This is a genomic window from Janthinobacterium sp. NKUCC08_JDC, assembly GCF_019345575.1.
GTDB lineage: Bacteria > Pseudomonadota > Gammaproteobacteria > Burkholderiales > Burkholderiaceae_D > Janthinobacterium > Janthinobacterium aestuarii.
The window spans coordinates 57,672-115,342 of sequence record NZ_JAHKQW010000014.1; the positions used below are offsets into that span (position 1 = coordinate 57,672).

47 protein-coding genes (2 of these 47 cut by a window edge) are annotated in these 57,671 nt (G+C 64.4%); 21 read left to right on the top strand and 26 right to left on the bottom strand.

What is annotated here, in order from left to right; translation table 11 throughout:
• Positions 1-1,251, bottom strand: the 5' portion of a protein-coding gene (locus tag KO538_RS24355) for a bifunctional 2',3'-cyclic-nucleotide 2'-phosphodiesterase/3'-nucleotidase (RefSeq protein ID WP_219329912.1). 780 nt of this gene lie to the left of the window's left edge; the window shows 1,251 of its 2,031 coding nt (coding positions 1-1,251); its start codon is at positions 1,249-1,251; its stop codon lies off the left edge, out of view.
• Between the two features lie 91 nt (positions 1,252-1,342).
• Here KO538_RS24355 and KO538_RS24360 point away from each other — a divergent pair, with 91 nt between their 5' ends.
• The 4 genes from KO538_RS24360 to lysS all read left to right on the top strand — a co-directional run bounded on the left by KO538_RS24360 (position 1,343) and on the right by lysS (position 4,804).
• Complete coding sequence (locus KO538_RS24360) at positions 1,343-1,537, top strand: hypothetical protein (protein WP_070304980.1); 195 nt, start codon at positions 1,343-1,345, stop codon at positions 1,535-1,537.
• A protein-coding gene (gene prfB, locus KO538_RS24365) for a peptide chain release factor 2 (RefSeq protein WP_115057524.1) occupies positions 1,454-2,558 on the top strand; the annotation gives its coding sequence in 2 pieces (ribosomal slippage) (positions 1,454-1,534 and positions 1,536-2,558; 1,104 coding nt in all). The genes KO538_RS24360 and prfB overlap by 84 nt, the downstream gene beginning before the upstream one ends.
• Before the next feature lie 2 nt (positions 2,559-2,560).
• Positions 2,561-3,256, top strand: coding sequence for an HAD family phosphatase (locus tag KO538_RS24370; RefSeq protein ID WP_219329913.1), 696 nt, complete (start codon positions 2,561-2,563; stop codon positions 3,254-3,256).
• An 18-nt stretch (positions 3,257-3,274) separates the two neighbouring features.
• Positions 3,275-4,804, top strand: a complete 1,530-nt coding sequence (gene lysS, locus KO538_RS24375) for a lysine--tRNA ligase (RefSeq protein ID WP_219329914.1) — start codon at positions 3,275-3,277, stop codon at positions 4,802-4,804.
• 70 nt (positions 4,805-4,874) lie between these two features.
• On the opposite strand, the gene KO538_RS24380 is transcribed toward lysS, so the two are convergent.
• The 11 genes from KO538_RS24380 to ppnN all read right to left on the bottom strand — a co-directional run bounded on the left by KO538_RS24380 (position 4,875) and on the right by ppnN (position 15,416).
• Complete coding sequence (locus KO538_RS24380) at positions 4,875-5,876, bottom strand: Gfo/Idh/MocA family protein (protein ID WP_219329915.1); 1,002 nt, start codon at positions 5,874-5,876, stop codon at positions 4,875-4,877.
• Between the two features lie 12 nt (positions 5,877-5,888).
• Positions 5,889-6,887 carry a porin gene (locus KO538_RS24385; RefSeq protein ID WP_257620554.1) on the bottom strand — a complete coding sequence of 333 codons (999 nt, stop codon included), beginning with the start codon at positions 6,885-6,887 and terminating at the stop codon, positions 5,889-5,891.
• Positions 6,888-6,945: 58 nt separating this feature from the next.
• The gene (locus tag KO538_RS24390) at positions 6,946-7,905 is read right to left on the bottom strand and encodes a D-glycerate dehydrogenase (protein ID WP_219329917.1); all 960 of its coding nucleotides are present in this window, start codon (positions 7,903-7,905) and stop codon (positions 6,946-6,948) included.
• 20 nt (positions 7,906-7,925) lie between these two features.
• On the bottom strand, positions 7,926-8,873 hold the full coding sequence (locus tag KO538_RS24395; RefSeq protein WP_307788926.1) for a sugar kinase: 948 nt from the start codon (positions 8,871-8,873) through the stop codon (positions 7,926-7,928).
• A complete protein-coding gene (locus KO538_RS24400; RefSeq protein WP_219329918.1) occupies positions 8,870-9,616 on the bottom strand; it encodes a sugar phosphate isomerase/epimerase in 747 nt (248 codons plus the stop codon). Before KO538_RS24400 ends, KO538_RS24395 begins: the two co-directional genes overlap by 4 nt.
• Positions 9,613-10,347 carry an amino acid ABC transporter ATP-binding protein gene (locus tag KO538_RS24405; RefSeq protein WP_034755389.1) on the bottom strand — a complete coding sequence of 245 codons (735 nt, stop codon included), beginning with the start codon at positions 10,345-10,347 and terminating at the stop codon, positions 9,613-9,615. Before KO538_RS24405 ends, KO538_RS24400 begins: the two co-directional genes overlap by 4 nt.
• Complete coding sequence (locus tag KO538_RS24410) at positions 10,334-10,984, bottom strand: amino acid ABC transporter permease (RefSeq protein ID WP_034755387.1); 651 nt, start codon at positions 10,982-10,984, stop codon at positions 10,334-10,336. The genes KO538_RS24405 and KO538_RS24410 overlap by 14 nt, the downstream gene beginning before the upstream one ends.
• Position 10,985: 1 nt before the next feature.
• Entirely contained in the window at positions 10,986-11,678 is a 693-nt protein-coding gene (locus KO538_RS24415) for an amino acid ABC transporter permease (protein WP_070304996.1), read from the bottom strand.
• A 90-nt stretch (positions 11,679-11,768) separates the two neighbouring features.
• Positions 11,769-12,566: a transporter substrate-binding domain-containing protein gene (locus KO538_RS24420; protein ID WP_374106883.1), complete on the bottom strand. Its 798-nt coding sequence runs from the start codon at positions 12,564-12,566 to the stop codon at positions 11,769-11,771.
• A 232-nt stretch (positions 12,567-12,798) separates the two neighbouring features.
• On the bottom strand, positions 12,799-13,848 hold the full coding sequence (locus KO538_RS24425) for a LacI family DNA-binding transcriptional regulator (protein WP_219329920.1): 1,050 nt from the start codon (positions 13,846-13,848) through the stop codon (positions 12,799-12,801).
• A gap of 197 nt (positions 13,849-14,045) precedes the next feature.
• Complete coding sequence (ppnN, locus tag KO538_RS24430) at positions 14,046-15,416, bottom strand: nucleotide 5'-monophosphate nucleosidase PpnN (RefSeq protein ID WP_046683005.1); 1,371 nt, start codon at positions 15,414-15,416, stop codon at positions 14,046-14,048.
• Positions 15,417-15,727: 311 nt separating this feature from the next.
• Here ppnN and KO538_RS24435 point away from each other — a divergent pair, with 311 nt between their 5' ends.
• The 3 genes from KO538_RS24435 (at position 15,728) to KO538_RS24445 (ending at position 19,754) form a co-directional block, all read left to right on the top strand.
• Entirely contained in the window at positions 15,728-17,233 is a 1,506-nt protein-coding gene (locus tag KO538_RS24435) for a peptide MFS transporter (RefSeq protein ID WP_034755379.1), read from the top strand.
• A 130-nt stretch (positions 17,234-17,363) separates the two neighbouring features.
• Positions 17,364-18,041: a UPF0149 family protein gene (locus tag KO538_RS24440; RefSeq protein ID WP_219329921.1), complete on the top strand. Its 678-nt coding sequence runs from the start codon at positions 17,364-17,366 to the stop codon at positions 18,039-18,041.
• Between the two features lie 12 nt (positions 18,042-18,053).
• A complete protein-coding gene (locus tag KO538_RS24445) occupies positions 18,054-19,754 on the top strand; it encodes a hypothetical protein (RefSeq protein WP_219329922.1) in 1,701 nt (566 codons plus the stop codon).
• A gap of 23 nt (positions 19,755-19,777) precedes the next feature.
• On the opposite strand, the gene KO538_RS24450 is transcribed toward KO538_RS24445, so the two are convergent.
• Positions 19,778-20,005: a hypothetical protein gene (locus KO538_RS24450; RefSeq protein ID WP_219329923.1), complete on the bottom strand. Its 228-nt coding sequence runs from the start codon at positions 20,003-20,005 to the stop codon at positions 19,778-19,780.
• A gap of 146 nt (positions 20,006-20,151) precedes the next feature.
• Here KO538_RS24450 and KO538_RS24455 point away from each other — a divergent pair, with 146 nt between their 5' ends.
• Both KO538_RS24455 and KO538_RS24460 read left to right on the top strand, forming a co-directional pair.
• Positions 20,152-21,333, top strand: a complete 1,182-nt coding sequence (locus KO538_RS24455; RefSeq protein ID WP_219329924.1) for a prenyltransferase/squalene oxidase repeat-containing protein — start codon at positions 20,152-20,154, stop codon at positions 21,331-21,333.
• Positions 21,326-22,252 carry an AAC(3) family N-acetyltransferase gene (locus tag KO538_RS24460; RefSeq protein ID WP_219329925.1) on the top strand — a complete coding sequence of 309 codons (927 nt, stop codon included), beginning with the start codon at positions 21,326-21,328 and terminating at the stop codon, positions 22,250-22,252. The genes KO538_RS24455 and KO538_RS24460 overlap by 8 nt, the downstream gene beginning before the upstream one ends.
• A gap of 11 nt (positions 22,253-22,263) precedes the next feature.
• Here the strand turns inward: KO538_RS24460 and hepB are convergent, their stop codons facing one another.
• Together hepB and KO538_RS24470 are read right to left on the bottom strand one after the other, a co-directional pair.
• Positions 22,264-25,077, bottom strand: a complete 2,814-nt coding sequence (gene hepB / locus KO538_RS24465; protein WP_219329926.1) for a heparin/heparin-sulfate lyase HepB — start codon at positions 25,075-25,077, stop codon at positions 22,264-22,266.
• A gap of 168 nt (positions 25,078-25,245) precedes the next feature.
• A complete protein-coding gene (locus KO538_RS24470) occupies positions 25,246-27,513 on the bottom strand; it encodes an OPT family oligopeptide transporter (protein ID WP_257620555.1) in 2,268 nt (755 codons plus the stop codon).
• A 247-nt stretch (positions 27,514-27,760) separates the two neighbouring features.
• On the opposite strand from KO538_RS24470, the gene KO538_RS24475 reads away from it, so the two are divergent.
• Positions 27,761-30,040 carry a penicillin-binding protein 1A gene (locus KO538_RS24475; RefSeq protein ID WP_219329927.1) on the top strand — a complete coding sequence of 760 codons (2,280 nt, stop codon included), beginning with the start codon at positions 27,761-27,763 and terminating at the stop codon, positions 30,038-30,040.
• A gap of 58 nt (positions 30,041-30,098) precedes the next feature.
• On the opposite strand, the gene KO538_RS24480 is transcribed toward KO538_RS24475, so the two are convergent.
• Positions 30,099-30,755 (bottom strand): TetR/AcrR family transcriptional regulator, encoded by a 657-nt coding sequence (locus tag KO538_RS24480; RefSeq protein WP_034756249.1) that lies wholly within the window; start codon positions 30,753-30,755, stop codon positions 30,099-30,101.
• A gap of 361 nt (positions 30,756-31,116) precedes the next feature.
• Between KO538_RS24480 and KO538_RS24485 the strand changes: the two genes are divergently transcribed.
• Both KO538_RS24485 and KO538_RS24490 read left to right on the top strand, forming a co-directional pair.
• On the top strand, positions 31,117-32,031 hold the full coding sequence (locus KO538_RS24485) for a triacylglycerol lipase (protein WP_070305010.1): 915 nt from the start codon (positions 31,117-31,119) through the stop codon (positions 32,029-32,031).
• Positions 32,032-32,041: 10 nt separating this feature from the next.
• A complete protein-coding gene (locus KO538_RS24490; RefSeq protein WP_219329928.1) occupies positions 32,042-32,962 on the top strand; it encodes a lipase secretion chaperone in 921 nt (306 codons plus the stop codon).
• Between the two features lie 3 nt (positions 32,963-32,965).
• Here the strand turns inward: KO538_RS24490 and KO538_RS24495 are convergent, their stop codons facing one another.
• The 4 genes from KO538_RS24495 to KO538_RS24510 all read right to left on the bottom strand — a co-directional run bounded on the left by KO538_RS24495 (position 32,966) and on the right by KO538_RS24510 (position 40,436).
• Complete coding sequence (locus KO538_RS24495) at positions 32,966-35,752, bottom strand: winged helix-turn-helix domain-containing protein (RefSeq protein WP_219329929.1); 2,787 nt, start codon at positions 35,750-35,752, stop codon at positions 32,966-32,968.
• 51 nt (positions 35,753-35,803) lie between these two features.
• Positions 35,804-36,703 carry an EAL domain-containing protein gene (locus KO538_RS24500; RefSeq protein ID WP_219329930.1) on the bottom strand — a complete coding sequence of 300 codons (900 nt, stop codon included), beginning with the start codon at positions 36,701-36,703 and terminating at the stop codon, positions 35,804-35,806.
• A complete protein-coding gene (locus tag KO538_RS29675) occupies positions 36,703-38,298 on the bottom strand; it encodes a methyl-accepting chemotaxis protein (protein WP_307788927.1) in 1,596 nt (531 codons plus the stop codon). The genes KO538_RS24500 and KO538_RS29675 overlap by 1 nt, the downstream gene beginning before the upstream one ends.
• Positions 38,299-38,654: 356 nt before the next feature.
• Entirely contained in the window at positions 38,655-40,436 is a 1,782-nt protein-coding gene (locus KO538_RS24510) for a methyl-accepting chemotaxis protein (RefSeq protein ID WP_219329933.1), read from the bottom strand.
• 340 nt (positions 40,437-40,776) lie between these two features.
• On the opposite strand from KO538_RS24510, the gene KO538_RS24515 reads away from it, so the two are divergent.
• The 7 genes from KO538_RS24515 to KO538_RS24545 all read left to right on the top strand — a co-directional run bounded on the left by KO538_RS24515 (position 40,777) and on the right by KO538_RS24545 (position 49,125).
• Positions 40,777-41,709 (top strand): 5'-nucleotidase, encoded by a 933-nt coding sequence (locus KO538_RS24515; protein WP_219329934.1) that lies wholly within the window; start codon positions 40,777-40,779, stop codon positions 41,707-41,709.
• A gap of 221 nt (positions 41,710-41,930) precedes the next feature.
• Complete coding sequence (gene mfd / locus KO538_RS24520) at positions 41,931-45,374, top strand: transcription-repair coupling factor (RefSeq protein ID WP_219329935.1); 3,444 nt, start codon at positions 41,931-41,933, stop codon at positions 45,372-45,374.
• Positions 45,375-45,429: 55 nt separating this feature from the next.
• Entirely contained in the window at positions 45,430-46,272 is an 843-nt protein-coding gene (gene serB / locus KO538_RS24525; RefSeq protein ID WP_072454104.1) for a phosphoserine phosphatase SerB, read from the top strand.
• 109 nt (positions 46,273-46,381) lie between these two features.
• Positions 46,382-47,110: a nucleotidyltransferase domain-containing protein gene (locus KO538_RS24530; RefSeq protein ID WP_219329936.1), complete on the top strand. Its 729-nt coding sequence runs from the start codon at positions 46,382-46,384 to the stop codon at positions 47,108-47,110.
• Complete coding sequence (locus KO538_RS24535; RefSeq protein ID WP_219329937.1) at positions 47,107-48,027, top strand: TIGR04222 domain-containing membrane protein; 921 nt, start codon at positions 47,107-47,109, stop codon at positions 48,025-48,027. Before KO538_RS24530 ends, KO538_RS24535 begins: the two co-directional genes overlap by 4 nt.
• A complete protein-coding gene (locus KO538_RS24540; protein WP_219329938.1) occupies positions 48,017-48,871 on the top strand; it encodes a DUF692 family multinuclear iron-containing protein in 855 nt (284 codons plus the stop codon). Before KO538_RS24535 ends, KO538_RS24540 begins: the two co-directional genes overlap by 11 nt.
• Positions 48,868-49,125 carry a hypothetical protein gene (locus KO538_RS24545; protein ID WP_152546516.1) on the top strand — a complete coding sequence of 86 codons (258 nt, stop codon included), beginning with the start codon at positions 48,868-48,870 and terminating at the stop codon, positions 49,123-49,125. The genes KO538_RS24540 and KO538_RS24545 overlap by 4 nt, the downstream gene beginning before the upstream one ends.
• Positions 49,126-49,132: 7 nt before the next feature.
• On the opposite strand, the gene KO538_RS24550 is transcribed toward KO538_RS24545, so the two are convergent.
• Positions 49,133-51,013, bottom strand: a complete 1,881-nt coding sequence (locus tag KO538_RS24550) for a serine hydrolase (RefSeq protein WP_219329939.1) — start codon at positions 51,011-51,013, stop codon at positions 49,133-49,135.
• An 86-nt stretch (positions 51,014-51,099) separates the two neighbouring features.
• On the opposite strand from KO538_RS24550, the gene KO538_RS24555 reads away from it, so the two are divergent.
• A complete protein-coding gene (locus KO538_RS24555) occupies positions 51,100-51,462 on the top strand; it encodes a membrane protein (RefSeq protein WP_034755352.1) in 363 nt (120 codons plus the stop codon).
• A gap of 36 nt (positions 51,463-51,498) precedes the next feature.
• Here the strand turns inward: KO538_RS24555 and KO538_RS24560 are convergent, their stop codons facing one another.
• The 4 genes from KO538_RS24560 to phaC form a co-directional block, all read right to left on the bottom strand.
• Positions 51,499-52,665: a cystathionine beta-lyase gene (locus KO538_RS24560; protein WP_219329940.1), complete on the bottom strand. Its 1,167-nt coding sequence runs from the start codon at positions 52,663-52,665 to the stop codon at positions 51,499-51,501.
• A 96-nt stretch (positions 52,666-52,761) separates the two neighbouring features.
• On the bottom strand, positions 52,762-54,117 hold the full coding sequence (gene rimO / locus KO538_RS24565; RefSeq protein WP_128143344.1) for a 30S ribosomal protein S12 methylthiotransferase RimO: 1,356 nt from the start codon (positions 54,115-54,117) through the stop codon (positions 52,762-52,764).
• A gap of 194 nt (positions 54,118-54,311) precedes the next feature.
• A complete protein-coding gene (gene phaR, locus KO538_RS24570; protein ID WP_010399000.1) occupies positions 54,312-54,875 on the bottom strand; it encodes a polyhydroxyalkanoate synthesis repressor PhaR in 564 nt (187 codons plus the stop codon).
• Positions 54,876-55,099: 224 nt separating this feature from the next.
• Entirely contained in the window at positions 55,100-56,815 is a 1,716-nt protein-coding gene (gene phaC, locus KO538_RS24575; RefSeq protein ID WP_081368118.1) for a class I poly(R)-hydroxyalkanoic acid synthase, read from the bottom strand.
• Between the two features lie 105 nt (positions 56,816-56,920).
• Between phaC and KO538_RS24580 the strand changes: the two genes are divergently transcribed.
• Positions 56,921-57,154, top strand: a complete 234-nt coding sequence (locus tag KO538_RS24580; protein ID WP_235194296.1) for a hypothetical protein — start codon at positions 56,921-56,923, stop codon at positions 57,152-57,154.
• 16 nt (positions 57,155-57,170) lie between these two features.
• On the opposite strand, the gene pgeF is transcribed toward KO538_RS24580, so the two are convergent.
• Positions 57,171-57,671, bottom strand: the 3' portion of a protein-coding gene (pgeF, locus tag KO538_RS24585; protein WP_219329941.1) for a peptidoglycan editing factor PgeF. Its footprint extends 285 nt past the window's final position; 501 of the gene's 786 nt are visible here — the last part of the coding sequence; its start codon lies beyond the right edge, outside the window — the gene reads right to left on this strand; it ends in the stop codon at positions 57,171-57,173.

The window sequence follows — 57,671 nt, forward strand, 5'->3', positions numbered from 1 at the left end:
GGCGCTCACGTCGCCCACGTCGGCAAAATACGTCGACATGCGGAAGTCCGTGGCGCCCACGGGCGTCTGCACGTAGGCAATCGTCGCCGCGTGTTCCTCGGCCACCAGCTTGGCGATGGCCGCATCGGGCTGGACGTAACTCTTGTCCGCGTTCTGGATGCCGCGCGCTTCCACCGTCGTGGCGCTCTTGTCGACGACCCACTGCTTGCCGTCATGGCGCAGCGCGAGGCCGATCACACCCAGGTGCTTGCCCCACAAATTGGCCATCACGGTGGGTACGCCATTGACCAATCCCCTGACCTTGTCGACACCCGGCAAATTAAACTGCGGCACCGTGCTGGCCGCGTTCGGGAACAGCTGGTGCGAGTGGCCGATCAGCATGGCGTCCACGCCCGGCACTTGCGACAGGTAGTAATTGCCGTTTTCCATGGTCGGCGAATACGGGCTGTCATCGAGGCCGCCGTGCGAAATGGCCACCACCAGTTCGGCGCCCTTGGCGCGCATCTCGGGGATGAATTTTTCCGCCGTCTCGCGCACGCCCTGCGTATAGACGCGCCCTTCGAGCCAGCGCTTGTCCCAGGCCATGATGGTGGGCGGCGCAAAGCTGATGATGCCCACCTTCACACTGCTCGTCACGGGCTTGCCATCGGGGCCGGTTGCCGTGATCTGCTTGGCTATGATGTGGTATGGCGCAAACAGGGGCTTGCCCGTCTTGACGCTGTAGACGTTGGCCAGCACTTGCGGGAACGCGGGGCCGGCGCAGCGCGGTTTGCCGGCGTCGACGCTGTCGACGTCGAAGCGGTTGCCCGTCACCTGGCTCAGGAACGCCAGGCCGTAGTTGAATTCATGGTTGCCGATGCCGCCGCCATCCACTTTCAACAGGTTCATGGCCTTGTAGATGGCCAGGGTCTGGTCGCAGGCCAGCGGTTTCACGAGGGCTTGATAGTCGGCCAGCGCCGTGCCTTGGATGGTGTCGCCGTTGTCGAGCAGGAGATTGTTCGGGAACTGCGCGCGCGCCTGGGCGATCAGGGCCGCCGTGCGTTCCAGACCGATCGACGGCTCCGCCTGCAGCTTGTAGTAATCATAACTAAGCACATTCGCGTGCAAGTCCGTCGTCTCGAGCAGGGCCAGGGTGGCGCTGCTGCCGGCCGGCGCGGCCAGCGGCTGGACTGGTCCGGGGGCGGCGGGCGGCAAAGTGCCGCAGCCGGCCAGCAGCAACGGTAACAGGGCAAGACGGGGAGATTGAAGCATGATGTATTCCTGTGGAAAGACAATATCGCCAGCATCATACGCAGCACGGCAGCCCCTATCAAGGCAAAAATATTGTCGAAAATACAGCGAAATGATGATTTTATTGCCCTGTGCGGCATCGATTCGGCGCCCCCGGCATCAGAAACGCGCCGCGCTCGCGTATAATTCAGGGTTTGATTTCACCATAGAAGACCAGAACATTATGGAAGCCGAACGCATCAATATCATCTCCGCCCTGCTCAACGACCTGACGGTCCGCGAAGCCGAACTTCGGAGGTATCTTTGACTTCACTGTCAAGTCGGAGAAACTAGAGCAAGTCAACGAAGAACTGGAAGATCCTACCGTCTGGAACGATCCCAAGCGCGCCCAGGACCTCGGTAAAGAGAAGAAGGCGCTGGAAGCCATCGTCTTCACCCTGGCCAAGGCCGATGCCGACCTGCGCGACACCCGCGACCTGTTCGACATGGCCCGCGAAGAAGGCGACGACGACACGCTCGAAGCGATCGAGCAGGACGTGCAGGAAATCCGCAAGGTCATCGAAAGCATGGAATTCCGCCGGATGTTCAACAATCCGATGGACCCGAACAACTGCTTCATCGACATCCAGGCCGGTGCCGGCGGTACGGAAGCCCAGGACTGGGCCTCGATGCTGCTGCGCCAGTACCTGCGCTATTGCGAACGCAAGGGCTTCAAGGTCGAAATCCTCGAGCAGTCCGACGGCGAGGTAGCCGGCATCAAGACGGCCACCCTGAAGGTCGAGGGCGATCACGCCTACGGCTTCCTGCGCACGGAAACGGGCGTGCACCGCCTGGTGCGCAAGTCGCCGTTCGACTCGGCCAACGGCCGCCATACGTCGTTTACGTCGCTGTTCGTGTATCCGGAAGTCGACGATTCGATCGAAATCGACGTCAACCCGGCCGACATCCGCGTCGATACCTACCGCGCGTCGGGCGCCGGCGGTCAGCACATCAACAAGACCGACTCCGCCGTCCGCATGACCCACGCGCCGACCGGTATCGTGGTGCAGTGCCAGAACGACCGTTCGCAGCACCGCAACCGCGCCGAAGCGATGGAAATGCTGAAAGCGAAGCTGTACGAACATGAACTGCGCAAGCGCATGAGCGAACAGCAAAAGCTGGAAGACTCGAAGACGGACGTGGGCTGGGGTCACCAGATCCGCTCCTACGTGCTGGACCAGTCCCGCATCAAGGACTTGCGCACCGGTTTCGAGACGGGCAATACCAAGGGCGTGCTCGATGGCGACATCGACGACTTCATTTCCGCCTCGCTCAAGCAAGGCGTATAAGGATGAACGCACCCGCTCCAGCGCAGCGCGCCTTCCTGTTCGACATGGATGGCACGATCGTCGACAACATGGCCTTCCACACGACATCGTGGCTGGCGTTCTTTGAACGCCACGGCCATGCGCTGGATGCGGACGCCTTTTTCCGCGACACGGCAGGACGGCAAGGACACGAAATCATCGCCAAGTACCTGGGCGAGGATGCCGACCACGTCACCCTGCTGGCTGAAAAGGAAGTCGTCTATCGCGAACTATATGGCCCGCACCTGGCGACAGTCGCCGGTTTCGACCAACTGATTGCCAGCGCGCGCCAGGCTGGCGTGGGACTGGTGGTCGGGACGGCAGCACCGGCCGAGAACATCGCGTTCACGCTCGACGGCCTGGACCTGCGCCACCGCTTCGACGCCATCGTCGGCGCCGCCGACGTGGAACGGGGCAAGCCGCACCCGGACGTTTTCCTGAAAGGCGCGCTGCTGGCCGGCGCGCAGCCGCACAACTGCATCGTCTTTGAAGACGCGCCCCTGGGCGTGGAAGCGGCCCGCCGTGCCGGCATGCGCGTCGTGGTGCTCACCACCACCCTGCCGGCCGAGGCGTTTGCCGCCTTCGACAACGTCATTGCCATCGTGCCGGATTTCTCCGCACTCGACGTCGACGCACTGTTTGCCAGCGTGGCGCCAGCGCTGGCACCACATCATCAATAATCACCAACGAAGAACACCATGACTACGGATATCCAAGAACAAGCCGCCGCACCCGATGAAAACAAGATCATCGCCGAGCGCCGCGTCAAGCTGGCAGCACTGCGCGAACAAGGCGTCGCCTTCCCGAACGATTTCCGCCCCGAGCACAAGGCGGCCGATCTGCACGCGCAATACGGCGGCAAGACGCGCGAAGAGCTGGAAGCCGAACCTGTCACCGTGGTACTGGCCGGCCGCATGATGCTCAAGCGCGAAGCGGGCAAGAAAGCCGCTTTCGCCACCCTGCAAGACGCTTCCGGCCCGAAGGCCGACGGCCGCATCCAGATCTACGCCACCTTGGACCTGACCGGCGAAGCGGCCATGGCCGCGCTGCACCACTATGACCTGGGCGATATCCTGGGCGTGCAAGGCACCTTGTTCAAGACCAAGACGGACGAGCTGACCATCAAGGTCACGGAACTGCGTCTGATCACCAAGTCGCTGCGCCCGCTGCCGGACAAATTCCACGGCCTGGCCGACCAGGAAACGAAGTACCGCCAGCGCTACGTCGACCTGATCATGAACGAAGAGACGCGCCGCACCTTCAAGGCGCGTACCGCCGCCATCTCGTCGATCCGCCGCTTCATGGAAAAGAACGAGTTCATGGAAGTGGAAACGCCGATGCTGCACACGATCCCTGGCGGCGCGGCGGCCAAGCCATTCATCACGCACCACAATGCGCTCGACATGCAGATGTTCCTGCGCATCGCGCCCGAGCTGTACCTGAAGCGCCTGGTCGTGGGCGGCTTCGACCGTGTGTTCGAGATCAACCGCAACTTCCGCAACGAAGGCGTGTCGATCCGCCACAATCCGGAATTCACGATGATGGAATTCTACGCGGCCTACACCGACTACAAATGGCTGATGGACTTCACGGAAGCCGTCATCCGCCAGGCCGCCATCGACGCGCACGGCACCGCCACCCTGACCTACGGCGGCCGCGAGCTGGACCTGGCAAAACCGTTCCACCGCCTGACCATCGTCGAAGCGATCAACAAGTACGCGCCGGGCTACACGCCGGAGCAGTTGAACGATGCGGAATTCATCAAGGAAGAGCTGAAGAAATTCGGCGTCAAGCCATTCGCCACGGCCGGCCTGGGCGCGCTGCAACTGGCGCTGTTCGAAGAGACGGCTGAAGCGCAGCTGTGGGAACCGACCTACATCATCGACTACCCGGTCGAAGTGTCGCCACTGGCGCGCGCTTCCGACACGGTGGCAGGCATCACCGAACGCTTCGAGCTGTTCATGGTGGGCCGCGAAATCGCCAACGGCTTCTCCGAGTTGAACGACGCGGAAGACCAGTCGGCCCGCTTCCTGGCACAAGTGGCCGCCAAGGACGCAGGCGATGAAGAGGCGATGTTCTACGACGCCGACTACATCCGCGCGCTCGAGTACGGCATGCCGCCAGCCGGCGGCTGCGGCATCGGCATCGACCGCCTGATGATGATCATCACGGATTCGCCGAACATCCGCGACGTCCTGCTGTTCCCGCATTTACGCCGCGAAGAGTAATCACGGACGCAAGCCGATAAAAAGCCGCCTGATTTTGCGATCAGGCGGCTTTTTTACGTCTGCGGCCGTGTCAGCCGGCCAGGGTCACGCGCTGGTGGCTGCGGCTGGCCTGCTGCGCCGCCAATGCCGTGGCCAGCGCGCGCATGCCGTCGTCACCGGTGGCGGCCGGCTGTCCTTCGCCGCGCATGGCGCGCTGGAAGGCGCGCACCGAGCGCACGTACAGGTTTTCATGCTCGACGGGGATATCGATGCTGCCGCCGTCGCGCGTCAGGCTGATGGTGCCGACGGGGCGCTGCGTCATCACGCCGGTGGCGAAGATGGTGCCCTTGGTGCCGATGATTTCCACTCCGGACAGCGAATGCGGCGCGTTGAACGCGTCGTGCACCTGCACCAGGGCGCCGTTGTCGAACTCGATGACCGCCATCAGCCCCTCTTCCAGCCCGGCCACCGTCATGCCGCCGCTGGTGGCGCAAGCCGTGACGTGGCGCGGTTCCGCGTCGAGCAGGAAGCGCAAGGTATCGACATCGTGCACGAACATGTCGAGCGTGACGCCGCCCGACTCGGGCGCGTCCAGGCGCCAGCCGCGCAGGTGCTGCGGCAGATTGTTCGCGTGCAGCACGCGGCCATACAGGGGCTGGCCGATCTCGCCCGCGCGTATCAGCTCGCGCACCTTGCCGTGGCTGGCCGCGTTGCGCAGGTGGTGGTTAATTCCCAGCACCACGCCCGCTTCGGCGCAGCCATCGACCATGCGGCGGGCGTCTTCCAGGTTCAGCGCCAGCGGCTTTTCGCACAGCACGTGCTTGCCCGCGTGCGCCGCCTGCAAGGTCTGCGCCATGTGCAGCTCGTTGGTGGTGCTGATGTACACGGCGTCCGCGCCCGGATGCGCGAGCGCCGCATCGAGGTCCGTATAGCTGGCGGCGATGCCGAATTGCTCGGCAAAGGCGGCGCCGCGCGCGGCATCGCGGCTGACCACGGCCAGCACTTCGGCATCGCCCTGCTGGCGGATCGCGTCGACCATCCATTCGCGCGCCACGGTGCTGGCGCCGACCAGTATCCATCCGGTTTTCTTCATTCGATTCTCCCGTTAAAAAGTGTGGCGCAGGCCCAGGTTCCAGGCCTGGTTGCCGGTGCCGTTGTCGGTGGCGTTGCCCACCACATAGGCGGCGCCGTTGCGGTTGTCGATATGCGCGTAGGCCGCGTACAGGGTACTGCGCTTCGACAGCGCATAGGTGTAGCCGATGCCGATCTGCGTAGCGTCGCCGTTGGCGGCGCGCCTGTCGTCGCGCCGCACGTACGAGAACAGGACTCTGTGCGGCCCGACAGGCACCGTGGCGCCCAGCATCAGGTCCGCGCTGTCGACCGTGGTGGCGGCGCCCGCCGTGCTTTTGCTGACGGCGACGGCACCATGCGCCTTGACCACGCCGAAGTCCCAGGTGGCGCCCAGCACCGTGTTCCTCGCCCTGCCCGCCACCAGCGCGGTCGACAGCGTATTGGCGTCCTGGTGCGCCATGCGCACATACAACGGCCCGCTGGCATAGGTGGCCGCCGCGCCTGCGTAGCGTTTGGCCGAGGCGTCGCCCGGTACTTCACCGAAGCCGTACGCCAGTTCGCCGGAGAGTCCCCCGCGCACGGGCGAGCTGTAGGTGATGCTGTTATCGACCCGGCTGATGTAGCCGGCCATGAAGACATTGCTTATCCTGCCCGCAAAACCCAGGTAAAACGGGTCCAGCGCCCCGAGGCTGCTGTCGATGAACGTGTACTGGCGGCCCAGCCGCAGCGTGCCCGCCGCGCTGGCGAGGCCGACGAAGGCCTGGCGTCCGAACAGCAGGCCGCCCTGGGCCGATGCGCCCGTGTCGGCCAGGATGCCCGCATCAAACGTAAATATCGCCGTCATGCCGCCGCCCAGGTCTTCGCTGCCCTTGAAACCGAGCCGCGAGCCGTTGGCGATGCCGCTCGTCAGCTTGAGCACCCTGCCACCGGAGCCGCCATTCTCGGACACCACGCCCAGGTCCGCGATGCCATACATGGTCACGTTCGACTGCGCGCTACACAGGCCGCCGCAGGCCCCGGCACCGATGATCATTGCCCTTGCTACCTTGTTCTTCATTTTTTCCCTGTCTGTCTTTTTATCGATACTGTTCTTAGCCGACCAAGTGGCGCGGACGCTCGCCGCGCAAGCCGGCCAGCAGGTTGTCCACGGCCTGCTGCGCCATGGCGTAGCGCGTTTCGTGCGTGGCCGAGCCGATATGCGGCAGCGCCACCACGTTGGCCATGTGCGGCAGCGGATTGTCCGGCGCCAGCGGTTCGCGCTCGAACACGTCGAGACCGGCGCCGTGGATGGCGCCCTGCCGCAGCGCCTCGATCAGCGCCGCCTCGTCGACGATGCGACCGCGCGAGCCGTTGATGAAGATGGCGCCGGGGCGCATCAGCGCGAACTCGCGCCGGCCCATCATGCGTTCCGTCTGCGCCGTCAGCGGCAGCACCACGCAGACGAAATCGGAACCGGCCAGCAAGTCGTCGAGCGCCACCTGGCGCGCGCCCAGGGCCGCTTCCACTTCCGGCACCGCCTCGCCATTCACGTACAGCACCTGCATGCCGAAGCCCAGCGCGGCACGGCGGGCGACGGCGCGGCCGATGCGGCCCATGCCCAGCATGCCGATGGTCTTGCCGTGCACATTGACTCCGTACTGGCTCTCGCCCACGCTGCACGTCCAGCGTCCGGCCTTGACGAATTCGGCCAGTTCGACGACTCTCCGCGCGCTGGCGAGGATCAGCGCGAAGATCGTGTCGGCCGTCGTTTCCGTCAGCACGTCCGGTGTATTGGCCAGCAAGATGCCCCGTTCGCGCAGGTAATCGACGTCGAACTGGTCGACGCCCACGGAAATGGTGGAAATGATGCGCAGGTCGACGGCCGGGTCCAGCAGTTCGCGGTCCAGGCGCACGCTGGCGCCCAGCAAGCCGTGCGCGCTGCGGATGGCGGCGGCGAACGCGGCGCGGTTGCCCGCGTCGATCGCCTCGAAATACGTCACATCGCATTCGGCGCGCAGGCGCGCCAGCAGCGGCTCGGCCAGCTTTTTATAGACAACCACATGTTTTTTCACGAGTGTTTCCCCTGTACGGTTCAAGATGGGACCAGCGCGTCGAGCTGGGCGCGGGTCGGCAAGCCTTCCATGTCGCCGGCCACCTGGATGGCGAAGGCGCCGACCCGGTTGCCGCGCCCTACCGCCTGCGCCAGCGGCAAGCCTTCCAGCAAGGCGCTGACCAGGCCCGCCGCGAAGCCGTCGCCGGCGCCCACCGTGTCGACCACGTTGGCCACGCGCTCGCCCGCCACCATGCCGCTGTCGCCCTCGGCCGTGCGGTAATAGGCGCCCTCGGCGCCCAGCTTGATGACCACGAGGCGCGCGCCCTGCTGCAGATAAAAGCCGGCGACGTCGTGTGGCAGATCGTGGCCGGTGAGGATTTTTCCCTCCCCCAGGCCGGGAAGCACCCAGTCCGCCTTGGCGGCGAGGCGGTTGATCTGTTCGACCATGACGGCTTTCGACGGCCACAGCGAGGGGCGCAGGTTCGGGTCGAACGACACGGTGCGGCCGTTGGCGCGCATGAAGTCAAGCGCCTGGCTGGCGAACGCCAGGCTGGTCTCGGACAGCGCCGCGGCCACACCCGTGGCGTGCAAGTGGCGCGCGGACAGGAAATAGGCGGGGTCGAAGTGTTCGGGCGCCAGCCGGCTGGCGGCGGAACCCTTGCGGAAGTATTCGACCAGCGGATCGGCGCCGTTCTCGGCCTTCTCCTTGAGCAGGAAACCGCTGGACTGGCCGGCGACGGCGACGACCCGGCTGCAATCGACGCCCTCGGCCTGCACGCTGGCGCGGATGAAGCGGCCGAACGAGTCGTCGCCCACGCGGCTCAGCCAGCCAACTTTCAAGCCCAGGCGCGCCAGGCCGATGGCGACATTCGTCTCGGCGCCGGCCAGGCGGCGCGTGAAGTGCGCCACGGTCGCCAGGTCGCCCGTTTGCTCGGCAACGAACATCGCCATCGCTTCGCCATAGGTAACAACGTCAAGCTTCATCATGCAGCCTCCAGTATCTGAATATAGCGGCCCGTTTCGGCCACCAGGTCGGCGCCCTCGAGCGGGAATTCGATGGCCCGCTGCACGCCCGGCGTAAAGTGCGCGAAGACGGCGCGCCAGGATGGATCGGCGTCGGAAACGGCGCAGGCGGACAGCCGGCCCCCGTCGTCCAGGACCGCCTTGCAATGCACGTAGCGCACGTACGGCGCCAGCAGGCGCGCCGCCTGCTGCGCGTCCTCGCCCACCCAGCGCCAGTTGCCGATGTCGAAGGTCAGCCCCACGGGCAGCCCGATGTCGTGCGCCGCCGCCAGGAAGCGCGCCATCGTCGCCAGTTTGCCGCCATGGGCCGTCTGGTCGTTTTCCACCAGCAGCGCCACGGGCGCGGCCTCCAGCTGCGCCTTCAAGGCCGGCAAGTCCGGCGCGGCCGGGTAATGGCCCAGCGACACCTTCAGGTAGCGCGCGCCCAGGCGCGCCGCCTCGTCCAGCATCTGCCGCAGCAGTTCGTGCTGCAACCGCCCGTCCGCATCCCACAATTCGATGGGCGTGGAATACACGCAGTACAGGCCGCGCGCAGCCACCGCCGCGCCCATGCGCGCCAGGTCCGGCAAGTCGGACGTGAACAGTTCGCGGCGGATCTCGATGCCGGCACCGCCCGCATCGGCCACCACGTCGATGAAATGGCTTTGCCCCAGCTGCCTTACCCTGCTTGCGCCGTAGGCCGACGCCGCCACCAGGACGGGGCTCACTTGATCGCTCCCGCGCCGACGAACTGGCGCGCTTCGGGCGTTTGCGGGTTGCTGAAGAAGGCTTCCGACGGCCCGCTTTCCCACACCAATCCCTGGTGCATGAAGACGGTGACGTCGGCCATGCGCCGGGCGAACTCCATCTCGTGCGTCACCAAGAGCATGGTCATGCCCGCCTGCGCCAGCTCTTCCATCACCTTCAGCACTTCCTGCGTCAGTTCCGGGTCGAGCGCCGACGTCACTTCGTCGAACAGCATCACTTGCGGTTCCATCGCCAGCGAACGGGCGATCGCCACGCGCTGCTGCTGACCGCCCGACAGCTGCTCGGGATAGGCTTCGCGCTTGTGGTCCAGACCCACCTGCTTGAGCACGCGCAGCGCCGTGGCACGGCCCTGCGCATCGGGCACCTTCTTGACGATGCGCGGCGCCAGCATGACGTTTTCTTCCACGGTCAGGTGGGGGAACAGGTTGTAGCTCTGGAAGACCATGCCGACATCCTTGCGCAAGTCGAGCAGGTGTTCCTGGCGCGCCGTCAGCGTGTGGCCGGCCACGACGATGCTGCCGCTGTCGATGGTTTCCAGGCCGTTGATACAGCGCAGCATGGTGCTCTTGCCGGAGCCGCTGCGGCCGATCACGGCGATCACCTGGCCCCGCTCGACGGCGAACGACACGCCCTTGAGCACGTGATTGGCGCCGAAGCTCTTGCTGATATTGTCGATTTCAACGATGGGCATGGAATTTCCTTTCCAGTGAATGGCTGTAGCGCGACAGCGGATAGCACATCGCGAAGTAGATCAGGGCGACGATGGGGAAAACGATGAACGGCAGGAAGGTCGCATTGCTGACCAGTTGCCCTGCCCGCGTCAGTTCCACCACGCCGATGATCGAGGTAATCGAAGTGTTCTTGATGATCTGCACCATGAAGCCCACCGTCGGCGGCAGCGAATGGCGCAGCGCCTGCGGCAGGATGACGTAGCGCAGCTGCTGGTAGCGGTTCAACGCCAGCGCGGCCGATGCTTCCCACTGCTGCCGCTGCACGCCTTCGATGCAGCCGCGCCAGATCTCGCCCAGGTAGGCGCTGGCGAAGATCGTCATCGCCGCGCCGGCCGCGATGACCGGCGACAGCTTGTAGCCGAACAGGGCCAGCCCGTAATAGGTGAGGAACAGCACGATCAGCACGGGCGTGCCCTGGACCAGCTGGATGTACAGGGCGCTGATGAAACGCAGGAACGGGCTGCGCGCCGTGCGCAGCAGCGCCACTGCGAAGCCGGCGATGCCGCCCGTGATGAAGACGATCAGCGACAGGCCGATGGTCCAGCGCGTGGCCTCGAGCAGGAATTGCAGGTTATCCCAGGAAAAATCACTGATCATGTCATGCTCCCATGCGCACCGCGCCCAGACGGCGGCGGCGTTTGAAGACGATCTGGCCCAGCACCCAGAAGCTGAAGCGGAACAGCAGAGCCAGCAGGATGTACAGCACCATCACGACGATGTAGATCTCGAAGCTGCGGAAGGTTTCCGAGTCGAGCAGGTGCGCGGCGGCAGTCAGCTCTTCGGCGGAAATGGCCGACACGACGCTCGAGGCCAGCATCATCAAGGTGAACTGGCTGGCCAGCGCCGGATAGACTTTTTCCAGCGCCGGCAGCAGCACCACGTGGCGCATCACCTGCCAGCGCGTCATGCCCAGCGCCTGCGCTGCTTCCAGCTGCGACGGGTGCACGGCGCCGATGCCGGCGCGCACGATTTCCGCCGCATAGGCGCCCAGGTTGACCGTCATGGCGACGAGCGCGGCGCCGTTCGCGTCGAGCTGCAGGCCCAGCGACGGCAAGCCGAAGTAGATGATGAACAGCTGCACCAGGAACGGCGTGCTGCGGATGATCTCGACATAGGCGCGCACCACCGCGCGGGCATAGGCGGGACCGTTCTTCAGGATGACGGCGGCGCACACGCCCACCGCCAGCCCCAGCACCATGGACAGGGCGCTCAGGCGTATCGTCAGCGCCGCGCCCCACAACAGGCGGTCCAGCGATTGCATGACGAGTTCGAAATGAAATTCATACGGCATACTCAACTCCTTTCTACGTGTGCGTCCCCGGTCGCGCCACCGTGACGGCGCGCCGTGCGGACGAGCACTATCGCTGTGCGGGTTGCGGTATCAGAAGGTCGGCAGCGCCGGCAGCGGCGCGCCGCTCCACTTGCGCGCGATGGCGTCGAGTTCGCCGTTCAGCTTGACGTAGTAGATGAAGTTGTTGAGCCACTGGTGCAGCTCGAAGTCGCCGCGGCGCACCGCCATCGAGTTCGGTTGCAGCGAGTAGGAAAAGCGGACCTCGATCTTGCCCGCGCCGCGCGTCTTGATGATGTCGAGCGCCATCGTGCTGGGAATCGAGACGGCGTCGACCTGCTTGCTGAGCAAAGCCTGGGTGACGGTGGCGTCATCCTCGAAACGCACGATGCTGGTGCCGGCCGGCGCCATGCGGCTCAGCGCCGTGTCATTCGTGGTGCCGCGCGTCACGCCCACCTTCTTGCCCTTCAAGTCGGCCAGGGCCTTGAATTTTCCGCCGACCGGCGCGACGATGGCCAGCTCGAACGCGCTATAGGGCATGGTGAACATCAGGGTCTTGGCCCGTTCCGGCGTGGGCGCCAGGGTCGCCACGAGGAAGTCGACCTTGCCCGACTCGAGCGATGGCACGCGCGACGGCGCCGTCAGCGGGACGATTTCCACGGGCAGGTTCAGGTATTTGCCGATCAGGTTGGCCACATCGACGTCATAGCCGACGGGCACGCCCTTGGCGTCGATGCTGCCAAACGGCGGCGTGCCGCTGACCACGCCGATGGTCAGCTTGCCCTTCTTGATCAGGTCGCCAAGCGTCTGGGCGCCGGCGTCGGCGGCCGCACCGAGGGCGCACGTTGCTGCCAGTGCGCAGGCCACGAATTTCGCGTAAAACAGTGTCATCATCTTCATGCTCAGTCTCCTGTGATCCCGGTACCGGCCTCGTCGAGGCACTTCCGGGAATATTGTCAAATGGACGATTTATTTCGTCTCTTGCCGTGTCGTTTCAACTTATTTTCAAGCTCCTGCCAACCATTGCCCTGCCTGTCTATCCATGCCCCTTTCCTGGCTGAATACAATCTATGAAACCGGTTCCATAGCCTTCCCAAAAAAAAGGGCAAGGCCCTCTTCCCCGTCAGTCGCCGCCCCGGGTGGAGTTGCGCACAATCAGCTTGCCTGGCAACAGCACCTCGCGCGGCGGGCACTGCTCGCCCTGCAGGCGCGACAGCATGCACGTCATCGCCGAAAAGCCGATCTCGTACGTCTGCTGCTCGATCGTGCTCAGGCCCGCCAGCGGCGACCATGGCAATTCGTCAAAGCCCAGCAAGCCCACGTCCTGCGGCATGCGCAATGCGAGGCGCTGCAGCATCAGCGCCAGTTCCAGCGCCACCATGCCGTTCGAGGCCAGCAGCGCCACCCGGCGGCCGCGCCATTGCGCCAGGCATAGACGCACCTGCGCGTCAATGGCGGGCCTGTCGTCCAGGTCCACCGCCAGTACTTCGCCCACGCAGCCCGGATGCTCGGCCATCACGGACTGGAAACCGTCGGCGCGCATCAGGCGCGAACTGACGCCCGTCAAGGGCGGCGCGACAAAGGCGATGGCGTCGAAACCCTGCTCGATCAGGTGCGCGGTGGCCAGCCGGCCCGCCTGCACATTGTCCAGGCCCACCAGGTCGAAATCGGCGCCCTCGATGCGGCGGTCGACCAGCACGATGGGCATGTCCGCCTGCTGCAAGTCGGACGACTCGATATTGCGTCCCTGCGTGTTGACGATCAGCCCTTCCACGCTGTACGAGCGCAGCGCGGCAAGCGACTGGCGTTCGCGCTGTTCGTCATTGCCGGTATTACATAAAATCAGGGTATAGCCATGCTGCTGGCAAGCCGCTTCCACGCCTTGCAGCACGGCCACCGTGTAGGGATTGAGCATGTCCGCCACGACCATGCCGATCAACCGCGTGCGTCCCCGCTTGAGGCCGCGCGCCATCTGGTTCGGCTGGTAGCCGAGGCGCGCGATGGTGCTGGTGATCTGCTGGCGGATGTTCTCGGACAGCGCATCGAGTTCACCGCCGAGAAAGCGCGACACGCTCGTCTTCGACACGCCCGCCTCGCGCGCCACCTGGGCGATGGTCACGGGCCGCGCCGGCTCGCCGGAGACTGTTTTTTTATTGCCGCTTACTGAATCCAAGCTTGTTCTCCACTACCTGTTGACCTGCATATTTTTATTTTGGAACCGGTTCCAAAGATAGCACCCACGAATCGATGACGCAAGCGATTTGATTGCCTGTGGCGGCGAAGGAACAAGATGGGGGCATCAATATAATAAAGGCGCCGCACGCCCCCGGCAAACGCAGGGAGCGGGCGGCGCGGTGGTTTCAAGACTGTTTACTGGACCACGGTGTAGCACGGCACGTATGCCGTACCCGCCAGTTTCATGCGGTGCTGCGCCACGAACGACGCGAGCAGCGCATCCATGGGGCCGGCGATGGATTTGTCGCCGTGGATCTCGAAGTTGCCGTACTTTTCGATCGAACGGATGCCGTCATCCTTGACGTTGCCCGCCACCACGCCGGAAAACGCGCGGCGCAACTGGGCCGCCAGCAAATGCGTGGGCTGGTTCTTGTGCAGGCTCAGGTTGCGCATGTTTTCATGCGTGGGCTGGAACGGTTTCTGGAATTCGTGGTCGATCTTCAACAGCCAATTGAAGTAATACGCGTCGCTGTGCGCCTTGCGGAATTCGCGCACCTGACGGATGCCTTCGAGCATTTCACGCGCCACCAGTTCCGGGTCGTCGATGATGATCTTGTAGCGCTGCTGCGCTTCCGGGCCCAGGGTGTCGTGGATGAACTGGTTGATTTGCACGAAGTATTCGCGCGACGTTTCCGGGCCCGTGAAGATCAACGGGAAAGGAATCTCGGCATTATCCGGATGCAGCAGGATGCCGAGGATATACAGAATCTCTTCGGCCGTGCCCGCGCCGCCGGGGAACACCACGATGCCGTGGCCGGCGCGCACGAACGCTTCCAGGCGCTTTTCGATGTCCGGCATGATGACGAGGTCATTGACGATGGGATTCGGCGACTCGGCCGCGATGATGCCCGGCTCGGTGATGCCCAGGTAGCGGCCATTGTGCAGGCGTTGCTTGGCGTGGCCGATGGTGGCTCCCTTCATGGGGCCCTTCATGGCGCCGGGGCCGCAGCCGGTACAGATGTCGAGGCCGCGCAAGCCCAGCTGGTAACCCACTTCCTTCGAATAATTGTATTCGGCGCGGTTGATCGAGTGGCCGCCCCAGCACACGACCAGGTTCGGGTTGAGCTGGGTTTGCAGCACGTTGGCGTTGCGCAGGATATGGAAGACGGCGTCCGTCACGCCTTCCGTGCTCTGCAAGTCGAATTTCGGGTTGCCCGTCACTTCATCGCTGACGAAGATAATGTCGCGCAACACGGCAAACAGGTGCTCGTGGATGCCCTTGATCATCTTGCCGTCGACAAAGGCGATGGCCGGCGCGCCCTTGATGTCGAGCTTGATGCCGCGCTCGCGCTGGATGATCGAGATTTCAAACGACTGGTAGCGCTCCAGCAGGGCGCGGCCATCGTCGATGGTGCTGCCGCAATTCAAGACCGCCAGCGCGCAGCGGCGGAAGGTGTTGTACAGGCCGCCCTGGCTGGTGTCGAGCAGTTTGTTGACTTCAGTCTTGGAGAGCACGTCCAGGCGGCCTTCCGGTGAAACCAGAGTATCGATAACGTCGTGTTCCATAATGCGAAAAATCCCTTTAAAAATCGATGCTCGAAGGTCTTGCAGCCTTAATATACGACAAGTCAGGCAAGTTGTGCTGTGCCGCCGCAAAATCGCCGGGCCCGCCCTTGCCTGCAAACCGGTTTGACTAATATGAAACAGTCATTCTTGCTAATGCGAATCGAAACCTTCGCTCAGCGCAATTTGTAGATTAGAATGCCAGCCTATTGGAATTCCCGTGCGTGAGGTTCTTCATGAGAGTCCCCGCCGCCCGCAGACTTCCATAAGTTTGTTGTATCGATTGACTATAATAATTTTTCAGGAGGAACCGCATGAGCGGTGCGACTACGCCCAACAAGGAAGCCGTTATTCCCGAGTTCAAGCAGATTATGGGCCATCCAAGCCCATTGTGGATGTTGTTCATGACTGAATTCTGGGAACGCTTCGCGTTCTACGGAGTTCGCTGGGCGCTGGTCCTGTACATCGTGGCTCAGTTCCACGCTGGCGACGGTTCGGGACAGGCAGCGGCCAACCTTACCTACGGTTCCTTCCTCGCGCTGGTGTACGCCGGCGCCCTGTTCGGCGGCTACATCGCCGACCGTGTCATCGGTTACCAGCGCTCGATCCTGCTGGGCGCCGTCTTCATGGCTGCCGGCCTGTTCTGCATCTCGGTACCGAACCAGGACATCTTCAACCTGGGCCTGGCCACCATGATCGTCGGCAACGGCATGTTCAAGCCGAACATCTCGACCATGGTCGGCAAGCTGTACACGACAGCCGATCCGCGCCGCGACAGCGGCTTCACGATCTTCTACATGGGTATCAACATGGGCGCCATGGTCGCGCCCGTCTTCACCCAGTGGCTGGCCGAGTCGATCTTCGGCACCAGCGCCATGCCATCGTACAAGATGGTCTTCATGGCGTCCGGTTTCGGCATGCTGATCAGCCTGGTATGGTTCGCCATCGGCCGCCGCGCCCTGAAAGGCATCGGCGCTCCGGAAGCCGGTTCCGGCAACCCGATGCGCGTCGTCTGGGTGGCCGTCGGTTCCCTGTGCGTGATCCCGCTGATGTACTTCCTGCTGACCGTCGGCGCTGAAAAGCTGCAAATCGTCCTGACCGTGCTGTTCGTCGGCCTGGCCGTGATGCTGATGATCGAAGGCATACGCAACGGTAAAGTTGCGCGTGACCGCGTCATCGCCATGCTGCTGATCTTTGTCTTCAACATCCTGTTCTGGATGTTCTTCGAACAGGCAGGCAGCTCGTTTACCTTCCTGGCCGACAAGATCGTCAACCGCGACCTGGGCTTCTGGATCTTCCCGACCGCCTACTTCCAGACCGTCAATTCGGTCGCCATCATCGTCTTCGCGCCGATCATCGCCGCCATCTGGGTTTTCCTGGCGCGCCACAACGTCAATCCTTCGATTCCGCGCAAATTCGGCCTGGGCTTGCTGGGCAATGCGCTGGCCTTCGGCCTGCTGATCTTCGCTCTGTCGAGCCTGGTTGGCGCCGATAACAAGATCCCGTTCTGGACCCTGACCACCGTGTACGTGCTGCAATCGATCGGCGAGCTGTGCCTGTCGCCTATCGGCCTGTCGATGGTCACCAAGCTGGCGCCAGTGCGCCTGGTCGGCCTGGGCATGGGCGGCTGGTTCCTGTCGACCGGTATCGGCAACAACCTGTCGGGCATCTTCGCCAGCCACGTCAGCGGCACCAGCGGCATGTCGGTGCAGTCGGCCCTGTCCGGCTACACCTTCGGCTTCTGGTCCCTGCTGGGCGCCGGTGTCGTGCTGTTCCTGATCGCACCGCTGATCAACAAACTGATGCACGGCGTGAAGTAAGCTTCTGCCTTAGCTGACAACGGCGGCCTGCGGGCCGCCGTTTTTCATTCCAGAGCCGTTTTTTGCCCGGCCGGGCGGTACAATACGGCCAGGGCCGCCGGCCACTCCACTCACATCACCAAAGAATATTATGTCCAGCATCTCCACCACCACGCCCCTCTCCGACGACGAATACGCCGAACTCGACACCCTGCTGGCCGCGCCGGCGCTGGAAAACCGCGCCATGGACGTGTCGATGCTGGAAGGTTTTCTCACGGCCGTCGCCCTGAGCCCGAAACAGATCGCGCCGGAACAGTGGCTGCCATGGGTGTGGGACAAGGCGGCCGGCAACGCCTTGCCGGCGCAGGACGAGGCCAGAGAACGGGCGGCCAGCCTGGCGCAGCGCCACCACGCCTACATGGTCGAATGGCTGGCGAAGGACCCGGACAGCTTCGAGCCCATCTACGTCTGCGGCCCCGAATGGAGCGTGCCCGCCTGGTGCGCCGGCTTTGTACTTGGCACGAGCCTGGACAAGCCCCAGTGGGCGGCCCTGGCCGTCAGCCACCCTGAGTACCTGGCGCCATTCCAGCACCTGGCCACGGCCAGCGAACTCGATGACGATGCAGCCGAAACAGCCATGGATGGCGTGATTCCCGCCGTCATCGCCATCAACGCGGCCTGGGCGCGCCAGCGCCACCTGAAACAAAGCCAGCCCGGCGCCACCGTGCTGCGCGAACTGCCGAAGACGGGCCGCAACGACCCGTGCCACTGCGGCAGCGGCAAGAAGTACAAAAAATGCTGTGCCGACGCCGATAGCGCGGCCGCCTAAGACGGTATCTCCTTGCGCCAGCTGCTGACGGCCATCCTGCGCTTCCTGCTGCGCCACGCGCTGCAGTTCGCGCTGTTCATCGTCATCCTGCTGGCCGGACGCCTGCTGCTGGCCGAATGGCGCGCCTACAGCGCCGGCAGCGAGGCCGTGGCCGCACTGAGGCTGGCCGCCGATGGCGCCGATAGCCACACCGCCGGCCTGGCCGCTGCCGCCACGGCGCGTGTCAACGCCTTGCAAAAGGCCTCGCAAGCGGCCATCGCCACCCGCCTGGCGCAAGTGCAGGCGCAACTGACCACCTTGCGCGCGCGGCAGCAACCGTCGCTGTTTACGCTTCCCCTGCCTGACACGCACACCCTGGCCCTGCACGCGCAGGAAGAAGCCACGCGGCGCGTGGAGATCGAAGTACTGGCGCAGGAAGCCCGCTATCTGACGGCCCTGCAAGCGGCGGTCAACGGCGAAGATGCGCGGCAGACCCTGACGCGCCTGCACGCGGAACATGTGCGCGCGTATGCCGCGCTGCAAGCCAATCTGCGCCAGCGCCGGGAACTGGAAGCGCGGCACCCGCTGGCGGCGCGCCTGCCCGGCAGCGACGCCTATGCGCAGCTGTCGCAGCTTGAAGCGCAAGGCCAGCGCTTGCGCGAGATCAACTTGCAAGCCTACCAGGCCTGGACAACGCAGCGCGCGCGCACCAGCGCCACCCACTCTTCCCGCCCCGCCCCATTCGCCATCGACACGCAAGCCTTGACCGGCGCGCTGGCGCCCGTGCAAAAAGCCATCACGGCCGGCGAAGCGCAGCTGGCGCGCAACTGGATAGCCCGCTGGCGCGCGCCCGTCATGGACGTGGCGCCCACGGCCGCCCTGCTGGTGCTGTCGGCCATCTTGCTGCCCGTGGCGATCAAGGCCTTCTTTTACTTCGTGCTGGCGCCCATTGCTGCCCGTTTGCCGCCGCTGTCGATCGCGCGCGAGCTGCAGATCAATGGCACCTCCCTGCCCCTGCCGCCGCAGGGCGAATCGCGCATTTCCGCCGTCTCGCAGGCATTGCTGCTGCAGCCTGGCCAGCGGATGCTGATCCATCCCGAATACCTGCAATCGTCGCCCGTCAGCAGCACCAAGCGCACGCAATGGCTGCTGGACTGGCGCTTCCCGTTCACCAGCCTGGCCGCCGGCATGGTGGCGCTGACCCGGCTGGAAAGCGGCGAGCCGGCATCCGTGACGATATCCGCCAGCGACGACCCGCTGCTGGAAGTGGCGATCGTCCACCTGCCAGCCGGCAGCGCCCTCGTGTTCCAGCCACGGGGCCTGGTCGGATTGATTGCCGATGCGGGCCAGCCTTTGGCGATCAGCAGCCACTGGCGCCTGGGCAGCCTGCACGCCTGGCTCACCCTGCAGCTGCGCTTCATCGTCTTTCGCGGCCCCGTCACCCTGATCGTGCGCGGCTGCCGTGGCGTGCGCCTGGAGCGGGCCGGCCAGGGACGCTCGATCAGCCAGTCCGCCACCCTGGGTTTCAGCACCGACGTGCTGTACTCGACCCTGCGCAGCGAAACCTTCATCCCCTATCTGCGCGGCCAGCAGGCGCTGCTCAACGACCGCTTCGACGGCGGCAACGGCGTCTACCTGTACGAGGAAACCCCGCGCCACGGCAAGCATCCGGGCAAGGTGGGCAGCTGGTTCGAGGGTTTCACGGACGCGATCTTGAAAGTGTTCGGCATCTAGCCGGAGAAACAATGCGCTGCCGGTTATGCCGCAATCGAATGCGATACGGTCAGCCACTCGCCCGGCCGCAGATTCGCCGCCGCCTCGCGCGTGGCCAGCACGCTGTCGGGGTCCAGGTCGGAGCGTTTCAGCTTGTAGGAATAGGCGAAATCATCGGCATCGAATGCCTGCCCCGCCTTGACGTAATACTTGAAGCCGACAAAGGAATCGGGATTGGTGACGACCGAGTACTCAAGCGTGACATTGTTCATGGCGGGCCTCGTCAACGGTGGTGAGACATCCATTATGCGTCAATTCCGGTCGCGGCGATGCGGCGGCTGATCCTTGCGGCAAGTCAATAGCCGTGCCGGCTGCCGGCGCTACAGTAGCCGGAGCCCACCACTACGCCATCACTGCCATGCGCACCTTGCTCACGAAAATCCGGAACACACTGGCGCCGCAGGCAAGCCTGCCGGCGGCCGCGCGCATGGAGCGGCTGTCGGACCGGCGCGGCCTGCCAGCCCTTGACCCCGGGCCGCAAGCCGTCGTCAAGGCTTGCACGGCCTGGCTGTGCGCGGCGCAGGACCATTCCAGCTCAAAGGACGGCGGCGTCGCGCGCGACTACAGCCTGCTGACAGGCTGGTCGAGTTCCTACCCGGAGACCACCGGCTACATCATCCCCACGGTCATCGCCCTGGCGCAGCGCACGGGCGACGAGGGGTTGCATTGGCGGGCGCGCCGCATGCTCGATTGGTGCGTGGCCATCCAGTTCCCCGAAGGCGGCTTCCAGGGGGGCAAGATCGACTCCACCCCGCGCGTGCCCGTCACCTTCAACACGGGGCAGATTTTGCTGGGCCTGGCCGCCGGCGTGGCAGCGTACGGCGAAGCCTACCAGGACGCCATGCACCGCGCGGCAAGGTGGCTGCGCGACAGCCAGGATGGCGACGGCTGCTGGCGCAGGCATCCGACGCCCTTCGCCAGCGCCGGCGACAAGGCCTACGAAACGCACGTGGCGTGGGGCCTGTTTGAAGCGGACCGCGTCGCACCGGGCCACGGTTATGGCGCGGCCGGCCTGCGCCAGGTCGACTGGGCGCTGACCAAGCAGCGCCCCAACGGCTGGTTCGCCTCGAACTGCCTGGACAACCCGCTGCTGCCGCTGACCCATACCATCGGCTACGCCTTGCGCGGCCTGCTCGAAGCGCACCGCTTTTCGGCGCGCGCCAGCCTGCTGGACGCCGCCGCGCGCACCGGCACGAGCGTCGCCAAGGCCGTGAGGGACGACGGCTACCTGGCGGGCCGCCTCGGTCCGGACTTCCAGCCGGGGGCCGGCTACGCCTGCCTCACGGGTTCCGCACAAAACGCCCATTGTCTGTTCCTGCTGTACCAGCTCACGGGCGAGCGGCGCTACCTCGACGCGGGGCGCCGCCTGAACCGCTTCGTGCGGCGCTCCATCAGCATCGACGGTCCCGCGCACGTGCGCGGCGGCGTCAAGGGCTCGTTTCCCGTCGATGGCGACTACGGCACCTGGGCCTACCTGAACTGGGCCGCCAAGTTCTGCATCGATGCCAACCTGCTGGAAATGGAAATCGGAGATGCTTGAACAGACCAAACGCGCCGCCAGGGCCGCGCTGGAAACGTGGCACCGCGCCGCCCGCGCGAGGCATGTGCGCCAAAATGCGCCCCATGTGACGCGCGCCGGATTGGCCGCAGATCTGGCGCGGCTGGGCATCGCGCAAGGAGATACGCTGTTCATCCATTCATCGCTGAAAAGCCTCGGCTACGTGGAAGGCGGCGCGCTGGCCGTGATAAACGCCCTGCAGGACGCCGTCGGGCCACAAGGCACCCTGCTGCTGCCCACCTACTATCTGCCGGGCGGCACGGTGCGCGCCACCTGCGCCATGCCCGACTACGTATTCGACCCGCGCCGCCATGGCACGCACATGGGGCGCCTGCCTGAAGCCTTCCTCGCCAGTACCGGCGTCCGGCGCAGCATCCACCCTACTCACTCCGTGTCCGCGTGGGGCCGCCATGCCGTTCACCTTACCGAGGCGCACCACCACGCGCCCTCGATCTTCGGCATGGACTCGCCGTGGCAGCGTTTCATCGGCTGCGATCAGGCGAAGGTGCTGGGTCTCGGCATTTCCATGGGACCGGTGACGTTCTATCACGCGCTGGAAGACGCCATGGGCGACGCCTTTCCCGTGCGCGTATGGGAAGACGATACCAAGCTGCTGCCTTGTCTGGACCATGACGGCCGGCGCTGGGACGTGCCCGTGCGCCCTTTCGACCAGGCAGTCGCCCAGCGCCGCATCGACCATCCCGGCCGCGCCGACCTGCGCGACTACTTTCACCGGGAATTCGACGCGGCCGGCCTGCGCGTCAACGGGCAAGTGGGCGACGCGGCGTCGTGGCTGATACCGGCGCAGGCGTTTTATGCGCACCTGGGCCGGCTCGCGTCCGACGACGTGACGATCTACGCCACAGCGGCGCAGCTGGCGGCACGGCCGGTGAGGCAGTGACACGCCAGCGACTACTTGCGCTGCAGGTCGTACACACCGCCCCCATTCGCGACAAAATACAGGGTGCCGCCGCCGTCACTCACCTCATCTTCGATGAGGCCATCCGTGCCACGCTTGCTCACCGTCCAGCTTCCCGCCTGCAAATCCGCCACCAGCACCTGCATGGATGCGCTGTGCGCCGGCAACTCGACGGTGACAGTCCCGCCCAGCGGCAAGCCGCTTTTGGAAAACAGCACCACGCGGTCCTGGATTTTCACGCCAGCCAGCAGGGCCGAATCGATGGCCGTCGTCGGCAGCGCAGGCAGCGTGCTGCTGGCATCCATCACCTGCATCACGTTCAGGAACACATCCGTTTCGTTCCCGCTCGGCGGCGACACTTCCAGCCGCCACGCGCCCGCTTCCTCGGTCGAATAATCGGCTTCAGGCTGGATAGGATAGTTCGTGCCGCCGACGCTGAATTCATTGCCGCTGCCGCCGACCTTGGCCAGCAACGCATTCGCCGGCAGCAAGGTGCGGTTGATCAGCTTGCCGTTGTACTGCAAGGTGCTGTTGTAATCCCAGTCCGTGCGCTGGATAAGCACCGTGTCGCCGCTGATTTGCGGCTCAAACTGGCTGTGCAGCAGCCAGGTCTTCTTGAACCCCGCGTCGCTGGCGCTGACTTTGTCGAACACGATCAGGGCCGCCGGGTGATCCGTATTCTTGAGATTCAAGAACACGAATGAGCGCTGGAACTGGCGCACCTTGCTGCTGTACGCGGCAGTCAGGTCGCCCTTGATGTAGCTGAAGTCGGGCGCCCCGGCCGCGCCGCCGACCTGCTGCTGGCGCAGGACAGTGGCCACCTTGTAGCCATTGGCCAGTTCCGCCACGGATGACGGCTCGTCGCCCGGAAAGCGCTGCCCGCCATCATTGGCATAGCCGTCGAAATTCTCGTCCGGGTCATGCACCAGCATGGTGTTGTGCGCGATGCTGCGCTTGTGATAATTCATGTCGTGCGCACTGCCGTATTCCAGGGGGATGCTGGGATCGGCCACATCCCTGCCGCTATAAATACCGGAATCGATGGCCAGGCCGCCCTTGTAGTAAATCTGAAAATGCCCGGCGTCATAATGCTCGTGGTTGCCGAACCAGTCGCCGCCGAGCTTCATCGTCGCCACGACATTGCCTGACTCCACATGTATGCCATCGGTCCACCCCGTGCGGGCGATCATCAGGCCGGCGGGATCCGGAAAATATTTGGTCAAGGGCAATGCCACCGGGCTCGGCGTGCTGCCCATGGCCGTATTGCCCAGCAGGATAGGCCAGATGCTGTCCTTCGGGTGGATAAAGCTGGTCGACGGCTGCAGCGACTGCTTCAAATACTCATGCTTCAAGGTGGGATTGTTGTAGTAGGTGGCGGGCAGCATGAAGGCCAGCGGTTCGCTCCAATACTCCCTGCTGTTGGTGTAGGAGGAGTGATAGACGTCGCCATCACGCATCCATTGTCCGTCGGGGCGGCGCGTGTACAGCCAGTGATATGGCGTCATCTGCTGTACGGGATCGAACACGGGCGCGGCGCCCATGCGCCGGAATATCCATGCGGCGTACATATCCGCCAGGAAACGCACCGTGCCATACGACGCACCCTGGTGATACGCTTGCGCCGCGTAGGCATAGTTACGCGGCGCGATATAGTCGGCAAAGAAGCGCCCGGCAACGATGTTGTAGACCAGCGGCGCCTCGTCATAAAAGGCGATGGCGGCCGACAGCTGGTCGCGCAGCAGCTGGTTGTCGCTGCCATGGCCGACGACGGGGCCTTGCCGCGATGGCGGAAAGCCGATTTCCATCGTGGCCGCCAGCTGCGTAAAACGCGTGACGACATACGCGCGCTGCTGCGCACTCATCAGATGGAAGCACCAGTCATACACCATGGCGCTGGCCAGGATGATATCGCCTTTCTCGTTCGGGTGATTGTAACCAGGCGCAAACTGCACGGCCGCCAGGTAGTCGAGCAGCATCTGCACGGCTTCCCGGCCCCGCTGCGCCTGCGCCGCCGAACCGCCGCGTTCGTACAGCAGAGAGTACAGCGCCTTCGCCTTGATCGCGCTCACGGCATCGACCTGGTGATTGCTCCTGGCCGGGCCGCCAGGCACGAACACGGGCAACGCCACCACCGCCGGTGCCGCGACAAACCCGTTCAGGACAGCGCGATGCTGCACCATTTCCTGCGCGCCGGACTCGAAACGGCTACGTATCGCGGCCAGGTCCCCCACCCGGGCAAACACGCGCGGATGCTCGCCGGCGGGCGGCAGCACGGTGGGCAGCGGATACACGCCATAGCCTTGCGGGACAAAATCGGCCAGCGCCGTGACCAGCAAGCAATCGATCCCCAGGCCGCCCTCGCGGTACTGGAGTTTCAGTTCGCGCTCGCCCGCCGCGAGCCAGCGGGTGACGGGCAGCCAGGTCCACTTCGGTGGCTGGCCGGTGGTGAACGGCACGGATGCACTGGCATAGGCGCCATTGTCGACCGCCAGGTACAAGGACGCGGCGTTCGCCGCCGGCGCCAGCACGCGCAGCCAGATCGTATAGTTGCCATCGCGGGGCACGGCCACGCTGTACGACAATTGCGTCGCCGCGCCTGGAGACTCGGCACGCGCCAGGTCAGCCGGCGTACTCAGATATCCGCCGCCGGAAACCACGTTGCCGCCCTGGCTTGCCAGCACCCATGGCGCGCCAGGCGCCGTACTTTCCGCCTCAAACATGGCCTCGACGGGAAAAGGCGTGGCATGCAGGGCCGGACTGGCTGCCAGCAAGGCAAAAGAGATAAAACCGCGTCGCAGTGGGGACATGAGGAGAACTCCAGATTGTTGTATTTTAAACAGCAACAACAATACACTACTTGTCGATATTTGATTCCATTTTTATAACAAAAATACCTAAGCCGGCCGGCGACGGGCAAAAAAAAACCGCCCGGATCGTCATGACACCGGGCGGTTCTCATTGGGTTGGCTACAACATCAAGCCTGCGGGCGGTCCGCCTTTTTCTCGCGCGCCACGATATACAGCAGCACGATGATGACGGCATACGGCAGCAGCGACAGCGCGTCCGAGTGCTGGCCCGCGTAGAACGGGTTGCCGTGCTCGGCCCAGTCGGCCATCATCTGGTCGAAGTGCGTGAGCACGCCGGCCGTGATGGCGATGATGATGCCGGCCAGCGCGCCGCCGGCGATGTAGCCGGAGGCCAGCAGAACGCCCGAGCTGCGGTCGCCCGCCAACTGGCGCTCTTCCTCGTTCAGTTTCGCATTGTGTTCCAGCTTGTTGTTGCGGCGGTCCGCCAGCCAGCGCACCAGGCCGCCGACGAAGATCGGCAAGGTCGATGACAGCGGCAGATACACGCCCACGGAAAACGCCAGCGACGGGATACCGGCCATTTCCAGCACCACGGCGATCATCACGCCGAACAGCACCAGGGTCCAGGGCAGTTGCTGGTCGAGGATGCCCTTGATGATGTAGGACATCAGCACGGCCTTCGGCGCATCGTATTTCTTCACTTCCGAACCGTCCGGACGCTTGCTGTAATGGCCGTTAATGCCCGGATCGACCAGGTAAGCCAGCTGGCCATCTTCCTTGACGAAATACTTGCCGGCCGGGCCACCCACGGTGTCCGTCTTTTGCCAGACTTTATACGTATTGTGGTCGGTATCGGCTTGCGGGCCGTGCAGCTCGCCCGTCACCGTCAGCTTAGACGCGTCGACCGTCAGGCCGGGCGCCACTTGCGCGGCCGGCACGTAGACGGTGCTCGCTTCGTTCAGTTTCAGCAGAATCGGACCGAGGATCAGCGCGGACGACAGCGCGCCCGCCAGGATCGCGTACTGCTGCAGGCGCGGCGTGGCGCCCACCAGGTAGCCGGTTTTCAAGTCTTGCGACGTGGTGCCCGCATTGCTGGCGGCGATGCAGACGATGGCGCCCACCGACAGGGCCGTCACATAGTAACGCCCGCCCGTCCAGCCCATGATCAGGAAGATCAGGCAGGTAAACAGCAAGGTGGCCACGGCCATGCCGGAGATCGGGTTCGACGACGAGCCGATTTCGCCCGTCAGGCGCGACGAGACGGTGGCGAACAGGAAGCCGAAGACGAGGATCAGCAGCGCGCCGAGGAAATTCATGTGCAGCGGCGTGGCGAAGGTGATCACGGCGATGATGGACAGGCAGCCGATGACGACCCATTTCAGGGGGATATCCTGGTCCGTGCGCAAGGTGGAATTGCTCTTGACGCCCTTGCCGATGCCTTTCAGGCCGGCCGACAGGCTGCGCCAGATCATGGGCATGGCGCGCACCAGCGAAATCAGGCCGCCGGCGGCCACGGCGCCCGCACCGATGTACAGCACATAGGCGCTGCGCACGTCGTCCGCGCCCATTTCGCTGATCAACTTGGTGCCAGGCGAGAGCACGGTGGTCAGGCTGTCGCCGAAGAACTTGATCATCGGGATCAAGAGCAGGTAGGACAGCACGCCGCCGGCCGCCATCGTGGCGGCGATGCGCGGGCCGATGATGTAGCCCACGCCCAGCAATTCAGGGGAAATCTCGGCGCCGATGGAGCCGCCCTTGAGCGGCGCGGCAAATTCCACGCCCGGCGTATCCTTCCAGCCCTTGAACGAAATATTGAACACCTTGTACAGCAAGCCGACGGCAAAACCGCCGAAGATGATCTTGGCGCGGCGCTTCGCGTCCAGCGCGGCGGCCGAATCCTTCTCGATGCTTTCGCCGGCGGCGATGCGCGATTCTTCCGTGGCGGCCGCCTTGAGCACTTCGGCGCACGCCGTGCCTTCGGGGAATTTGAGTTCCTTGTGCTGGTCGACGATCATCGTGCGGCGCATCGGGATCATCATCAAAATGCCCAGCAGGCCGCCAAGGACGCCAACCAGCATGACCCGCGAGATTTCCAGGTCGAAGCCGAGGATCAGAATGGCGGGCATGGTCACGCCCAGGCCGAAGGCCAGCGATTCGCCGGCCGAACCGGCCGTTTGCGTGATGCTGTTTTCCAGGATCGACGAATCCTTGCCGCCCACCTTCTTGGCCAGGCCAAACAGGGTGATGGCGATCACGGCGACGGGGATCGAGGCGCTGACGGTCAGGCCCACTTTCAGCACCAGGTAGAGCGAGGAGGCGCCAAAGACCATCCCCAGGATGACGCCCATGAACAGCGCGCGGAAGGTCATCTCGGGCAGTTTCGCATCGGCCGGAATATACGGCTTCACGGCGCTCGGCATTGCATCTTTTGCCATAAATCAATCCTTAATCTTTTAAAATAAACAGCCCGGATCGATGCCCGGGCTATTTGCTTGAAGCCGAGACTATCGCACAGCCGCGTTTCGATGAAAAGGTTTTTTGCGCCTTGCTCCGCCGCCCCGCCCGCGCCGGAACGGCTGGCGCATTGGTCTATAATCGCTGCCACCGTGCCTTGCACGCTCACGTGAGACTGCCTTGATTGCCAAACGAACCGGATTCCCCTGGCCTTCCCGCCGCGCCACCATGCGCGCTATCATCATCGCCAGCTGCGCCGCGCTGGCCGCCGCCTTGCTGCTGGCCGCCTACCTGTTCCTGTACGTGCGCCCCCGCCTGCCCGAACTGGACGTCATTACCGATTACCAGCCGAAGATACCGCTGCGCGTGTACACGGCCGACAATGTGCTGATCGGCGAATTCGGCGAAGAACACCGCGACTTCGTGCCGATTGCGCAAGTGCCGGAAATGATGAAGAAGGCTCTGCTGGCCATCGAGGATGGCCGCTTCTATGAACACCACGGCATCGACTTCGTGCGGGCCGGCGGCGCCGTGCTGTCGAACCTGCGCCACGGCTTCGGCCACGGCGGCGGCTCCACCATCACCATGCAGGTGGCGCGCAATTTCTTCCTGACGCGCGAAAAAGTCGCCTCGCGCAAGCTCAATGAAATCATGCTGGCCCTGAAAATCGAATCGGCCCTGTCGAAAGACCAGATTCTCGAGCTGTACATGAACCAGATGTACCTGGGCCAGCGCTCGTTCGGCTTCGGCAGCGCGGCGCAGACCTACTTCGGCAAGCCCTTGTCCGAACTGTCGATCGCGGAAATGGCCATGCTGGCCGGCTTGCCGCAAAACCCCTCGCGCCACAACCCGATCAGCAATCCGAAAAAGGCGCACGCGCGCCAGCGGCTGGTCTTGAAACGCATGCGCGAACTCGATTACATCAGCGAAGGCCAGTACCAGCAAGCGCTGGCCCAGCCGCTGCATATCAATAGCCGCGGCAAGCAGGGTTTCGATACGCACGCCGAATACGTGGCCGAACTGGCGCGCCAGGCCGTCTATGCGCAGTTCAAGGAAGACAGCTACACCAAGGGCATCAGCGTCTACACGACGATCCTGAAAGCGGATCAGGACGCGGCCTATGCTTCGACGCGCCGCAACGTCATCGCCTACGACCAGCGCCACGGCTACCGCGGCCCGGAAACCTTCATCGATATGCCGGCCGACCCGGAGCAGCGCGACGATGCCATCGATGCAGCGCTGCAAAAACGCCCGGACAGCGACGGCCTGATCGCCGCCGTCGTCACGGACGTGGCCAGCGGCAAGGTGATGGCCGACACGGGCGACGGCGACGCCAAGACGATCACAGGCGATGGCTTGCGCTTTGCCGCCCCCGCCCTGTCCGCCAAGGCCAGCGCCGGCATCAAGCTGCGCCCGGGCGCCGTGATCCGCATCACCAGGGATGGCAAGGACAACTGGGCCATCACGCAAGTGCCGCTGGTGGCCGCCGCGTTTGTGTCGCTCGACGCGGACACGGGCGCCTACCACGCCATGGTGGGCGGCTTCGATTACAACCTGCAAAAGTTCAATCACGTCACGCAGGCCTGGCGCCAGCCCGGTTCGGCCATGAAACCGTTCGTGTATTCGGCGGCGCTGGAAAAAGGCTTTTCGCCGGCCACCCTGATCAATGACGTGCCTTTGGAAATGCAGGCGGGCGGCAAGGTGTGGGCGCCGCAGAACGACGACTTCAAGTTCGACGGCCCCATCACCATGCGCTATGCGCTGGCGCAATCGAAGAACGTGGCCTCGGTGCGCATCCTGCGCGCGCTGGGCGTGTCGTACACGCACGACTTCATGGAAAAATTCGGCTTCGACCCGGCCCGCCAGCCGAACAATCTGACCATGGCGCTGGGCACGGGTTCCGTCACGCCCGTGCAGATGGCGGGCGCCTACGCCCTGTTCGCCAATGGCGGCCACCAGGTGGAACCGTACCTGATCGACCGCATCGTCGATGCCAAGGGCACGGTGCTGATGCAAACCAAGCCGCCCGCGCCGAACGACGACAAGACCCTAGCGCTGGACCCGCGCAACGCCTTCGTGATGGACAGCATGCTGCGCGAAGTGGCGCGCACGGGCACGGGCGCGGCGGCAACGAAAAAACTGGGCCGGACTGACATCGCCGGCAAGACGGGCACCACCAGCGACGCCGTCGACGGCTGGTTCGCCGGCTACAGTGGCGGCATCGTGGCAGTGGCATGGATGGGCTATGACGAGCCCAAGTCCCTGGGCGGACGCGAATTCGGCGCCACCCTGGCCATGCCGATCTGGATCGACTACATGCGCACGGCCCTGTCGACGCGCCCGCAAATCACGCGCGCCGTGCCGGAGGGCCTGAGCCAGGTCGATGGCGAGTGGCTATATGACGAATTCATCGACATGAACGGGATCAAGACGCTGGATATGGACGTGGAGACGCCGACGGATCCGGCAGCCGTGCCGGAGACGCTGCCGGTGGAAACCACGAACTGATCAGTAGGTCGGGTTAGCCGGAACGGCGTAACCCGACAAGCCGCCGTCGGCGGCGTTTTTACGGCGCCTTGACCATGCTCAAATACCCGCGCGCCGTACTGACGACGCTATCGGCGAAATCGTCGACATTGACCTTCGCGGCGCGGTACTTCCAGCGTTTCACGTACCAGTCCTGGAACAGGGCCAGGCAGTGCGCGGCCAGCAAGGTCGGATCGCCCTGCGGCTTCGGTTCGATTTCGGCGATGGTGGCCGCGATCAGGGTCTGCACATACAGTTCCGAATTCTTCGCCATGCTGCGCTGCTCGACCTGCAGCACGCGCGAATCCATGAAGACGAAATAAAACCACGGCTGCAGCACTTCGGACAGGTAGATCGACGAGCGTATCATCGCTTCGAGGCGGTCCAGCGGCGACTTCACGTCGACGAACAGCAGCGGCAAGGCTTGCGTGGCGTGGCGCACCACGTCCTCGATCATTTCGGCCAGTTGATCCTTGCTGGTGATGTAGCCATACAGGCCGCCCATCGACAGCCCCGTCTCGCGGCACAGGTCGCGCAAGCTCATGGCGCGGAAGCCCACGTCATTGGCCAGGCGGAAGGTGGCGACGAAGATGCGTTCAAGATTTTCCAGCGCCGGCTTGCGGCGCTTGACGCCGATACGTTCCGCGTGGCGGTCAAGAATATATTCCCAGATGTTTTCGCCATTTAAAGGCGTCATCTGCTGAAACTGTTCAAAATTAAAATGGGTCGACAAGTGCATTCCCAAATAACGGTGTAAGAGCGATATCCATGCAATGCCTGGGCAAGGCACTGCAAGACGGCGGGACGGCTGATGCGGGGCCGATTATAGCTCAGGAAAACAACTATTTTACTTTTCAACTATGCAATGGGCGCATAAGCCACGCCAAATACCCACAGTTATTGCGCTGCATCATGCAATTCAAATGCAATTTACATCGAGCGGTGCTACATTTAAAAAACCGAGCGCTCGCTATTTTTAATGCATCGAGAATGCAAGGAGTGCACGGTTCACCGCTACAGCATCGACATTTCCATATTATTCAAATAACGGAGACAAAATGAAGACTCGCTTTTGGCAACTGCTATCCACCCTGCTGTTCACCCTCGCCATCCTGCCCGGCAGCGCCAGCGCCGCCGGCTACACGCAAACGAAGTACCCGATCGTGCTCGTGCACGGCCTGTTCGGCTTCGACAAGCTCGGTCCCGTCGATTATTTTTATGGCGTCTCCGACGCCTTGCGCAGCGGCGGCGCACAAGTGTATGTGACTACCGTGTCGGCCGCCAACAGCACGGAAGTGCGCGGCGAGCAGCTGCTGTCGCAGGTGCGGCAAATCCTCGCCGCCACGGGGGCGGCCAAGGTCAATTTGATCGGCCATAGCCACGGCGGCCCCACGGCCCGCTATGTCGCCTCCGTGCGCCCCGACCTGGTGGCGTCCGTCACCAGCGTGGCCGGCGTGAACAAAGGCTCCAAGGTGGCAGACATCCTCAGCGGCGCCATTCCCAACACCAGCAACGCGTTGGGCAATGCGCTCGCCTCCCTGATCGGCATTTTATCGGGCAACAAGGGATTGCCGCAAAACGCGGGCGCCTCGCTGGCGTCGCTGTCCACGGCCGGCTCGCTCGCTTTTAATAGCCGCCATCCGCAAGGTGTGCCCACCTCCGCCTGCGGCGAAGGCGCGTACCAGGTACAAGGCGTGCACTATTTTTCCTGGAGCGGCGCGCAACCGTACACGAACGTGCTCGACGTGGGCGACCCGGCACTGGCAGCCATCAGCCTGGCCTTCGGCGGTGCCAAGAACGATGGCCTGGTCAGCAGCTGCTCCAGCCACCTGGGCAAGGTGATCCGCGACGACTACGCCATGAACCACCTCGATGAAGTCAACCAGTTCGTCGGCATCGTCAATCTGTTCGAGACCAGCCCCGTCACCGTCTTCCGCCAGCAAGCGAACCGCCTGCAAGGCCTGGGACTGTAAGGAGAAGCGCATGTACGCGAAATGGATCTTCGGCGGCAGCCTGGCGGCGCTGGCCCTGTACCTGGCGCTGCGCCCGGGCGAGGCGCCCGCCCCGCCGCCGGAAAAGGCGGAACCGGACCTGTTCGCGTTCGTGCGCTCGATGGAAGGCACCCGGCCCGACGGCAACGTGACGGTGGCCGCCGGCGACAAGCTGGTGGTCGACGCGGAACTGGCCCACCTGTTCGACTACTACCTGGCGGGCCTCGGCGAAAAGCCGCTGGCCGCCATCCGCAGCCAGATCGAGGCGGAACTGGAGCGGCGCCTGGCGCCCGTCCCCGCCCGCGAAGCCAAGCGCCTGCTGGGCGCGTATCTGGCCTACAAGCAGGCGCTGGCCGGGGCCGAGCAGGCCTTGCCGGCGCAAGCCGATGCGGCCCTGGCGGCGCGCGCGCGCCTGCAAGCCATGCGCGCCTTGCGCGGCAATTACTTTACGCCCGAGGAAAGCGCGGGCCTGTTCGGCGCCAGCGACGCGTATGACGACGATGCCGTGGCGCGCATGGCCATCCTCGGCGACACCACGCTCGATGAGGCGCAGCGCCAGGTGCAACTGACGGCGCTCGACCAAAAGATGACGCCCGCCCAGCGCGCCGCGCGCGATGCGCCGCTGCGGGTGGCGCAGCTGGACGCCTCGGTCAATAGCTTGCGGGCACAGGGCGGCGGCGACAACGAAGTCTACCGCCTGCGTGCCAGCACCTTCACGCCAGCGGCGGCCGCGCGCCTGGCGGAACTGGACCGCGAAGAATCGCAGTGGCAGCAGCGCATCATCGCCTATCAAGCGCTCAAAGCACAGAAGGCCAGCCTGCCCGGCGGCGCGCAGGATGCGGCAGCCCTGCAGCAGCTGCGCGACGCCAGTTTCACGCCGGACGAACAGCGCCGGCTGGGCGCCTACGAATAAAGCTCAATGCAGCTGCGCCAGCAAAGCCGCGGCCGCCATCACGTCCGCCGTGCCGCGCCCCTGCCGGTAGCCCGCATGGACGGGGGCCAGCACGGCATGCGCGGCCGCGCCGCGGCCTTGCGCCTGCAGCACGGCCGCCAGGCTGGTGGCGCAGCGCAGTTCCCAGCCGGGCGCCTGCTGCTCCCTGGCCAGCCGCAGCGCTTCTTCCAGCTGTACCCGCACCGCGTCCAGCCCGGTGACATCCTCTTGCGCCAGCGCGCGCCAGCGGTGGTGCGCGTCGCGGCGCAGCACTTCCGGCGCGCTCCACGGCGCCAGGCCCATGCGCGCGCGCCGCAGCGCCTGGCTATCGGCGGCCGCGTCGTGCAGGGTGGCCATCAAATCGACCTGTATCGGCCAGCTGCGCACCGCGGGCCAGGGGAACTGCGTCAGCGCCTCGCCCACATCGAGCAGGCGCTGGTAGGCGGCGCCCCAGGCGCTCCAGTACAGCAAGCCATAGCGGGCCGCATGCTCGCACAGCAGGCAAGTCCACGCATACGCCAGTTCCCGCTGCCCGCACCACAGGGCGACGGGAATGGCATTGACGGCCAGCGCCACGCACAGCGTGACGCCATTGTGTTCGAAGCCCACCGCCACCGCCTCGCGCACCAATTCCAAGGCGTCGTCGGGGCGGCCCTGCATCCACAGGCAGCGCGCCAGCGTGCCGCGCAGGCAAACCTGCTGATCGGCCAGCAAGGCATGATTGAAGCCGAGCTGCCGCTCGCCCTCGGGGTGGGCGAGCACCATGCGCGCCAGCGCCGCCGACTGCACGTAGCGTCCCTGCACATACTCGCCCACGGAGCGCATGCGCGCCAGTACCAGCCGCATCGGCGCGTCATCGCGGGCCTCGCGCGCGTCGCACAGCACGGCAAGCTCGGTGGCGTAACTGTCGGCGCGCTGGAAATCGGCCAGCTTCAGGCAGCAGATCCACATGCCGCAAATCGCCTCACAGCGGCGGCTGCCATCGTCCGTGCGCATGGCCAGCGCATAGCCGTGCTGGAACGAACGCAGCATGGTGCCGGTGATGCCCTGCGTATGCAGCAGCAGGTGCGCCTGCGAGGCATGCAGCCGCATCTCGCTGTCCGGGTCGTCCAGCGCATGCACGGCCATGCGCTCGAGCGCCCGCCCGACGCGCACGCGGTATTCGTCCATCAGCGACAGCTGATAGAACAGGGTTTGCGCGGCCAGGGTCAGGGACACGCCCAGCGCCACGTCGCCATCCTCGCCGAAAGCCCAGTCGATGGCGGCGCGCAGGTCGTCGACATGGCGGCCGTAGCGCGCGCTCCAGCTGGCCGGCGGCATGCTGCCCCAGTCGGCCGCGATGCGTTGGGCCAGGCCCAGGCAATGGCGCGCATGGCGCAGCAGCACGGCGCCCGCATCCCCGCCCGCCGACAGCAACGCGCCGGCATAGGCGCGCGTGGTGTCGAGCAGCCGGTAATACACATGCTGGCGGCAAAATTCGATGCTGACGAGGGACTTGGCCGCCAGGTCGGCCAGGGTGTCGAACACGTCGCAGCCGGCCACGGCGCTGGCCGACTCGAGGCGGAAGCGGCTCCTGAACACGCTCAGCGCCTGCAACACCTGGCGCTCTTGCGCGTCGAGCAGGCCGTAGCTCCAGTCCAGGGTGGCGCGCAGGGTCTGGTGGCGCAAGGGCATGTTGCGCGCGCCCCGCGTGAGCAAACGAAAACGGTCATCGAGCTGGCGGCGCAATTCGTGCAAGCCGAAATGGCCGATGCGCCCGGCCGCCAGCTCCAGCGCCAGCGGGATGCCATCGAGCCGCCGGCAGATGTCCACCACCACGGGCACGTCGGCGTCGGCCAGCACGAAAGCATCGTCGACGGCCGCGCAGCGTTCGCAAAACAGCTGCACCGCGGCGAAATGGCGGGCTGCCGCCGCATCGGGCACGGCATCGGCCGGCGGCAATTCCAGCGCGGGCAGGCGCTGCAACTGCTCGCTGGTGATGCGCAGCGGCTCGCGGCTGGTGGCCAGCACGTGCAGCAGCGGCGCACCCTTGAGCAAGGCGTCGGCCAGCGCGGCGGCCGCGCCGATCACGTGCTCGCAGTTATCGAGCACGATCAGCATGTGGCGCGGACGCAGGTAGGCCAGCAGCACCGGCATGGCATCGCCGGCCGCCACGGCCACGCCCAGCGCCGTGGCCAGCGCCAGCGGCACCAGACGGCCCTCGTCCAGCGGCGACAGGTCGACGAAACACACGCCGTCGGCATAGCGGCGCAGCACGCGCGTGGCCAGGGCGACGGCCAGCGTGGTCTTGCCGATGCCGCCCGGGCCGGCAATGCACAGCAGCCGCAATTGCAGCAGCTGGTTGGCCATCGTCTGCAGCACCTCGGCGCGACCCAGCATGCGCGTGAGCATGACGGGCAGGTTGTGCCGCGGCTCGGCGCCTGCCGCACCGGGCGCCGGCCGGCCCGTGTGCGCGAGCGGCGCCAGGAAGCCGTAGCCGCGCCCGGGAATGGTGGTGATGTAGCGCTGGCCATCGCGGCCGTCGCCGAGCGCCTTGCGCAGCGCCGCCAGATGCACGCGCAAGGTCGCGTCGTCGACCACGGCATTGGGCCAGACGATGGCCACCAGTTCATGCTTGTCGACGATGTCGCCGGCGCGCTCCAGCAGGGCCAGCAGCAAGTCCATGGCCCTGCTGCCCAGGCGCAGCGCGCGTTCGCCCTCGAACAGCACGCGCTCCAGCGGCAAAAGGCGAAACGGGCCGAAGACATAGGCCGGGGCAGGACTGTTTATCATTCTTGCGTGGGGGAGTAGGTGTTAAAGCACGCGGCTTGCAGTGGCCATATTCTACTGAGCATCCGCGCCATGCCGCATGGCGCCATGTTTCGGCACTGTTACAGGGCCGGCCGGCGCGCCAGCGGCCAGCAGCGCGGCCACGTCGGCCGCGGGCGCCGGGCGGTGCAGGTAAAAGCCCTGTACCTGGGGGCAGCCCAGCCGCCGCAGCTGCGCCAGCTGTTCACCGTTTTCCACGCCCTCGGCCAGCGCCTGCAAACCCAGGCCCCGCGCCAGCGCCAGGGTCGAGGCGACGATGACAGTGTCACAATCTGCGCTGCCACCACTGCCCAGGTCGCGGATGAAGGAGCGGTCGATCTTGATGGTGTGAATCGGCAGCAGCCTGACATGACTCAGGCCCGAATGGCCGGTGCCGTAATCGTCGAGCGAAATGGACAGGCCCAGCGCGCGCAGCCGGCGCAATCCCTGCGTCGCCTGCGCCATGTCGTCGATGCAGCAGCTTTCCGTCACTTCCAGCTCCAGCAGGCCGGGCGGAATGGCGTGACGCCGCAGGCAGCCCAGTACAAAATCGGGTAACTGCGGCTGGCACAGCTGGCGCGCCGAGACATTCACCGCGACCGGCACCACCGGCAGGCCCTGCGCGCGCCACTGCGCCAGCTGGCGGCAAGCCGCGTCGATGCCCCAGTTACCCAGCGCGGCGATGGCGTTCGTCCGCTCGGCCAGGCCGATGAATTCGTTTGGGTAGACGAGGCCGTGGCGCGGATGGTTCCAGCGCAGCAGCGCTTCCAGGCCGACCAGGCGCAGCCGCGCCGTATCGAACTTGCCCTGGTAATGAAAGCAGAATTCGCCGTCGACGATGGCCCTGTCCAGGCGCCCCTGCAACTCCCGGCTGCGCGCCGGCGCCCGGCACAGCAGCGCCAGCGCGCCGTGCCAGAACCTTGACAGGCCCGCCACTAAGCCAGCAGGCGCGGCACGGCAGGCGCAGGGCGGCCCGCCAGAACCGCCGGCCCCTGGCGCAGGCGAAACACGCTGACCACCTGCAGCAGATTCGCCGCCTCGCCTTCCAGCGATTGCGATGCGGCGGCAGCTTCCTCCACCAGGGCCGCGTTCTGCTGCGTCACTTCATCCATCTGCACGACCGCCTGGCTGACCTGGCCGATGCCCGTGCTTTGCTCGGCGCTGGCCGCCGTGATGTCGGCCACCATCTGGCTCACGCGCCCCACGGCCGCCACCACTTCCTGCATCGTGGCGCCGGCTTGCGCAACCAGCGCCGCGCCCGCGTCCACCTGCTGCGTCGAGGTGGCGATCAGGGCGCGGATATCGCGCGCCGCCGCCGCGCTGCGCTGCGCCAGGTTGCGCACTTCCGTTGCCACGACGGCAAAGCCGCGCCCCTGCTCTCCCGCACGCGCCGCTTCCACGGCTGCGTTCAGGGCCAGGATATTCGTCTGGAAGGCCAGCATGTCGATCACGCCGATGATGTCGGCGATCTGCGCAGACGACGCACTGATGGCGTCCATCGTATGGATCACCTGGCCCACGGCTTGCCCGCCGGCGCCTGCGATGTTCGCCGCCTCGACGGCCAGCACGCTCGCATGGCGGGCATTGTCCGCGTTCTGCTGCACCGTGGAGCTCAGTTCCTCCATGGCCGACGCGGTCTGTTCGAGCGAGCTGGCCTGCTCCTCCGTGCGCGAGGACAGGTCGATATTGCCGGCCGCGATCTGCGACGAAGCCGTGGCGATGGTGTCGGTGCCGCTGCGCACGCGCTGCACGATGTCGAGCAGGTTGCCGTTCATGATGCACAGCGCGTCGAGCAGCTTGCCCGTTTCATCGCCGCCGTGGCGGCCGAAGGTCGACGTCAGGTCGCCGGCGGCCACGGTCTGCGCCACGTTCAAGGCATGGCGCAGCGGATCGACGATGCTGCGCGTGACCAGCCAGGCCGTGACGAGCGAAAAGAGCACGGCCAGCGCGCTCAGCGCCAGCATCATGTTGCGCGCCGTCGTATATTCGTGATGCACCTGGTCGCCCGCCTCCTCCATCAGCGCATGCTGGTACGCGATCAGGCTTTCCAGCGCCGCCATGTAGCGCAGCTGCTCGCCGCGCACCGTACCGAGCAGCAAACCGGTCGCTTCATCGCGCGCGCCCTCTTCCAGCAGGGCCAGTACCTTGTCGCGCCCGCCGTTGAACGCGGCGCGCGCCTGCGTCACGGCCGCCATCAGCTCGCGGCCCTGCGGCGACTGCACCGCCTTTTCCAGCTGCGCCAGTCCTTTTTCCGTGTCGCCGCCCGCCCTCGCGATGGTGGCGCGTTCCTGCGCCAGCTGCTGCGGCTCCGTCATCAAAAGCAGGTTGCGCGAGGAGCGCGCGATGATGTTGACATTCTTGATGATGTCGTTGGCCAGCACGGTTTTCGGATATTTGTCATCGATCACGTCGCGCATGCGCAGTTCCAGGCTGGACAGGCGCAGCATGCCCAGCACGGCGGTCGCCAGCAGCAGCAAGGTCAATAATGCAAAGGCACAGCGCAAGCGCGTGCCGATTTTCATATTTGCCATCTTTATTCGCATCCTTCAGTGTGGTACATCGGTCATCGTGCCGGGCTCGCATGCAAGGCTGACGGCAATGGCTGCCGCCTGCCAGGTATGGCCGGACGCAGCAGGCGGAAGGGTCAGCCGGGATGTGGCCGAGGCGGGAACAAGGGCGGTACGGCTGGCAGTGTGAGTTATCTCACAAGCAATGTCGCGTTAAGTTTTGCAAAGATTTGCTTAGATGGCAAAACAGCTATTTTAATAACGCTGTTTTTTTAGTAAGTAGTAACCGCAGTTCGAACCGGAGTGCGCCCCTGCGCACGCATGTGAAAACGGCCGCGCAAGGCGGCCGTCCGGTAGCGCATGCGGGCGCCGTCAATCGATCAAAACACTTCCCACTCGTCGTCGCGCGGCGCGCTCTGGCGCTGGGATGGCACGGCGTGCAGGGCCGGGCGGCCCGAATTGGGGTGTGATACGGGGCGCGAAGCTTGTCCCGGTACCGGACGCTTCAGCGCAGCGCTGGCCGCCACGGTGCGCGGCGCGGCCGGCTTTGCGTTTGCGTGCGCGGCAGGCGCCAGCGCGCCATCGAGCTTGAAGACGCTGACCACCTGGGCCAGCTGGCCCGATTGCTCCTGCAGCGATTCGGCCGCGGCGGCCGCCTCTTCCACCAGGGCCGCGTTTTGCTGCGTCACCTGGTCCATCTGGCCGATGGCCTGGTTGATCTGGTCGATGCCCGAGCTTTGCTCCTGCGTGGCCAGGCTGATTTCCGCCATGATGTCCGTCACGCGCTGCACGCTGGCAACGATTTCAGCCATCGTGCTGCCCGCCTCGGCCACCAGCTTGCTGCCCGTGTCGACGGCCACGACGGAGTCGCCGATCAGCGTCTTGATTTCCTTGGCGGCGGCTGCGGAACGCTGCGCCAGATTACGCACCTCGGTGGCCACGACGGCGAAACCGCGTCCCTGCTCGCCCGCGCGCGCCGCTTCCACGGCGGCGTTGAGCGCCAGGATATTCGTCTGGAAGGCGATGCCGTCGATGACGGAAATGATGTCGACGATCTTGCGCGACGAGTCGTTGATGGCGTCCATGGTCTCGACCACCTTGCCCACCACGGCGCCGCCCTTGACCGCCACGCCCGAGGCGCTCAGCGCCAGCTGGTTGGCCTGCTGGGCGTTGTCGGCGTTCTGCCGCACGGTCGACGTCAGCTCTTCCATCGACGACGCCGTCTCTTCCAGCGAACTGGCTTGCTCTTCCGTGCGCGAGGACAGGTCCAGGTTGCCGCTGGCAATTTCCGACGAGGCCGTGGCGATGGTCTCCGTGCCGCTGCGCACCTGGCCGACGATGCTGACCAGGCTGGAATTCATGTCTTTCAGCGCCCGCAGCAGCTGGCCCGTTTCTTCCGTCGTGTGCACCTCGATCTGGCTCGTCAGGTCGCCCGAAGCCACCGTCTGCGCCACTTTCACGGCCGCATTGATCGGCTGGGTGATGGCGCGCGTGATGTAGGCGGCGCAGCCGATGCCCAGCGCGGAGGCCAGCAAGCCGAGGATGACCATCAGGCTTTCCGAGCGGATCACGGCCGCGCTGCCATCCTTGACGCTGGCATCGGCCACGCCGTTATTGAGCTTGATGATCTCGTTGAGCGTGCCTTCGGCCTTGCCGAACAGCGCACGCGAATCCTGGTACTGCTTGTAGAATGCCGCGAACAACTCTTTCTGCCGCGGCTCGTCGCGGTTGTCGGCCAGCTGGCGCAGGATGGCGCGCACCTTGTCGTCATCGCCCTTCCAGGCCGCCCACTCGCCCTGGAAGCGCTGCCACAGCACGGCTTCCTCGGGGGTTTGCGGCAGCGGCTCGTACAGCTTGCGGCCCGCCTCGATATTCGTCCATGCCTTGGTGCGCAGCTGCAGCGCTTCCGCGAACTTGTCCTGTGCCTGGTAATTGTTTTCATACATGGCGGCCGTCAGGGTGGCGGCGGCGACGGCCGTCTGGCCTTCGCTCATCATCATCAGGCCCTGGATCGACGGCAGGCGCACCACGCCGATTTCATTGACGGCGCGCCCGACGGTGGCGATGCCCGAATAGCCGCTGACGCCCACCACCAGCAAGGCCGCCATCATCACGGCGACAAGCGTCGCCAGCTTCCATTTGATCAGTAAATTCTTAAACATGGCTAGGTCCTTTATAAAGTCACGAAGACTGCTGGCGAAGTTGGGGCTGGCATGTTCGAGTAAAACAGCTGACACTTGTATAAAGGTGGCGGGGATAGGGCGTACGCTTCGTTACAATTGGCGAGATTTCATAAGTGGAAGCATAGTGGAAAACAAGCGTGCTGGCTGTCAAATACTTGATACAAGACAAGATTTATTTCTTTACTGTGGCGCGTATTGCACATCGGTCAAAAAAAATGACAGGGCGCCCCGCTTTGGTGCAAAAAATCCCCGTGCCTCACTATTGGCTACGCAGTTGATAGTCGTATAAGATGAGCAACAAGCAAACAACAGGCAGACCATGGCTTATCCTATCGAACACAAACTGGTGATCGGGGTCGCTTCCAGCGCCCTGTTCGACCTGGCCGAATCGCACCAGGTCTACCTCGACAACGGCCCAGAGGAGTACCGCAAGTACCAGGAAACGCATATCGACACGGTCCTGCCGCGCGGCGTGGCCTTCCCCTTCATCCGCCGTTTCCTGAACATCAACAAGCACTATCCGCGCCAGTCGCCCGTGGAAGTGGTGCTGTTTTCGCGCAATTCGCCGGAAACCGGCTTGCGCGTCATGCACTCGATCGCCCACTACGGCCTGGACATTTCACGCGCCGCCTTCATGACGGGCAAGTCGCCCTACCCCTACCTGCCCGCCTTCAACGCCTCGCTGTTCCTCAGCGCGAATGAAGGCGACGTGCGCAGCGCCCTGGCCTGCGACTACCCGGCCGGCCTGGTGCTGCCATCGCGCACGGAAGACGACGAGGACGACGAGGAATTGCGCGTGGCCTTCGATTTCGACGGCGTGATCGCCGACGACGAAGCGGAAACCGTCTTCAAGCGCAACAACGACGTCGAAGAATTCCACGCCCATGAAACCCTGAACGTGGGCACGCCGCACCGCCCCGGACCGCTGGCTGGCCTGTTCCAGAAGCTGGCCACGATGCAGCGCCTGGAAGAAAGGGCGCAGCGGCGCGACCCCGGCTATAAAAAGATCCTGCGCATCGCCATCATCACGGCGCGCAACGCGCCTTCGCACGAGAGAGTCGTAACGACCCTGAAAAGCTGGGGCGTGGCGGCCGACGAGACGTTTTTCCTGGGCGGCATGGACAAGTCGCGCGTGCTGGCCGTGTTCAAGCCGCATATCTTCTTCGACGACCAGTTGAGCCACCTCAAATCGGCGGGCGGCACGATACCGATGGTGCATGTTCCCTTCGGCGTTGCAAATATGCGCACATGATAAAACCTGCTGCGCGTCGTGCTTTACGGCCTGCGATGCTCACTGTGCTCAAGCACAGTTGCGCTTCTCGACCGCAAATCACTTCCGCTCGCGACGGTTTTCTCAAGCGCGGAGATATAGGCGATGGTCTATAATCCTGCCTGTCAGCGCCGTCACTGGCGGCGCGGCGCGCACCACAGCTGTCCCATTCAACTGCCTCTGCCACTAGTGTCATCGCCTGCATGTCCTTAGACTTAACAAAAGCCCTCCCCAAGCCCGGCAACCGCTATGCGTTGCCTGCCCTGTATGGTTCATCCGACGCCTATGCCCTGGCGCTGGCCGCTTTGGCCTTGAAAGCGCGGGGCCAGATGCTGGCCGTGGTGGTGGCGCAGGCCAGCGACGGCCAGCGCCTGCTTGATGAAATCCCGTGGTTTGGCGGCAAGGAACTGCGCTGCCACTTGCTGCCGGACTGGGAAACCCTGCCCTACGACGCGTTTTCGCCGCACCAGGACCTGGTCTCCGAGCGCCTGGCCACCTTGCACGAAATCCAGACGCGCCAGTGCGACGTGCTGATCGTGCCGGCCACCACGGCGCTCGTGCGCCTGGCGCCGCCATCGTTCCTGGCCGCCTACACCTTCTTCTTCAAGAAGGGCGAAAAGCTCGATGAAGCGCGATTGAAGTCGCAGCTGACCCTGGCCGGCTACAGCCATGTATCACAAGTGATGTCACCGGGCGAATACTCGGTGCGCGGCGGCCTGCTCGACCTGTTCCCCATGGGGTCCGCCCTGCCCTACCGCCTGGACCTGTTCGGCGACACCATCGAGACCATCCGCACGTTCGATGCCGACACCCAGCGCTCGCTGTATCCCGTGCATGAAGTACGGCTGCTGCCGGGCCGCGAATTCCCCATGGACGAAGCGGCGCGCACCACCTTCCGCAACCGCTGGCGCGAACAGTTCGAAGGCGATCCATCGCGCTCGGTCGTCTACAAGGACATCAGCAGCGGCATCGCCTCGGCCGGCATCGAATACTACCTGCCCCTGTTCTTCGAACAGACGGCCACCCTGTTCGACTACCTGCCGCCCGACGCCTCGCTGGCCCTGGTGGGCGAGATTGACGCTGCCATCGGGCGCTTCTGGACCGATACCCAGTCGCGCTACCGCTTCCTGAAGGCGGACCGCGAACGGCCTATCCTGCCGCCCGAATCGCTGTTCCTGTCCGACGAGCAGTTCTTCGGCCTGGCCAAGCCGTATGCGCGCCTGGCGATCGCCAAGTCGAACGATGCGCTGGCGTCCGAACTGTCGGCGCCCGTGCCGAACATCGCCGTCAACCGCCGCGCCGACGATCCGCTGGCCAACCTGCGCAGCTATTTGCTGCAATCGGGGCGCCGCGTGATGATCTGCGCCGAATCGAACGGCCGCCGCGAAACCTTGCAGCAGTACTTCACCGAATACGATCTGCACCTGACGCCTGTGGAAGGCAGCGATGGCTTTTTGCAGTCCGACGCCAAGCTGATGCTGGGCGTGGCGCCGCTGCATGCGGGCTTCGAGCTGTTCACGCCGGACGGAAATTTATCCTTCATCACGGAGACGGAGCTGTACGCCGGTTCCGGCCGCCGGGTCGGCACCAAGAAACAGGAAGGCGTGACGCAAGTCGAGTCGATGGTGCGCGACCTGTCGGAGCTGAAAATCGGCGACCCCGTCGTACACATCAACCACGGCATCGGGCGCTACATGGGCCTGACCAGCATGGACCTGGGCGAAGGCGAGACGGAGTTCCTGCACCTGGAATACGCGAAGGACACCAAGCTGTACGTGCCAGTATCGCAGTTGCATGTGATCTCGCGCTATTCGGGCGCGTCGCCGGAAGACGCGCCGCTGCACTCGCTCGGCTCGGGCCAGTGGGAAAAGGCGAAGAAGCGCGCGGCCGAACAGGTGCGCGACACGGCCGCCGAGCTGCTCAACCTGTATGCGCGCCGCGCGCTGCGCCAGGGCCACTCGTTCGAATTCTCGTCGCACGACTACCAGCGCTTCGCCGACAGCTTCGGCTTCGATGAAACGCCGGACCAGGCCGAGGCCATCCACAACGTCATCAAGGACATGACTTCCGGTAAACCGATGGACCGCCTCGTCTGTGGCGACGTCGGCTTCGGCAAGACGGAAGTGGCGCTGCGCGCCGCGTTTATCGCCGTCATGGGCGGCAAGCAGGTGGCCATCCTGGCGCCCACCACCCTGCTGGCCGAGCAGCATGCGCAAACCTTCGCCGACCGCTTCGCCGACTGGCCCGTGCGCATCGCGGAATTGTCGCGCTTCCGCAGCGGCAAGGAGATCACGCAGGCGTTCAAGGGCATGGCCGACGGCACCATCGACATCGTCATCGGCACCCATAAACTGCTCTCCGACGACGTGAAATTCACGCGCCTGGGTCTCGTCATCATCGACGAGGAACACAGGTTCGGCGTGCGCCAGAAGGAAGCGCTGAAAGCCTTGCGTGCGGAAGTGGACGTGCTGACCCTGACGGCCACGCCGATCCCCCGCACCCTGGGCATGGCCCTGGAAGGCTTGCGCGACTTTTCCATCATCGCCACGGCGCCGCAAAAGCGCCTGGCCATCAAGACGTTCGTGCGCAGCGAAGGCGAAGCCATCATCCGCGAAGCGTGCCTGCGCGAACTCAAACGCGGTGGCCAGATCTACTTCCTGCACAACGAAGTGGAAACCATCCAGAACCGCCTGGCCATGCTGACGGAACTGCTGCCCGAGGCGCGCATCGCCGTGGCGCATGGCCAGATGCACGAGCGCGACCTGGAAAAAGTCATGCGCGACTTCGTCGCCCAGCGTTTCAACATCCTGCTGTGCACGACGATCATCGAGACCGGTATCGACGTGCCGACGGCGAACACCATCATCATGCACCGTGCCGACAAGTTCGGCCTGGCGCAGCTGCACCAGCTGCGCGGCCGTGTGGGACGCTCGCATCACCAGGCCTACGCCTACCTGCTCGTGCACGACGTGCAAGGCCTCACGAAACTGGCGCAGCGCCGCCTGGACGCCATCCAGCAGATGGAAGAACTGGGCAGCGGCTTTTACCTGGCCATGCACGACCTGGAAATCCGCGGCGCCGGCGAAGTGCTGGGCGAGAGCCAGTCGGGCGAGATGACGGAAATCGGCTTCCAGCTGTATTCGGACATGCTCAACGAAGCCGTGCGCTCGCTGAAAGCGGGCAAGGAGCCGGACCTGGCCGCGCCGCTGGCGTCGACCACGGAGATCAACCTGCACGTGCCGGCCCTGCTGCCGGCGGACTTCTGCGGCGATGTGCACGAGCGCCTGTCGATCTACAAGCGCCTGGCCAACTGCGCCACGCAAGAGAAGATCGACGATATCCAGGAGGAGCTGATCGACCGCTTCGGCAAGCTGCCCGACGCCGTCAAGGCCCTGGTCGAGACGCACCGCTTGCGTATCGCGGCGAAAACCGTGGGCATCGTCAAGATCGACGTGCATGGCGAGGCGGCCACCCTGCAATTCATGGCCAAGCCACCGATCGACCCGATGCGCATCATCGACCTGATCCAGAAAAACCGCCATATCAAGCTGCATGGCCAGGACAAGCTGAAAATCACGGCCGCCATGCCGGACCTGGCCGCGCGCGTGACGCAGATCAAGACCACCATCAAGCAATTGACGGTGTAGACCATTTCGATAATTAATGCAGGACTGCCCCATGACCAATACCAAGACCATCACCATGAATCTGATCCTGCAGGGCCTGGACGGCGATAGCGCCCGCCTCGAACGCATCGCCGCGCTGGCCGCGCCCACGTCCGTCACGCGCCTCGGTCCGAACGCCGTGCGCTGCGAACAGATCGCCTATTCGCCCGCGCTGCGCCCCACGATCGAAGTGGCGGCGCAGGCGGCGCAGCTGGACGCCACCTACATGATGGGACAGCGCGAACTCAGCGAATTCAAGCTCGTGGCGATGGACATGGATTCGACCCTGATCACCATCGAGTGCATCGATGAAATCGCCGACATGCAGGGCCTGAAACCGCAAGTGGCGGCCATCACGGAAGCGGCCATGCGCGGGGAACTCGATTTTGCGGCCAGCCTGAAACAGCGCGTGGCCCTGCTCGAAGGCCTCGATGCGTCGGCCCTGCAGCGCGTCTACGACGAACGCCTGAAGCTGTCGCCGGGCGCGGAAGCCATGCTGGCGGCCGTGCAAAAGGCCGGCCTGAAAACCCTGCTGGTGTCGGGCGGCTTTACCTTCTTCACCGAACGCCTGAAGGAACGCCTGGGCCTCGACTACACGCACGCGAACGCACTGGAAATCATCGACGGCAAGCTGACGGGCAAAGTCCTGGGCGGCATCGTCGACGCCGAGGAAAAACAGCGCACGGTGGAGCGCGTGTGCGCGGAACTGGGCATTACGCCATCGCAGGCCATCGTCATGGGCGACGGCGCCAACGACTTGAAAATGATGGGCATCGCCGGCCTGTCCGTCGCTTTCCGCGCCAAGCCCGTGGTGCGCTCACAGGCCGACGTGGCGCTGAACTTCGTGGGGCTCGATGGCTTGCTCAACGTCTTGAGCTGAGCCGGCGCCAGCTTAGCGCTATCTGGCGGGCGGTGCGCGCACGGCGGCATAAGTTTGCTATATTGCAAACTTGTGATCATCCCGCCAGCCCATCGTGAAAGAACACCGCATGCCGCCACCGCTGCCAGAAGAAATACAACGCCACCTCGATATATTCGTCGTCGCCGCGCAAACGGTCTTCGGGGCCGACCTGGCCGCCGCCGTGCTGTTTGGCTCGGCCGCCGATGGCCAGCTGCGCGCCACCTCCGACGTCAACCTGCTGTTGCTGCTCAAGCGCTTTACGCCACAGGCGGCCGATGCGCTGCGCGCGCCCTTGCGCCTGGCACACGCCGCCATCGATTTGCAGGTGATGTTCCTGCTCGAAAGCGAATTGCCGCAGGCCGCCGACGCCTTTGCCGTCAAATTCGCCGACATCATCGCGCGCCACCAGGTGCTGCATGGCGCAGACCCTTTCGCCAGCCTGCACACGAACCGCGACGCCGTGCTGCGCCGGCTGCGGCAAGTGCTGCTGAACCAGCAGGTGCGCATGCGCGAACGGTATATGCTATTGAGCCTGAATGAAGAACAGCTGGCCGGCGCCATCGCCGACGCGGCCGGCCCGCTGCGTTCGGCGGCGGCCTCGCTGGCGCAGCTCGAGGGCAAACCTGCGCAATCCGGCAAGCAGGCGCTCGAAGCGTTTGTCGACCAGTTGGGCGACCCGGCCCTGCACTCTGCCTTGCAAGCCATGTCGGCCGCGCGCGAAACGGCGCGCCTGGCGCCGGGGCAGGCCCTCCCAGCCTTCACAAGCCTGATGGCGATTACCGAACGCCTGCGCGAACACGCGGAGCAGATGCGGTGAACGGCTTCAATCCCTTTGACTGGAGCGGGCCATCGTTCCTGCTGGCCTACCTGATCTTCGGCACGCTCGTGTACTACCTGGCGCGCGAGCTGCTGATCCGCCAGGAGCTGCGCAATCCGCACGCCCAGCTGTCGCTGGCCGATGATCCCTACCGCATCGCGTTCCTGCGCGGTGGCGCCCTCGAAGCCGTGAAGATCGCCGCCATCGTGCTGGTCGACCGGGGCTTGCTGCGCGCCGACGGCCCGCTGCTGGAAACGGCCAGCGCCGACAGCCTGCGCTTTGCCAGCCACGATATCGAACGCGACGTGCTGCGGCTGTACCTGGGGCGCCAGGGCCACAGCAAGGAACTGGCCGTGCAGGCCGAGATGCTGCCATCGTGCCGCGCCTACCAGGAGGCGTTGACGCGGCAGGAATTGCTGGTCGGCCCGCCGCTGCTGCGCCGGCGCGAACGCATCACCTGGGCCGCGCACTGGCTACTGCTGACGGTGGCCGGCGTCAAAGCCGTCATCGCCATCAGCCGCCAGCACTACAATCTGCTGTTCCTGGCGGCCCTGCTGGCGATTTTTCTCCTCATGCTGCGCGGCTTGCGCACCCAGGCGACCAGCTGGAGCGCGCAGCGGCTGCTGACCGACCTGCGCATGCTGTTTGGCCGGCTGAACATGCGCTCAGCGCGCCTGCAGGCGGGCAGCAGCAGCGCCGACATGGCGCTGCTGGCCGCCATCTTCGGTATCGGCGCCCTGCCCTTGTCCGTGTACGCGTATGTCGCCGAGCTGTATCCGGTGCCGCGGCAAAATGGCGGTGGCGACTCCTCGTCCAGCAGCACGGGCGACTCGGGCGACTCGTCATCGGGCGGCGGCGGTGACGGCGGCGGCAGCGGCTGTGGCGGTTGCGGCGGTGGCGGCGGCTGTGGCAGTTAGCAAGGACGCCACGCGCGACCGCGTCGGCCTGGGCTGGCGCGGCGAACTGGCTGCCGGCATCCTGTCCAATCTGGCGCGAATCGATGTGCTGGAAGTGATCGCCGACGATTATTACGGCGCCTCGCGCAACGGCATTTCGGCCTTGCGCAGCCTGGCGCGCCAGGTGCCGGTCAGCCTGCATGGCGTGGGCATGGGGCTGGCGTCGACGATTCCCGCCGACCCGCGCCGCCTGCATGCGATGGCGCGCCTGATACAAGCGGTGCAGGCGGAATCGTGGTCCGAGCACCTGAGTTTCGTGCGCGCCGGCGGCATCGAGATCGGCCACCTGGCGGCACCGCCGCGCACGCCGCACAGCGCCGCCGGCGCCATCGCCAATATCGCGCTGGCCACGCGCATCGTCGGCAGCGCGCCGCTGATGGAAAACATCGCCACCCTGGTCCAGCCGCCTGCCAGCACCATGGACGAAGCCGAGTGGGTGGCGCAGATTATCCACGGCGCGCAAGTGCCGCTGCTGCTCGACCTGCACAACCTGTATGCGAATGCCGTCAATGCTGGCGAGTCGCCGCAGGAACTGCTGCTGCGCCTGCCGCTGGACAGGGTCGGCGCCGTGCACCTGAGCGGCGGCCACTGGATCGCTGCGCCGGGCGGTGGCCAGCGCTTGCTGGACGACCACCTGCACGACGTGCCGCCCGAAGTCTTTGCTTTATTGACCGTGCTGGCGCGCCATGCGCCGCAACCGTTGACGGTGACAGTCGAACGCGACGGCAATTACCCGTCGTTCGAGCATGTGCTGGGCCAGCTGGAATCGGCGCGCGCGGCCTTGCGCGCGGGACGAAACGCATGAGTTCCCCCGCACTGGAAACCTTGCTGGCAAGGCTGTACACGGACGACGCCCTGCGTGCCGCCTTCCTGCTTGAGCCACTTGCGCAAGCCTTGCAGCATGGCTTGTCGCCGCAGGAAGCGGAGGCGATAGCCGCAATGGACCGCATCGGCCTGCAGATGGCGGCGGCCAGCTACCGCGCCAAGCGCGCCGGGCGCGCTGGCCAGACGAAACCAGCGCAACGCTGGTGGCGCCGGCTGCTGCAAATGTGGCGCTAAGCGCCCGCTACAGCTGCCACATACGCAGCGGCAGCAAGCCCCACCAAGCCAGCACCAGCAGCAGTTGCAAGGCCGCCAGCAAGGCCACCCAATCCCATTTCGCCAGCGAGCCCGCCTCGGCCGCCGTGCCGCGGCTGCGCCAGCAGCGGGCCAAACCGAACGCCGTCGCCAGCGGCAGCGCGCCCGTCGCCAATGCCAGCAGCACGCTGGCGATGGTGACGTCGCCCAGTCGCAGGTAGGACTGGAAATAGAAAAACGGCAGCGGCAAGAGCAGCGCCAGCATGGCCAGCAAAGGCGCGAACAGATGGTCACTCCGTTCCAGGCTGCGCCGCGCGGCCCGCCACACGCCCACCAGCAGCACGTACAGCAAGCCGGCCGCCCCGAGGGCCAGGCTGCCCCACAGCACCAGCATGCGCAGCATCGACGCGCGCTCATAGCTGCGCAAGCCATCGCTGAGCACATGCTTGCCATCCTCCTGCATCAGCACGTGCGATGGCGTGCTGCGGTCGCTGGCGCGGAACAGCAAGCCGCCCACCGGTTCCAGCTCCTTCGGCTCGCCCTGGAACGGGATCAGGAACAGCGACTCGCCATCCCATTTCACCCGCGTAAAGCCGAAGACGGCGTCGACCCAGGCCATGCTGGCCATGGGGCTGGGCGACGGCACGTAGACGCCCTGCCAGTTTTCCACCGTGGGCGCGGGCGTGCCGCGTGGGGCCGGCGCGCGCAGCGGCAGTTCCAGGTCGCGCAGCAGCAGGCGGTTGAAGCGTTCATAGTCGGCCTGCTCCGCATCCGTATTGAAGGCCACGAAGAAGGCGCTGTCCTGCTCCGGGTAGATGCACAGCATGGCGCGAAAACCGACAGTCGTGCCGGGATGGCAGGCACCCACCACGTTATGGCGGTCGCGCACGGCCAGCGCCAGGCCGTGGCCCGTTGCCAGGCCCGCCAGCGCCGCATCCGTGCCGGCCGGTTCGGACAAGGCACCCATCAGCGCCAGGTCGATGAACTGCGTGCCCTGCAGCTTGCCATCGCCCATCAGGAATTGCGCCAGCCTGGCCATGTCGGCCGCCGTGGTGGTAAATTGCGCGGCCGGACGCAAATACTGGGGCACGGCCGGCTGCGCCACGCCATGCTCGAAGTGGCCCATGGCCAGGCGCGGGTCCGCATGCGATCCCGCCTGGGTACTCATTTGCGTAACATAGGCAAACGTGCTGTCCGCCATGCCCAGCGGTTGCAGCAGCTGCGCGTCGAGATAGCGTTCATAGGGCTGGCCCGTCACCTTCTCGATCACCATGCCCAGCAAGCCATAGCCCATGTTCGAGTACGCATAGCGGCTGCCGGGCCGCGCGCGCACGCGTAGCAGATTGCGTCCACCGTCAAAGCCCTCGGCCAGCGGCGTCTCCGGCGCCGGGTTCAGGCTGAACGCCTGCCAGAAGCGCACGTTATCGAGGCCCGACGTATGCGCGAGCAGGTGGCGGATGCGCACGGGGTCGCTGCCCTGCCACGGGTTTTTCAGCGCCAGTTCCGGCAGCACCTGCTGCAATGGCGTGTCGAGCGTGAGCTTGTCTTCGCTGACCAGGCGCAAGACGCCCAGCGCCAGCGCCACCTTGCCCACGGAGCCCACCTGCATACGCGTGTCGGTCTGCATCGGTATGTTCTTGGCGGCATCGCGCAAGCCGGATGCGCCGACTTTGACTGTTCCGTCAGGCAAGACTTCACTCCAGACGGCGCCCGCCAGGCCCTCGTCCTTCAAGCCGGCGGCAAACTCCGCCTCCAGGGTGGGGCCGGCCGCATGAGCCACGGTGGCACAGCACAGCAGCAAGGCTGGCACGGCGCGCTGCAGCCATGACCTGGCGCGCGCGGCCACGGTAAGATATCGATCTCGTTTCAACAATGTATTCTGCCTTTTTCCATGGACTGCGCTCCTGCGCCGCTTTGCTTGTTACAATTAAAAATTGAGCAACGACGGGAGCTTTCATGTCACAAGATATTATTTTGGATACCCAACTCCAGCAGACCAAAAACCTGGCCTGGTGGTTGTACCTGATACATGGCGCCAGCTTCGTGTTTTCGCTGGGCGCGTTTTCCTTCATTCCGCTCATCATCAATTATGTGAAGCGGGACGAGGCGGCCGGGACCTTCGTGTACAGCCATCACAGCTGGATGATCCGTTCCTTCTGGTGGTATGTGGCCTGGGTCGTCGTCGGCGCCATCCTGTGGGTCACGCTGATCGGCATTCCGCTGGCCATCATCGTGTGGGGCGTGGCCTGGCTGTGGAAAGCGTACCGCCTGCTGCGCGGCTTCCTCGACCTGAACAACAACAAGCCCGTGCCCATGTAACAGGTGCTTCGCGGCAAGCCAACGGCTTGCCGCCGCCTACATCGCCGCGAACGCCCGTTCGATATCGGCGATCAAGTCCTGCGGATCTTCCAGCCCCACGTTCAGGCGCACGAGCTGGCCCGGCAACTGCCAGCCCTTGCGCATGGCGGCAATGCGGTACGGCATCACCAGGCTGTTCGCGCCACCCCAGCTGTAGCCAATCTTGAACAACTGCAAGGCATCGACGAAACGGTCCGTCTGCGCCTCTGTGTAGCGGGCATCGAACAGCACGGAAAACAGGCCGCCCGCGCCCGTGAAATCACGCTGCCAGATGGCGTGGCCCGGGCAATCGGCGAACGCCGGATGCAGCACCGTGGCGATCTCGCCGCGCCCCTTGAGCCAGGCGGCCACAGTGCGCGCGCCGACGTCGTGCGCGTCGAAGCGCAGCTTCATGGTGGGCAAGCCGCGCAGCACCAGATAGGCATCGTCCGCCCCCACGCCCATGCCCAGACGCATGTGCGCCTGCGCCAGGCGGTCGTGCAGCGTCCGCTCGCGCGTAATGAGCGCACCCATCAGTACGTCAGAGCCGCCCGACTGGTATTTCGTCAGCGCCTGCATGATGATATCCACGCCCAGGTCGAAACCGCGCAGGGCCAGGCCCGCCGACCAGGTGTTGTCCAGGGCCACCAGCACGCCGCGCGCATGAGCGGCCGCGCAGATGGCGGGCAAGTCCGGCACTTCCATCGTCACGGAACCTGGCGCTTCGGTCCAGATCAGTTTGGTGTTTGGCTGGATCAGGGCGGCGATGCCGGCGCCGATGAGCGGATCGTAATAGCGGGCCGTGATGCCGAAGTCCTGCGCCAGCCAGCGTCCCAGTTCGCGGTTCGGGTTGTATATATTTTCCGGCAATAAAACGTCATCACCCGTTTTCAACAAGGCAAAATCCGCCATGGCGATGGCCGCCAGGCCCGACGGCGCCAGCAGGCAGTATTGTCCCCCTTCGATTTCGGCCAGCCGCGCTTCCAGGGTGAACGTGGTGGGCGTGCCGTGCAAGCCGTAGGTGTAGGCGTTCTTGTCTTTCCAGTCGCCCGAGCGCATGGCCGCGACGTCCTTGAACAGCACGGTGGACGCATGGTGGATGGCGTTCGGAAACGCGGCAAAGCCTTGCGGCGCCTGGTAATCGCTGTGGATCAGCGCGGTTTGCGGAGATTTGGTCTGGGTCATGGCGTCGGGAAATAAAAAAAGGCGGATCAGCCTGTGCTGGTCCGCCTTGATTGTAAGGGCTTTATGCCCTGCACGCCGTACGACTGTTACACCTGCTTACTCGGCAGCGCCCCACAGGTCATGCGCGTCCGCTGAGGTGATCGTCACGTCAACAAATTGCCCGACCGCCAGCTTGCGGTGCGGCTCGAATGGCGGCTTCACATACACGACGCCATCGATTTCCGGCGCATCGGCGGACGAGCGGCCCACGCCGCCGGAGCGGGTGACTTCATCGATCAGCACGCGCACGGTCTTTCCGACCTTGGCCTGCAGGCGTTTCTTGGAGATTTCTTCCTGCAGCAGCATGACGCGGCCGCGGCGCTCTTCGCGCAGCTCTTCCGGCACGGGGTTGGCGATGGCGTTGGCCGTCGCGCCTTCGACAGGCGAATAGGCGAAGCAGCCGAGGCGGTCGATCTGCGCTTCCTTGAGGAAGTCCAGCAGGTATTCGAATTCCGCTTCCGTTTCGCCCGGGAAACCGGCGATGAAGGTCGAGCGTATCGTCAGGTCCGGATTGATGGCGCGCCAGGCCTGGATGCGGTCGAGGTTTTTCTCGCCGCTGGCCGGACGCTTCATGCGTTTCAGCACGTCAGGGTGCGCATGCTGCATCGGAATGTCGAGGTATGGCAGGATGTGGCCGCCGCTCATCATCGGGATGATCTGGTCCACGTGCGGGTACGGATAGACGTAATGCAAACGCACCCAGGCGCCGTAGGACTTGGCCAATTCGCCCAGCGCTTCCGTCAGCTGCGTCATGTGGGTTTTCACGGGACGGCCATTCCAGAAGCCTGAGCGGAATTTCACGTCCACGCCATACGCCGACGTATCTTGCGAAATGACCAGCAATTCCTTGACGCCGGACTTGAACAGGTTTTCCGCTTCGATCATCAGTTCGCCGATCGGACGCGAAACGAGGTCGCCGCGCATGGACGGGATGATGCAGAAGCTGCAGCGGTGGTTGCAGCCTTCGGAAATTTTCAGGTAGGCATAGTGCTTCGGCGTCAGCTTGACGCCTTGCGGCGGCACCAGGTCGAGGAATGGCGCATGCGGCTTCGGCAGGTGCAAGTGGACGGAATCCATCACTTCGGCCAAAGCGTGCGGGCCCGTGACGGACAGCACTTTCGGGTGCACCTTCATGATGATGTCGTCGCCGGCAGCATCTTTCTTGGCGCCCAGACAGCCGGTGACGATCACTTTACCGTTTTCAGCCAGCGCTTCGCCGATGGCGTCGAGCGACTCTTGTACGGCGGCATCGATAAAACCGCAGGTATTGACGATCACCAGATCGGCGCCAGCGTAGGATTTCGCCGTTTCGTAGCCTTCGGCGCGCAGTTGGGTCAGGATTTGTTCGGAGTCGACCAGCGCTTTCGGGCAGCCGAGCGAGACAAAGCCCACTTTCGGCGCCGCACCTGGCATGGCCAGCATAGCCTCGGGCTGGGCGGAAGGAACGGGAATACGGTGAATTTCAGACATAGTTGGCAGCTAGTAAAATGGTGAGGCGAATCGGCTATTGTACCCCGAGCCGCCCCTTGCTGGCAGAACTATGCTGTTTTGATGACGCCGATACAACTCACGGGCGATCAAATCGCCCGGTGAGCGTGTGGCATAGACTATTTCTTGTCCGTTGGCGGGACAGGCGGAACAAACGGGAACGTGCCGAACAGATTCTTGCTCTGGCTCTGCATCTGCTCCTGCATCTGCACGAACAGGCTCTTGCTCTGGTCGATGTAGTTGTTCATCATGCCTTGCATCATCGGGCCCTGGACATTCATGAACTGGGTCCACATTTCAGGGCTGAATGGCTTGCCTTCGAAGCTGCCGGCCGAGGTGCCCGTGAATTTGTGCTGGATATCGGTGAACGCTTGCACGTTCTTTTCCAGGTAGGATCCCATCATGCCCTGCATGGCGTGGCCATAGTAGCGGATGATCTGCGACAACACGCTGCTCGAGAACATCGGTGCACCGTTCGCTTCCTCTTCCAGAATGATTTGCAGCAAGATGCTGCGCGTCAAATCTTCATTGGATTTGGCATCGACGACGGTAAACACCTCATTGTCCAACACCAGCTGCTTGACGTCCGTCAAGGTGATGTAGGAACTGGTTTGCGTGTCATACAGACGGCGGTTGGGATATTTTTTAATCAGGCGGTCTATACTTTTTTTTGCACTACTCATCACAAGTTCCACTTATTGCGCCGCAGCGCATACTGAGTTGATTCGAAAAAAAAGCGAACCAGGGTCCGCTTTCGCACCTGCCTACTTTTTGCATTATAGAGTGGAAAACAACTCCATTGCACATCAGGGTAGTAGATTCCCGCATTTATTGCAACGCAACTAAAAGTAGATTCCTGACAAGACCGGAGATTACGCCGGTCTTGTCAGCAAAAACGCTTTGTGAATTAATCCGCTCTGACTTTAACATACCGGCCCGGCGCCGCCTCGATAGCCGCGTGGCGCTTGTTGCCTGGCTTGCCTGGTGCCTTCACCTGGGCGCCGCCGTGTTCGGCCAGGAAAGCCGCCCATTCGGGCCACCAGCTGCCCACGTGCTCGGTCGCACCTTCCATCCATTGCTCGGCGGTCAAGGGCTTGGCTTTCGCCGTACGTGGCTTGTCATTGCTCCAGTAGCTGCGCTTTTTCTTCGAGGCAGGATTGATCACGCCGGCGATATGGCCCGAAGCGCCGAGGATAAAGCGGTTGGCTTTCGGTTTTTTCGGATTCAGCAAGGCCGTGCTGGCGTAGGCCGCGCCCCAGGGCACGATATGGTCTTCGCGCGAACCGTAGATGAAAGCGGGCGCGTCGATGCTGCTCAGGTCGACCTTTTCCCCGGCCACCGTCAGCTTGCCCGGCACTTTCAGGCTGTTTTCCAGGTAAGTGTTGCGCAGATACCAGCAGAACATGGGGCCTGGCAAGCCCGTGCCGTCGCCATTCCAGTACAGCAGGTCGAACGCGGGCGGCTCCTTGCCCTTCAGGTAATTCGACTGCACGTAGTTCCACACGAGATCGTTCGGCCGCAGGCTTGAGAAAGTGCTGCCCAGGTCGCGGCCCGTCATCAGGCCCCCCTTGGCCAGAGACTGCTCGCGCAGCGCCACTTGTGGCTCGTCGATAAAGACGTCGAGCGCGCCCGTATCGCAGAAATCGAGGAAAGTGGTCAGCAGGGTCAGGCTGGCGGCCGGATTCTCGCCGCGCGCCTTGAGCACGGCCAGCGCCGTCGAGACGATGGTGCCGCCCACGCAAAAGCCGAACATATTGAGCTTGTCCTGGCCGGAGATTTCCTGCGTCACCTTGATCGCCTCGATCACGCCTTGCTCGACGTAATCGTCCCACGTCAGGTGCTGCATGCTCATGTCGGGATTGCGCCAGGACATGAGGAACACGGTATTGCCCTGCTCCACCGCGTAGCGCACGAGCGAGTTTTCTGGCTGCAAGTCAAGGATATAGAATTTATTGATGCACGGCGGCACCATCAACAGCGGCCGCTGGTGTACCGTGGCCGTCGTCGGCGTGTACTGGATCAGCTGGAACAAGGCGTTTTCAAATACCACCGTGCCTGGCGTGGTGGCCACGTTGCGGCCCACTTCGAAGGCCGATTCGTCGGACTGCGAAATGCGGCCCTTCTGCATATCGGCCAGCATATTGCTCAAGCCCTTGGTCAGGCTTTCGCCCTTGGTCTCGATCAGGGTTTGCTGGGCATCGGGATTGGTGGCAAGAAAGTTGGCCGGCGACATGGCATCGACGATTTGCTGCACGGCAAACGCAATCTTTTGCTTCTGGTGCGGCGTCGCCTCCACGGCATCGGCCATGGCGCTGAGAAACTCCGCATTGAGCAGGTAGGCGGCCGCATTGAAGGCCGACAAAGGGCTGGCGTGCCAGGCGGGCGCGGCGAAGCGGCGGTCTTTCAGTTCCGGCGCCTTGCCTGCCATAAAGTCGGCCCACAAGCCCGTCAGCTTGGCTACGTAGGCGTTTTTCAGTTGCTCGATCGCTTCCGGCTTGATGCTGGCGCCCGCATCCTGCAAAATGCCGGCAATCGGATTGCCCTGGGGCTGCGGTACCATGTTGAACCACGTCTTCCACTGCTCAGGATTGCTGATCTGCGCCATCCATTCTTTGGTCATCATTTGAGGATCGGGCATATTCATAGGTATATGTAAGTCCATTCAAGAATTAATAAATAATTACTTCCGGGCCACCTGCATGCAAACTTTTACTGACTGGCAATACCAATGATGCTCATGACCGCTGTTGCCTGGATCTATGTCGTTGGCCTCATGGCGCTGACGGAACCGTCCATCGTCGCCGGGGTGATGACCTTCGTGCTGTACTGCGTCATCCCGCTGTCCATCCTATTCTATCTGACGGGCTCGCGGCGACGCAAACGCAAGGCCGTGCGCATCGCGGAACAGAAGGCGCACGCCCAAGCCTCAGCAGACGATAAAACAAAAACGGCAGACACATAAGTGTCTGCCGTGCAGATTATTTGCGCCAGATCAAGCTGGCCTGTCTTCCCGTGACGCCATCGCGCCGGTACGAGTAAAACTGCGCCGCATCGCTGACGGTGCAATATTCCCCGCCTGCCACTTGCGCCACGCCATCGCGCAGCAGCATGGTGCGCGCCAGTGCATAGATGTCGGCCAGGTATTTGCCCGGCTTGCCAGCGATGGCGACGAAGGCGGCGCTCAGTACTTGCCGTTCAACATCATCACGCGCGCCATCGCGGAACGCTTGCAGCACGTCCTGACCCACTTCGAATTGCTGCGGACCAATGGCCGGCCCCAGCCAGGCGAGGATGTCCGTCGCGCCCTGCGCCCGCATGGCTGCAACCGTGCGCTGCAAGACGCCGTTGGCCAGGCCGCGCCAGCCCGCGTGGGCCGCGCCAACGACGAGGCCATCGGTCGAACAGAACAGTACCGGCAGGCAATCGGCCGTCATTACCACGCACACGGCGCCAGGCAAGGCGGCGATACTGGCGTCGGC

Bases quoted from the DNA above. Each gene is read 5' to 3' on its own strand.
- KO538_RS24360 (WP_070304980.1), top strand. From the start codon at position 1,343: ATGATGATTTTATTGCCCTGTGCGGCATCGATTCGGCGCCCCCGGCAT.
- KO538_RS24370 (WP_219329913.1), top strand. From the start codon at position 2,561: ATGAACGCACCCGCTCCAGCGCAGCGCGCCTTCCTGTTCGACATGGAT.
- lysS (WP_219329914.1), top strand. From the start codon at position 3,275: ATGACTACGGATATCCAAGAACAAGCCGCCGCACCCGATGAAAACAAG.
- KO538_RS24380 (WP_219329915.1), bottom strand. From the start codon at position 5,876: ATGAAGAAAACCGGATGGATACTGGTCGGCGCCAGCACCGTGGCGCGC.
- KO538_RS24385 (WP_257620554.1), bottom strand. From the start codon at position 6,887: ATGATCATCGGTGCCGGGGCCTGCGGCGGCCTGTGTAGCGCGCAGTCG.
- KO538_RS24395 (WP_307788926.1), bottom strand. From the start codon at position 8,873: ATGATGAAGCTTGACGTTGTTACCTATGGCGAAGCGATGGCGATGTTC.
- KO538_RS24405 (WP_034755389.1), bottom strand. From the start codon at position 10,347: ATGCCCATCGTTGAAATCGACAATATCAGCAAGAGCTTCGGCGCCAAT.
- KO538_RS24410 (WP_034755387.1), bottom strand. From the start codon at position 10,984: ATGATCAGTGATTTTTCCTGGGATAACCTGCAATTCCTGCTCGAGGCC.
- KO538_RS24415 (WP_070304996.1), bottom strand. From the start codon at position 11,678: ATGCCGTATGAATTTCATTTCGAACTCGTCATGCAATCGCTGGACCGC.
- KO538_RS24420 (WP_374106883.1), bottom strand. From the start codon at position 12,566: ATGACACTGTTTTACGCGAAATTCGTGGCCTGCGCACTGGCAGCAACG.
- ppnN (WP_046683005.1), bottom strand. From the start codon at position 15,416: ATGGAACACGACGTTATCGATACTCTGGTTTCACCGGAAGGCCGCCTG.
- KO538_RS24435 (WP_034755379.1), top strand. From the start codon at position 15,728: ATGAGCGGTGCGACTACGCCCAACAAGGAAGCCGTTATTCCCGAGTTC.
- KO538_RS24440 (WP_219329921.1), top strand. From the start codon at position 17,364: ATGTCCAGCATCTCCACCACCACGCCCCTCTCCGACGACGAATACGCC.
- KO538_RS24450 (WP_219329923.1), bottom strand. From the start codon at position 20,005: ATGAACAATGTCACGCTTGAGTACTCGGTCGTCACCAATCCCGATTCC.
- KO538_RS24455 (WP_219329924.1), top strand. From the start codon at position 20,152: ATGCGCACCTTGCTCACGAAAATCCGGAACACACTGGCGCCGCAGGCA.
- KO538_RS24460 (WP_219329925.1), top strand. From the start codon at position 21,326: ATGCTTGAACAGACCAAACGCGCCGCCAGGGCCGCGCTGGAAACGTGG.
- hepB (WP_219329926.1), bottom strand. From the start codon at position 25,077: ATGTCCCCACTGCGACGCGGTTTTATCTCTTTTGCCTTGCTGGCAGCC.
- KO538_RS24470 (WP_257620555.1), bottom strand. From the start codon at position 27,513: ATGGCAAAAGATGCAATGCCGAGCGCCGTGAAGCCGTATATTCCGGCC.
- KO538_RS24475 (WP_219329927.1), top strand. From the start codon at position 27,761: ATGCGCGCTATCATCATCGCCAGCTGCGCCGCGCTGGCCGCCGCCTTG.
- KO538_RS24480 (WP_034756249.1), bottom strand. From the start codon at position 30,755: ATGACGCCTTTAAATGGCGAAAACATCTGGGAATATATTCTTGACCGC.
- KO538_RS24485 (WP_070305010.1), top strand. From the start codon at position 31,117: ATGAAGACTCGCTTTTGGCAACTGCTATCCACCCTGCTGTTCACCCTC.
- KO538_RS24490 (WP_219329928.1), top strand. From the start codon at position 32,042: ATGTACGCGAAATGGATCTTCGGCGGCAGCCTGGCGGCGCTGGCCCTG.
- KO538_RS24495 (WP_219329929.1), bottom strand. From the start codon at position 35,752: ATGATAAACAGTCCTGCCCCGGCCTATGTCTTCGGCCCGTTTCGCCTT.
- KO538_RS29675 (WP_307788927.1), bottom strand. From the start codon at position 38,298: ATGGCAAATATGAAAATCGGCACGCGCTTGCGCTGTGCCTTTGCATTA.
- KO538_RS24510 (WP_219329933.1), bottom strand. From the start codon at position 40,436: ATGTTTAAGAATTTACTGATCAAATGGAAGCTGGCGACGCTTGTCGCC.
- KO538_RS24515 (WP_219329934.1), top strand. From the start codon at position 40,777: ATGGCTTATCCTATCGAACACAAACTGGTGATCGGGGTCGCTTCCAGC.
- mfd (WP_219329935.1), top strand. From the start codon at position 41,931: ATGTCCTTAGACTTAACAAAAGCCCTCCCCAAGCCCGGCAACCGCTAT.
- serB (WP_072454104.1), top strand. From the start codon at position 45,430: ATGAATCTGATCCTGCAGGGCCTGGACGGCGATAGCGCCCGCCTCGAA.
- KO538_RS24530 (WP_219329936.1), top strand. From the start codon at position 46,382: ATGCCGCCACCGCTGCCAGAAGAAATACAACGCCACCTCGATATATTC.
- KO538_RS24545 (WP_152546516.1), top strand. From the start codon at position 48,868: ATGAGTTCCCCCGCACTGGAAACCTTGCTGGCAAGGCTGTACACGGAC.
- KO538_RS24555 (WP_034755352.1), top strand. From the start codon at position 51,100: ATGTCACAAGATATTATTTTGGATACCCAACTCCAGCAGACCAAAAAC.
- KO538_RS24560 (WP_219329940.1), bottom strand. From the start codon at position 52,665: ATGACCCAGACCAAATCTCCGCAAACCGCGCTGATCCACAGCGATTAC.
- rimO (WP_128143344.1), bottom strand. From the start codon at position 54,117: ATGCCAGGTGCGGCGCCGAAAGTGGGCTTTGTCTCGCTCGGCTGCCCG.
- phaR (WP_010399000.1), bottom strand. From the start codon at position 54,875: ATGAGTAGTGCAAAAAAAAGTATAGACCGCCTGATTAAAAAATATCCC.
- phaC (WP_081368118.1), bottom strand. From the start codon at position 56,815: ATGATGACCAAAGAATGGATGGCGCAGATCAGCAATCCTGAGCAGTGG.
- KO538_RS24580 (WP_235194296.1), top strand. From the start codon at position 56,921: ATGATGCTCATGACCGCTGTTGCCTGGATCTATGTCGTTGGCCTCATG.